General features: G+C 70.4%; 35 protein-coding genes and 1 pseudogene. 16 read left to right on the forward strand and 20 right to left on the reverse strand.

Annotated features, from left to right (window positions below; all coding sequences use genetic code 11):
• Nucleotides 1–248: pseudogene (locus VP06_RS38155) on the forward strand (TAXI family TRAP transporter solute-binding subunit); the annotation flags it as partial.
• 936 nt (nucleotides 249–1,184) lie between these two features.
• On the opposite strand, the gene darG reads toward VP06_RS38155, so the two are convergent.
• From darG to VP06_RS17275, 3 genes are all read right to left on the reverse strand, one after another.
• Nucleotides 1,185–2,237: a type II toxin-antitoxin system antitoxin DNA ADP-ribosyl glycohydrolase DarG gene (gene darG / locus VP06_RS17265; protein WP_048465020.1), complete on the reverse strand. Its 1,053-nt coding sequence runs from the start codon at nucleotides 2,235–2,237 to the stop codon at nucleotides 1,185–1,187.
• On the reverse strand, nucleotides 2,230–2,898 hold the full coding sequence (gene darT, locus VP06_RS17270) for a type II toxin-antitoxin system toxin DNA ADP-ribosyl transferase DarT (protein ID WP_048465021.1): 669 nt from the start codon (nucleotides 2,896–2,898) through the stop codon (nucleotides 2,230–2,232). Before darT ends, darG begins: the two co-directional genes overlap by 8 nt.
• A gap of 65 nt (nucleotides 2,899–2,963) precedes the next feature.
• Nucleotides 2,964–4,622, reverse strand: coding sequence for an outer membrane beta-barrel protein (locus VP06_RS17275; protein WP_053081870.1), 1,659 nt, complete (start codon nucleotides 4,620–4,622; stop codon nucleotides 2,964–2,966).
• 402 nt (nucleotides 4,623–5,024) lie between these two features.
• Here VP06_RS17275 and mutL point away from each other — a divergent pair, with 402 nt between their 5' ends.
• Nucleotides 5,025–6,971, forward strand: a complete 1,947-nt coding sequence (gene mutL, locus VP06_RS17280; RefSeq protein WP_048465022.1) for a DNA mismatch repair endonuclease MutL — start codon at nucleotides 5,025–5,027, stop codon at nucleotides 6,969–6,971.
• A gap of 237 nt (nucleotides 6,972–7,208) precedes the next feature.
• Here the strand turns inward: mutL and glgA are convergent, their stop codons facing one another.
• Nucleotides 7,209–8,753 carry a glycogen synthase GlgA gene (gene glgA, locus VP06_RS17285; RefSeq protein WP_082167459.1) on the reverse strand — a complete coding sequence of 515 codons (1,545 nt, stop codon included), beginning with the start codon at nucleotides 8,751–8,753 and terminating at the stop codon, nucleotides 7,209–7,211.
• 227 nt (nucleotides 8,754–8,980) lie between these two features.
• Nucleotides 8,981–10,615, reverse strand: a complete 1,635-nt coding sequence (locus VP06_RS17290; protein ID WP_048465023.1) for an alpha-amylase family glycosyl hydrolase — start codon at nucleotides 10,613–10,615, stop codon at nucleotides 8,981–8,983.
• Between the two features lie 626 nt (nucleotides 10,616–11,241).
• Between VP06_RS17290 and VP06_RS17295 the strand changes: the two genes are divergently transcribed.
• Nucleotides 11,242–13,758: a glycogen/starch/alpha-glucan phosphorylase gene (locus VP06_RS17295; RefSeq protein WP_048465024.1), complete on the forward strand. Its 2,517-nt coding sequence runs from the start codon at nucleotides 11,242–11,244 to the stop codon at nucleotides 13,756–13,758.
• A 190-nt stretch (nucleotides 13,759–13,948) separates the two neighbouring features.
• Here the strand turns inward: VP06_RS17295 and VP06_RS17300 are convergent, their stop codons facing one another.
• The gene (locus VP06_RS17300) at nucleotides 13,949–15,508 is read right to left on the reverse strand and encodes an OpgD/OpgG family glucan biosynthesis protein (protein ID WP_048465025.1); all 1,560 of its coding nucleotides are present in this window, start codon (nucleotides 15,506–15,508) and stop codon (nucleotides 13,949–13,951) included.
• A gap of 116 nt (nucleotides 15,509–15,624) precedes the next feature.
• Complete coding sequence (locus tag VP06_RS17305) at nucleotides 15,625–15,804, reverse strand: hypothetical protein (RefSeq protein WP_048465046.1); 180 nt, start codon at nucleotides 15,802–15,804, stop codon at nucleotides 15,625–15,627.
• A gap of 259 nt (nucleotides 15,805–16,063) precedes the next feature.
• Here VP06_RS17305 and VP06_RS17310 point away from each other — a divergent pair, with 259 nt between their 5' ends.
• Nucleotides 16,064–17,662 (forward strand): gamma-glutamyltransferase family protein, encoded by a 1,599-nt coding sequence (locus VP06_RS17310; protein ID WP_048465026.1) that lies wholly within the window; start codon nucleotides 16,064–16,066, stop codon nucleotides 17,660–17,662.
• Between the two features lie 19 nt (nucleotides 17,663–17,681).
• Nucleotides 17,682–18,035 carry a hypothetical protein gene (locus tag VP06_RS17315; RefSeq protein ID WP_156295654.1) on the forward strand — a complete coding sequence of 118 codons (354 nt, stop codon included), beginning with the start codon at nucleotides 17,682–17,684 and terminating at the stop codon, nucleotides 18,033–18,035.
• On the opposite strand, the gene VP06_RS39020 is transcribed toward VP06_RS17315, so the two are convergent.
• The 4 genes from VP06_RS39020 to VP06_RS17330 all read right to left on the reverse strand — a co-directional run bounded on the left by VP06_RS39020 (nucleotide 17,943) and on the right by VP06_RS17330 (nucleotide 20,775).
• Nucleotides 17,943–18,284 (reverse strand): DUF6883 domain-containing protein, encoded by a 342-nt coding sequence (locus VP06_RS39020; RefSeq protein ID WP_425350925.1) that lies wholly within the window; start codon nucleotides 18,282–18,284, stop codon nucleotides 17,943–17,945. The genes VP06_RS17315 and VP06_RS39020 overlap by 93 nt on opposite strands.
• Complete coding sequence (locus VP06_RS17320; RefSeq protein WP_048465028.1) at nucleotides 18,259–18,558, reverse strand: hypothetical protein; 300 nt, start codon at nucleotides 18,556–18,558, stop codon at nucleotides 18,259–18,261. The genes VP06_RS39020 and VP06_RS17320 overlap by 26 nt, the downstream gene beginning before the upstream one ends.
• A 210-nt stretch (nucleotides 18,559–18,768) precedes the next feature.
• Complete coding sequence (locus VP06_RS17325; RefSeq protein ID WP_048465029.1) at nucleotides 18,769–19,359, reverse strand: ActR/PrrA/RegA family redox response regulator transcription factor; 591 nt, start codon at nucleotides 19,357–19,359, stop codon at nucleotides 18,769–18,771.
• Nucleotides 19,360–19,401: 42 nt separating this feature from the next.
• On the reverse strand, nucleotides 19,402–20,775 hold the full coding sequence (locus VP06_RS17330; RefSeq protein WP_048465047.1) for an ActS/PrrB/RegB family redox-sensitive histidine kinase: 1,374 nt from the start codon (nucleotides 20,773–20,775) through the stop codon (nucleotides 19,402–19,404).
• Between the two features lie 315 nt (nucleotides 20,776–21,090).
• On the opposite strand from VP06_RS17330, the gene VP06_RS17335 reads away from it, so the two are divergent.
• Both VP06_RS17335 and VP06_RS17340 read left to right on the forward strand, forming a co-directional pair.
• On the forward strand, nucleotides 21,091–22,362 hold the full coding sequence (locus VP06_RS17335) for a polyhydroxyalkanoate depolymerase (protein ID WP_048465030.1): 1,272 nt from the start codon (nucleotides 21,091–21,093) through the stop codon (nucleotides 22,360–22,362).
• Nucleotides 22,363–22,516: 154 nt separating this feature from the next.
• The gene (locus VP06_RS17340) at nucleotides 22,517–23,260 is read left to right on the forward strand and encodes a M48 family metallopeptidase (RefSeq protein ID WP_048465031.1); all 744 of its coding nucleotides are present in this window, start codon (nucleotides 22,517–22,519) and stop codon (nucleotides 23,258–23,260) included.
• Between the two features lie 5 nt (nucleotides 23,261–23,265).
• Here VP06_RS17340 and VP06_RS17345 read toward each other — a convergent pair whose 3' ends face one another.
• On the reverse strand, nucleotides 23,266–23,646 hold the full coding sequence (locus tag VP06_RS17345; protein WP_048465032.1) for a hypothetical protein: 381 nt from the start codon (nucleotides 23,644–23,646) through the stop codon (nucleotides 23,266–23,268).
• A 256-nt stretch (nucleotides 23,647–23,902) separates the two neighbouring features.
• Between VP06_RS17345 and VP06_RS17350 the strand changes: the two genes are divergently transcribed.
• Genes VP06_RS17350 through VP06_RS33780 form a run of 4 tightly spaced genes read left to right on the forward strand, consistent with a single transcriptional unit; the run spans nucleotide 23,903 to nucleotide 28,654 of the window.
• Nucleotides 23,903–24,415, forward strand: a complete 513-nt coding sequence (locus tag VP06_RS17350) for an invasion associated locus B family protein (RefSeq protein WP_425350924.1) — start codon at nucleotides 23,903–23,905, stop codon at nucleotides 24,413–24,415.
• 20 nt (nucleotides 24,416–24,435) lie between these two features.
• Complete coding sequence (locus tag VP06_RS17355; protein WP_156295655.1) at nucleotides 24,436–25,056, forward strand: hypothetical protein; 621 nt, start codon at nucleotides 24,436–24,438, stop codon at nucleotides 25,054–25,056.
• An 8-nt stretch (nucleotides 25,057–25,064) separates the two neighbouring features.
• Nucleotides 25,065–27,035 carry a glycosyltransferase family 2 protein gene (locus VP06_RS17360; RefSeq protein ID WP_048465034.1) on the forward strand — a complete coding sequence of 657 codons (1,971 nt, stop codon included), beginning with the start codon at nucleotides 25,065–25,067 and terminating at the stop codon, nucleotides 27,033–27,035.
• Complete coding sequence (locus tag VP06_RS33780; RefSeq protein ID WP_053081872.1) at nucleotides 27,032–28,654, forward strand: glycosyltransferase family 2 protein; 1,623 nt, start codon at nucleotides 27,032–27,034, stop codon at nucleotides 28,652–28,654. Before VP06_RS17360 ends, VP06_RS33780 begins: the two co-directional genes overlap by 4 nt.
• Nucleotides 28,655–28,881: 227 nt before the next feature.
• Here the strand turns inward: VP06_RS33780 and purC are convergent, their stop codons facing one another.
• Complete coding sequence (purC, locus tag VP06_RS17370) at nucleotides 28,882–29,676, reverse strand: phosphoribosylaminoimidazolesuccinocarboxamide synthase (RefSeq protein WP_063928401.1); 795 nt, start codon at nucleotides 29,674–29,676, stop codon at nucleotides 28,882–28,884.
• A gap of 370 nt (nucleotides 29,677–30,046) precedes the next feature.
• Between purC and VP06_RS17375 the strand changes: the two genes are divergently transcribed.
• Nucleotides 30,047–30,829 (forward strand): HpcH/HpaI aldolase family protein, encoded by a 783-nt coding sequence (locus VP06_RS17375; protein ID WP_048465050.1) that lies wholly within the window; start codon nucleotides 30,047–30,049, stop codon nucleotides 30,827–30,829.
• Nucleotides 30,830–30,912: 83 nt separating this feature from the next.
• Here VP06_RS17375 and VP06_RS17380 read toward each other — a convergent pair whose 3' ends face one another.
• Complete coding sequence (locus tag VP06_RS17380) at nucleotides 30,913–31,593, reverse strand: alpha/beta hydrolase (RefSeq protein ID WP_048465035.1); 681 nt, start codon at nucleotides 31,591–31,593, stop codon at nucleotides 30,913–30,915.
• 119 nt (nucleotides 31,594–31,712) lie between these two features.
• Nucleotides 31,713–32,411, reverse strand: coding sequence for a DNA-3-methyladenine glycosylase family protein (locus VP06_RS17385; protein ID WP_048465036.1), 699 nt, complete (start codon nucleotides 32,409–32,411; stop codon nucleotides 31,713–31,715).
• Nucleotides 32,412–32,417: 6 nt separating this feature from the next.
• Between VP06_RS17385 and gluQRS the strand changes: the two genes are divergently transcribed.
• Entirely contained in the window at nucleotides 32,418–33,242 is an 825-nt protein-coding gene (gene gluQRS / locus VP06_RS17390; RefSeq protein WP_048465037.1) for a tRNA glutamyl-Q(34) synthetase GluQRS, read from the forward strand.
• A gap of 110 nt (nucleotides 33,243–33,352) precedes the next feature.
• Here the strand turns inward: gluQRS and VP06_RS17395 are convergent, their stop codons facing one another.
• The 5 genes from VP06_RS17395 to VP06_RS17415 form a co-directional block, all read right to left on the reverse strand.
• Nucleotides 33,353–34,798 carry a pilus assembly protein TadG-related protein gene (locus VP06_RS17395; protein ID WP_048465038.1) on the reverse strand — a complete coding sequence of 482 codons (1,446 nt, stop codon included), beginning with the start codon at nucleotides 34,796–34,798 and terminating at the stop codon, nucleotides 33,353–33,355.
• Nucleotides 34,783–35,514, reverse strand: coding sequence for a TadE/TadG family type IV pilus assembly protein (locus tag VP06_RS17400; protein WP_048465039.1), 732 nt, complete (start codon nucleotides 35,512–35,514; stop codon nucleotides 34,783–34,785). Before VP06_RS17400 ends, VP06_RS17395 begins: the two co-directional genes overlap by 16 nt.
• A complete protein-coding gene (locus VP06_RS17405; RefSeq protein ID WP_048465040.1) occupies nucleotides 35,514–36,059 on the reverse strand; it encodes a TadE/TadG family type IV pilus assembly protein in 546 nt (181 codons plus the stop codon). Before VP06_RS17405 ends, VP06_RS17400 begins: the two co-directional genes overlap by 1 nt.
• Before the next feature lie 237 nt (nucleotides 36,060–36,296).
• Nucleotides 36,297–37,229 (reverse strand): hypothetical protein, encoded by a 933-nt coding sequence (locus tag VP06_RS17410; protein ID WP_048465041.1) that lies wholly within the window; start codon nucleotides 37,227–37,229, stop codon nucleotides 36,297–36,299.
• Nucleotides 37,201–39,642: a YfhO family protein gene (locus VP06_RS17415; RefSeq protein WP_048465051.1), complete on the reverse strand. Its 2,442-nt coding sequence runs from the start codon at nucleotides 39,640–39,642 to the stop codon at nucleotides 37,201–37,203. The genes VP06_RS17410 and VP06_RS17415 overlap by 29 nt, the downstream gene beginning before the upstream one ends.
• Nucleotides 39,643–39,806: 164 nt before the next feature.
• Between VP06_RS17415 and VP06_RS17420 the strand changes: the two genes are divergently transcribed.
• The 3 genes from VP06_RS17420 to VP06_RS17430 all read left to right on the forward strand — a co-directional run.
• Nucleotides 39,807–40,370 (forward strand): nitroreductase family protein, encoded by a 564-nt coding sequence (locus VP06_RS17420; RefSeq protein WP_048465042.1) that lies wholly within the window; start codon nucleotides 39,807–39,809, stop codon nucleotides 40,368–40,370.
• A gap of 112 nt (nucleotides 40,371–40,482) precedes the next feature.
• A complete protein-coding gene (locus VP06_RS17425; RefSeq protein ID WP_048465052.1) occupies nucleotides 40,483–41,109 on the forward strand; it encodes a flavin reductase family protein in 627 nt (208 codons plus the stop codon).
• Nucleotides 41,110–41,363: 254 nt separating this feature from the next.
• Nucleotides 41,364–41,700, forward strand: a 337-nt coding sequence (locus VP06_RS17430; protein WP_156295657.1) for a transglycosylase SLT domain-containing protein, incomplete at its 3' end; no start/stop codon positions are given.

Genomic DNA, 41,700 nt, shown 5'->3' on the forward strand with positions numbered 1-41,700 from the left:
CGCTGCCGGCCGGGCTGTTCGGCGGCAATCCGAAGGTGCCGGAGGAGGAGGTGAAAACCATCGGCGCCTCCTACCGGCTGATGGCCCGGGCCTCGATGAGCCGCACCGTGGCGGCGGACATCACCCAGCACCTGTTCGAGCTGCGCTCGCGCCTCTCCGACGCGACGCCGGCCGCCGACTACATCGCGGCGCCGGCCTACGAGACCACCGCCGCGGCGACGAGCGCAGCTCGAACAGGTGCTGGGTGATGTCCGCCGCCACGGTGCGGCTCATCGAGGCCCGGGCCATCAGCCGGTAGGAGGCGCCGATGGTTTTCACCTCCTCCTCCGGCACCTTCGGATTGCCGCCGAACAGCCCGGCCGGCACCGTCACCGCCTGGAGCCGGGGCAGGCGCTCGATGATCGCCGGACCGTCGTCGACGCCAACGAAATCGACCTTGCGAGTCCGGCTCGCCGCCTGGACCGTGCCGACGAGGCGGAGCGCCATCGGGGCGGCAGGCGCGATCACCGCCACCACCGCGTCGATGCGCTTTTGCGCGAAGGCGGCGGGAAGATCCTCCTCGGCGAGCGGCACCAGCCGCACCTGCCCGGCGGGAATCGGGCCGGTGCCGCCCTCCTGGAGGGTGAGGCCGTAATAGCCCATCAGGCTCTTGAGCAGCCACAGATCGGCGTCCCGGTGAGCCACGATGCCGAGGCGCTTGCGGGCGAGAGCCGGGAAGGTCGTAATGCCGGAGGGGGCGGGCGAGGCGATCAGCATCGCCTGGTCGCGCAGGATCGCCAGGGTCAGGCCGTTCGCCGGCAGGTCGACGTCGGGCCGCACCACCGCGAGGTCGGCACGCCCCTGCTCCAGGGCCTTGGCGCTCTCGCGCACGTCGTCGAAGGGCAGGAGGCGCAGGCGCACCCCCTTGTGGGTGGTCTTGAGGGCGTCGGCATAGGCGCGGATCAGCGCCGGCTCGGTGCCGTCCCGCGGCGCCACCGCGATGGTGAGCGTGGTCGCCTGCAACAGGTACAGGGCCACCGCCGCCGCGACGGTGAGCACCAGGCTGGTGACCAGGAAGATCCGCTCGGGCCGGAACGCTCTCGTCATCGCGCGGACACGCCCTCCCTCGGGATCCGGGTCTCGATCGGATCAAACCGGGGGAGGACGCTCCGGGTTGCGCGGCGTGCGTGTCGCAGGGGAACCGCTCACGCCTCGACGGGAAGCGACGACAACCAGCCCTCGGCCCGCAGCGCCTCGAACGCGACCGTCACCTGTCCCCTGGTGAACTCGGCCTTGCGGCGGCTCCACCGCGAGACATGCTCGTGCGCGGCGGCGGGATCGCCGGCCTGCTCCCGCAGCATCACCCAATGGACGGTGGCGAGGAGTTCGAGACCGAAGGGGGTCTCGAATCCGTCCACGAGCCGCGCGACACGCTCGAACCTTGCGTGGGTCTCCGCGTGGGCCCGGAGGAAAGCGTCCGCCTTCTCAACGGCTCTGGATTGCAGCACGATCTCCTTGTCCGGCTGCTCGCCGCCATCCCGGAATCCGGAGAGGTAATGCCCGTCGGCCCGTGCCAGCAGGTGCCGAAGGTTCTCGGCATACGGCCCGTAATGTCCCTTCACGAAGTGCAGCCGCAGATCCTCCCCAGCCTCCTGCATGAAGTACATGAGCTTGTGGACCTCCAGCAGCGAGATGGCGGGATCCATCTGTCCATGGAGGTAGGTGCGGACCAGTCCGACCAGCGTGGCGAGGCCAGCCGTCATGCGTGGCACTGCCATCGGTCGCGCGATCTCACCGGCAGCAGGCGCCTGGCTTGGCTCGTAAACGATCGCTTGCACGGCTGGCAGACGCATCAGGGCGGCATCGATGAGGGGCCGCACGTCACGCCAATCGAGACCGCCGAGACCGCATCCAAGAGGTGGGATCGCAATCGAGGCAATCCCCGTGTGCTCAACCCAAGACACAAGGTCGATCAGACCGGCCTCAATGTCGGCAACCCTGCTCTTGTCACGCCAGTGCTGCTTGGTGGGAAAATTCACGACGAAGCGTGGATCGAACCGGCCTGTATCGAAGACGAACATGCGACCGAGCCGGACCTCGCCACGATCGCAGGCTTGCTTGTATGCGCGAAAATTATCGGGGAATGCGTTGCGAAACTGGAGAGCGACACCGCGACCCATGACGCCGACGCAATTCACCGTGTTGACGAGCGCATCGACCTCGGCCTGCAGAATGTCGCCGTGCCGGTACTCAGGCATGACGGTCTCCGCTTTCCGCATAGTACCAATGGGGCTCGATCGAGACAGAGGGTCGATGAGCCGACTCTTCGAGAAACGCCAGGACTCGTTGCCGAACCTTTAAATTCTGGACGCCGATCGCGTGAATGCCCGCCCAGGGAAACGAGCCATGGATCAGGAATTCCGCTGCCTTGGCGTCCTTGACGTCGCGCCGGCCGCCCCATTCCGTGGCCGCGACGCAATCCCAGCGAACCTCTTCCAGCGCGTCCAGGCTCGCACGGAACTCTGCATAGGCCGAGGCCGCATTCGAGAGACTGATCGCCCAGATGCGTTCGTGCTTCTCGGCGCTGCGGACGACGCGGCGAAGGTCCGCGACCAGGTGCACGATCGACGCCTCGCCCCCCTGATAGCCGATCTCGGCGTGGTTGCGCTTTGCGAGCGTGAACAACATGATCGAGCGCGGGCAAAAATAGAACGGCACGTACTCCGCGACCCGCGTTTGCGGATGGCACTTGACGGGAAAGCGCCGCCGGTTTGCCTTCAGCTTCTCCATGCCGATCGTGCTCGGTGCGAGCCCGCGTTCGCCGATCTGCGCATCGGCGTAGATCTGCCCTTCACGGATGATGGAGGGCAGGTTGTCGACATGCGTGATGTGGTCGATCGCTGGCCTGGGAGGGATCATGACGAACGTCGCAGCTCCCTTGTCGCGACCGGCGTCCCCAGCGACCGGCCCGATGGCGCCCGATCCTACGGGTTGACCCGCACCCCGACCAGATACGTATCCGAATGGTAGCTCGACCCGACCGCCGTGCTGCGCAGCATCTCGCGGGCGTAGCTCGCCCGGATGCCGAGCCAGCGGTTGAGGCGGTAATCGACCTTCACGCCGGCGCTGTAGCCCTCCTCGCGGATGCTGGTGCCCTGGTAGTCGTTGTTGATCAGCGTGCCGGTGAGGGTCAGGCGCAGGTTGCGGCGCAGGTCGTGGGTCAGTTCGGCGACGGCGGTACGGTTGAGGATGCCGCTCGCCCCCGGCACGATGGTCTCGCTCACGCCGGTCGAGGCGCCGATCCTGAGCGAGGTGAGGGCGCTCGCCGCCCAGGTCACCGAGCCGTCGATCACCGGGCCGGTGACGTCGCGCAGGCGGCTGTCGGCGTAGTGGCGCGACAGGTAGCCCCCCGAGACCTCGCCGGTGAGGAGTCGGCTGATCTCGAAGCTCGAACCGGCGCGTACCGTGACGCCGTCGGAATCGCGTCTGAGCCCGGACTGGTCGACCGCGAAGTCGTGCACGCGGGTATCGACCAGGGTGTCGACGAAGGGGGTGAAGCCCGGACGGATCTCGTAGCCGGTGCGCAGGCGCAGGCCGTACTGGTTGGCGTTGCGGTCGTCCTGGCGCAAGGTCGTGCCGTCGGGAAGCTGGGCGTTCTCGAAGGTCTGACGGTCGACGAGGGCGGCCACCGTCACTTGCAGGCGGTTGAAGTTTTGCGTCACCCCGACCGTGGTGCCATAGGCCGCAACGAGAGGCCGGTCGCGGACCCGGGCAGCGAGGTCCGGGCTGCCGGCGCGCTGGGTCGAGATGGCGTATCGGCCCTCGACATCGACCTTGGTGTCGCGGGCGAGGTCGAGGCGCAGCCGCGCCGTGCCGTCGCCGTCGGGCCGGTCGGCATTGGGGTTGTCCGGATACAGGAAGTATCCGAAGCGCATCGCGCCGGTCAGCTCGTGGGACGACCAGTCGCTCGCGACGCGCAGCTCGCCCTGGCTGAGCAGGGCCATCGAGCCGCGGCGATAGATCGACCGGTCGGGGTTGGAATCGTAGCCGACGCTCTGTTGCAGGGCCGGGAACAGGGTCAGCCCGCCGAGCCGGATGCCGAGCGGCCCGTAGGGATCGAGCGGGTCGATCGTGCGCCGGCGCAGCAGGGGCGGCCCTGCGGCGAGGTCGGGGAGGCCTGAGACCGGGATCTGCACGACGGGACGCAGGCGCACATCGTCGGCGATGCCCTGCTGGGTCGCCTGGCGGGTGAGCGCGGTGGTGGGGGAGCGCGTCCGGCGCTGCGGCGGCGTGCGCGGCCGGGCGCCGAAGCGGGAGGCTCCGCCCGGGCGGCCGAGGCCGCGGGAGAGGCCGCCCTGGACCGCCGGATTGGCGGCGCGGAGGGCGAAGGTGGCGGGGTCCCGGCCGCCCGGGAGCGGGCCGGCGAGGCTCGGATCGGCCGTCTGGCCGGCCCCGACATCCAGCCCGAGACCCGGTGCCTGGCCCGGTCCCTGGCCACCCTGCCCCAGCCCCTGGGCCCCGACCGGTCCCGCGGCAAGGAGGGAGGCCGCCAGCACCAGGGTGGGGAGGCCGGCGCCGGCCTGTCCGTGTGTTCGCCGCTCGTCCGCCACGGGCCTGCCGCTCCGCTCCACCAAGCCCGTCATCTCCGCCGGGCCATCATGGTTAAGAGCGGTACAACCGACACGGTTAAGTCCCCGTAACTGACCCTGGACAAGGATCGTCTCTCGGTGGCCGAACCTGTCCTCGGCGCCCTGCCAGGGGCGTCGCCGGGACCGGGGGCGCGGCATCAGCACGGTGGCGCGCTAAGCAGACTTGCGTTGGCAGGCCAACACTTCGTCCGCTTAGTTTCTTATTTGATGGCAGATTTTTGCCGCCGATCCGGTGACCACTTCGGCGAAATCTGCTTAGCCGCCATGCGCCCGGCCGGCGGAGGCGAGCACCCCGACCGGGCCAGACGCCGAGGGCGACGTCCAGGTCGCGTCCATCCGGTGGAAACGCCGGCTCCCTCCCTTCTGGCGAGCCTCGCAGATCCTTATATTCTGCGCATGGCTCCTTCATCCCCCGGCCGGCCGCAGGTCCGCCGCCTCGACCCGGTGCTCGTCGACCGCATCGCCGCCGGCGAGGTGGTCGAGCGGCCGGCCTCGGCCGTGAAGGAGCTGGTCGAGAACGCGGTCGATGCGGGGGCCTCCAGCATCGCGGTGACGATCGCGGCGGGCGGGCGCAAGCTGATCCGGGTCGTCGACGATGGCGGCGGCATGAGCGCCGACGACCTCGCCCTCGCGGTCGAACGCCATGCCACCTCGAAGCTGCCGGATGGCGACCTCGAGCGGATCGAGACGCTGGGCTTCCGCGGCGAGGCGCTGCCGTCGATCGGCGCCGTGGCGCGGCTCGCCATCACCTCGCGGGTGCCCGGCGCCGAGACCGGCCACGTCATCGTGGTCGATGCCGGCCATAAAGGACCGGTGCGGCCCGCCGCCGGCCAGCCCGGCACGCGGATCGAGGTGACGGACCTCTTCGCCGCCACCCCGGCACGGCTGAAGTTCCTCAAGTCCGACCGGGCCGAGGCGACGGCGGTCGGCGAGATCCTGCGCCGCCTCGCGGTTGCCCATCCGCAGATCCGCTTCACGCTGACGGGCGAGGGCGCGTCGTCCGGGCTCGTCTTCCCGGCCGAGACCGGACCGGGCTCGTGGCTGCGCCGCCTGGTCGCGGTGCTCGGCCCCGAATTCGGCCAGAACTCGGCCCCGCTGAGCCTGGAGCGCGAGGCTTTCGCCCTCGACGGCCATGTCGGCCTGCCGACCTTCCACCGGGCGGCGGCCACCCATGTCCATTTCGTCGTCAACGGCCGGCCGGTGCGCGACCGGCTGCTGCTCTCGGCGGTGCGGGGGGCCTATGCCGACGTGATGGCCTCGGACCGCCACCCGGTCCTGGCGCTCGCGCTCACCTGTGATCCCGCCCTCGTCGACGTCAATGTCCACCCGGCCAAGACCGAGGTGCGCTTTCGCGATCCGGGCCTGGTGCGCGGGCTCATCGTCAGCGCCATCCACGAGGCCCTGCGCCGGGAGGGCGGGCGCAGCTCCGGCACCGTGGCGTCCCGCACCCTGGAGAGCCTGCGGCCGCAACAGGCGCCGCTCTCCCTGCCGCCGGCCGCGTCGCGCCAGACCGCGAGCCTGTTTGCGCGTCGCGACGAGACGGCGCCGCCCCGTCCGGCCGGCTCCGGCCGGCCCGAGGCGTTCGCGCGCGATGGCGGCTGGGCGCCATGGGACGCCCCCGAGCCGGACCAGGCCCCCTTCGAGGCTCCGCCCGCCGGCACGGGCTTCGGCGAGGGGCGCCAGGCGCAGTTCGCCGGCGACCTCGCCCTGCCGAGCGCCGACCAGCGGATGGCGCCGCCCGAGGCGGAGTCGGGCCCTACCGAGCAGCATCCCTTGGGCGCGGCCCGGGCGCAGCTGCACGAGACCTACATCGTCGCCCAGACCTGGGACGGGATCGTCATCGTCGACCAGCATGCCGCCCACGAGCGGCTGGTCTACGAGCGGCTGAAGCGCGAGCGCGACGGCGGTGGCATCGCCCGTCAGATCCTGCTGATCCCCGAGGTGGTCGACCTCGATCCCGTCGAGGCCGACCGCCTCGCCGATGCGGCGGAGGCGTTGCAGGATCTCGGCCTCGTGCTTGAACCCTTCGGCCACGGCGCGGTTCTGGTGCGGGAGGTGCCCTCGGCGCTCGCCGGCGGATCCTTACGCGCGCTCCTCACCGACGTGGTCGATGCGCTGACCGAGGGCGGCGCCGACCCGCTCGCCCGCCGCCTCGACGCCGTCCTGTCGCGGATGAGCTGCCACGGCTCGATCCGGGCCGGCCGCCGCCTGCGCCCTGAGGAGATGAACGCGCTCCTGCGCGAGATGGAGGCGACGCCGTTCTCCGGCCAGTGCAACCACGGCCGGCCGACCTATGTCGAGCTGAAGCTGTCGGACGTGGAGCGCTTGTTCGGGCGGCGGTGACGGACCGGACGGGCGTACCTGATCTCGACTCGGGTCTGATCCTCGGCCGGAGGCCGGCCCGCAACGAGCGAGCCGATCGCGAGCTGGGCTGATCGTGCGACGTCGTCCCGGTGGCTGGTTTCGCCGTGACGGACGCGCCACGGTTGTCAGGGATCAGTCCCGCTCAGCCGCGTCCTCGACGGCGAAAACCCAGCGGCGCCGTCGGTTCGAAGACAGTTCGTGCCGGGATGGGCCGCGTCAGGCGACGGCGCGCCCACGCATCATGTCCGCGCCGTTGCCGACGACACGGGTATACAGCGAGGAATAGCCGTCAGCGGCCTTGTCCCAGCCGAACTGGCGGTTCATGGCGCTGCGGCGCATCGCGCTGAGGCGACGCTTCGAGGCGAAGACCTCGAAGGCGCGGCGGATGGCGCCGCTCAAGCCCCGGAGCGACGATTCGCCGAACAGGAAGCCGGTGACGCCGTCCTCGACCGTGTCGGCGAGGCCGCCGGTGCGGTGGGCGATCGGCAGCGAGCCGAACCGTTGGGCATACATCTGGGCGAGGCCGCACGGCTCGAAGCGGGACGGCATCAGCAGGAAGTCGCTGCCGGCGAACATCCGGTGCGCGTCGGTTTCCTCGAAGCCGACCCGCACCCCGACCGAGCCGGGATGGCGCCGGGCGAGATCGACGAAGGCGGCCTCGAACCTGGGCTCGCCCTGGCCGGTCACCACGAGCTGGCCGCCCTCGGCGACGATCGATTCCGCCGCCGCCAGGGTGAGGTCGACGCCCTTCTGGTGCACGAGGCGCGACACGATGGCGAAGAGCGGTCCCCGCGACACGCCGAGGCCGAAGCGGCCGCGCACCGCATCGGCATTGGCGCGCTTGCCCTTCCAGTCGTCGGGCTCGAACCGGGTGGCGAGGTGGGGATCGGTGCGCGGATCCCAGGATTCGTCGATGCCGTTCAGGATGCCGGCGAGCCGCCCCTGATGCGCGCGGGTGCGCAGCAAACCGTCGAGGCCGCAGCCGAATTCCGGCGTGGTGATCTCGTGGGCGTAGGTCTCGCTCACCGTGGTGACGTGGGAGGCGTAGAACAGGCCGGCCTTCAGGAAGGACAGCTTGCCGTAGAACTCGACCCCGTCGATGTGGAAGGCGCTCTCCGGCACGCCGAGGCGGCCGAGATTCTCCCAGGGGAACAGGCCCTGATAGGCGAGGTTGTGGATCGTGAGCACGCTCGGCACGCGATGGCCGCGCCAGGCCAGGTAGGCCGGCGCGAGCGCCGTCTGCCAATCGTTCAGGTGCAGGAGGTCGGCGCTCCAGTCCGGGTCGATCCCCTGGGCCAGCTCGGCGGCCGCGAGGCTCAGCCGGCCGAAGCGCAGGTCGTTATCCGTGAAGTCGGCGCCCAGGTCGCCATAGGGCGAGCCGTCGCGCTCGTAGAGCGTGGAATTCAGGATCACGTAGACGGGCAGGCCGTCGCCGGTCTCGATCAGGCCGAGGTCGCAGGGCGGCATCTCGGCGCTGCCCGCGAGATGGGCGACCACCGTCATGTCGGGGTAGCGCTGGACGACCTGGCGATAGCCCGGGATCAGGATCCGCACGTCGTAGTGCTGGCGCAGAGCCCGGGGCAGGGAGGCCGCCACCTCGCCGAGACCTCCGGTCTTCACGAAGTCGGCCATCTCCGGCGTGGCATAGAGGATCCGTGGCTTGAGCGAGCCGCGCAGGCCCTCCACGGCTCCCTTGAGGGAGCCGCCCGACGGCAGAGCCGGCGCCTGCGAAGCCGACTGTGCCGACGCCGGAAATGTCATGAAAGAGCCCCCACGCCGCGAGCCGGACGAAATGCGAGCGGACGATGCCGCGGCGTACCGCCACGACAACGCATCACATCCGACCGGGTTCCATTGCACTGCACAATATCATGGCGGGCGAAGACGGCAAGACAAATTTGATTAACAGAAAGCAAACGCGCCGTTCTCCGGCGCTCCCCGAAGCTGTGCCGCTCACCGGCTGGAGCTTTGGTGGGTAAAGGCCGGGCTCAGCCATGCACCGCCGGGCCGCGGCGAATCAGCACCAGGGCCTCGTCTCCCGCAAGTGCGAAGCGGCCGTCCTGCGGGCCCTCGCCGCGCCGGCCGCCGGCGCTCGACAGCAGCACCTCCCAGGCCGACTCGGACGGTATCGATGTAGTGCAAGACTCGTGCCCGAAATTGAGCGCGACCCGGATCACCGTGTCGCCGTGAAGGCGTTCGTAGACCAGGACCTCGCCCGACACCGACACGGCCCGATAGGCGCCGACGCTGAGCGCCGGATGCTCCCGGCGCAGGGCGATCAGGCGCCGGTGCAGCGTCAGGATCGAGGCGGGGTCGTCGCGCAACAGCTCGACGTTCCGGCTCTGGGCCTGCGGGTCGAGGGGCAGCCAGGGCTCGACGGTGGAGAACCCCGCATGGAGGCCGGGCGCCCATTGCATCGGCGTGCGCTCCGGGTCGCGGCCGCGGCCGGGCTCGTTGTGCTCCCAGGGGTCGCGCACGCGCTCCGGCGGGATCGGGACCCGGCTCAAGCCGATCTCGTCGCCGTAATACAGCGTCGGGGTGCCCCGCAGAGTGAGCAGCAGCACGGCCGCCACCCGGGCCTGAGCCTCGCCGACCCGGGCGGCGATGCGGGGCCGGTCGTGGTTGCCCAGCACCCAGTTCGGCCATCCGCCTGCCGGCAGGGCCGCCTCGTATTCGGCGATCAGCCGCGCCACCGCCTCGGCATGCCAGGGCGTCTGGATCAGCTGGAAGTTGAACGGCAGGTGAGCGCCCGACAGATCGACCCCGTAATAGGCGACCAGACGCTCCAGTGGCAGGTAGATCTCGCCGATCAGAACCCGCGCGTCGTAGTCCGCCAGCACCGCCCGCATCTCGGCGATGACCTCCATCACCTCGGGCTGGTCGGCGGAGTGGATCTGGAGGAGCCGGTCGATCTCCGGCTCGCCCGGCTGGTAATCCGGGTTGACCGGATTGTCGCGCAACTGCTCATCCTTCATCAGGTGCCAGATCACGTCGACCCGGAACCCGTCCACGCCGCGGTCGAGCCAGAAGCGCAGCACGTCCATCATGGCGGCGCGGACCTGCGGGTTGCGCCAGTTCAGGTCCGGCTGCTCGCGCAGGAAGGCATGGTAGTAATACTGCCCGGTCGCCGGATCGAGGGTCCAGGCCGGGCCGCCGAAATTGCTGATCCAGTTGTTGGGCGGACCGCCGTCGGGGGCGGGATCGCGCCAGATGTACCAGTCGCGTTTCGGGTTGTCGCGCGAGGCGCGGGCCTCGCGGAACCACGGATGCTCCTGCGAGGTGTGGTTCGGCACGAAGTCCATGATCACCCGCAGGCGCCGCCGATGCGCCTCGGCCACCAGGGCGTCGAAATCGGCGAGCGTGCCGAAGAGCGGATCGATGTCACGGTAATCCGAGACGTCGTAGCCGTAATCGGCCATCGGCGAGCGGCAGACCGGCGACAGCCACACCGCATCGACCCCGAGCCAGGCCAGGTAGTCGAGCCGGGCGATCACGCCGCGGAGGTCGCCGACGCCGTCGCCGTTCGTGTCCTGGAACGAGCGCGGATAGACTTGGTAGACGACTCCCGCCTTCCACCACACCTCGCCGGCCAGCAGATCGGCGGGCTTCGCGTCCTCGGTCATGCAGGGCTCCTGACGGGCTGAACCGGGCCGGGAGGCCGGGCAGGCGGCGCAAGGGTTGAGCGGCCGGGCAACCGCCCTTATATGGGCGCCCGCAGCGGGGTTGACCCAGGGGGAATCCGCCCCGCTGCATCCGGTTCCCGCATCGGCACGCGGGCGCCGCGCGTGGCCTGCCTGCATCGCTGCCGGCCGCGACAGCATCATGACGCCGCCGCCACCGGGGATGCGCCGCCGCATCCGTGAGGGCGGCCCGCAGCCGATCCGCCGGAAGAGCGGCGGGCCGCGAGGGTGGAGGAAACGTCCGGACAGTCACGCCTCTGGCGCACCCCTCGCCCAGGAGTTAACCATTCCCTTGGGGCACGACTTAACCTTAAGGTTCGGCCTGCGGGCGGCGCTGGAAACGTTCACATGCGCTTCAGGCCGCCTCGCCAAAATCAAGTCTCGTTTCCGTGAGACGTGTCGGGGCAGCAACACGCGGCGAATCGCGTGGTCAAGCTAGTCTTCGGCGTCTCGACATCGCCGTCCCACAGCCACACGATGCTGCCGTGGCCTGGGCTTTGCTGCACAGCACGTGACACGAGACCGCGCTGCAGCGACCAGAGACCTGCGGCAGGGAAGGGGGTTCCAAGGTGCTGAACGAAGTTCTTCTGCCCGGTCGCCAGCGCGACGAGGCTCCGCGCGATGCGGACACGGCGCTGTCCTGGATGCCGCAGGCGGCGCCCGTGGCGCCCGCCGGCGACGAGGTCACGGTGATGCGGACCGCGATCCTGGCCAAGCTCGCCTATGCGCTCGGCAAGACGCCGACGACGGCGCGCGACCGCGACTGGTTCGTCGCCACGGCGCTGGCCCTGCGCGACCGCGCGGTCGCCGCCAGCGCGATCACCGCCGGCATCGTGCCGGTGAAGCGCGTCCACTATCTCTCCCTCGAATTCCTGATCGGGCGCCTTCTGTCCGATGCGATGGGCAATCTCGGCGTCGCCGAGACCGTGCGGGCGGCCCTCGCCGGTCTCGACATCGACCTCGATGCGGTGGCGGGCGCCGAGCCCGACGCGGCGCTCGGCAATGGCGGCCTCGGACGGCTGGCCGCCTGCTTCATGGAGAGCATGGCGAGCCTCGCCATTCCGGCCTACGGCTACGGCATCCGCTACGACCACGGCCTGTTTCGGCAGGTGATCGAGGATGGGGTCCAGCGCGAGGTTCCGGAGACCTGGCTCACCGAGGGCAACCCCTGGGAGTTCGAGCGGGCGGAGGCGGCTTGCGAGGTCGGCTTCGGCGGTGATGTCGCCATGAGCGTCCAGCCGGACGGCACCCTGCGCCGGGTCTGGCGCCCGGCCGAGATCGTGCGCGCCGTGCCCTACGACACCCCGGTGATCGGCCGTGGCGCCCGGCACGTCAACGCGCTTCGCCTCTGGGCAGCCCGCTCGCCCGAGCCCATCGATCTGGCCCGCTTCAATGCCGGTGACCATGTCGGGGCGGTCGCCGAGCGCGCCCGGATCGAGGCGATCTCGCGGGTGCTCTATCCCAGCGACGGGACGCCGGCCGGCCAGGAGCTGCGCCTGCGCCAGGAATTCTTCTTCACCTCGGCCTCGCTCCAGGACCTGGTGCGCCGCCACGTCGCCGAGCGCGGCGACCTGCGCTCGCTGCCCGACCACGCGGCGATCCAGCTCAACGACACCCACCCGGCCATCGCCGTGCCGGAGCTGATGCGGCTCCTCGTCGACCTCAACGGCCTGTCCTGGGAGGATGCCTGGCACGTCACCACCCAGACGCTCGGCTACACCAACCACACCCTGCTGCCGGAGGCCCTGGAGACCTGGCCGGTGGAGCTGATGGAGCGGCTCTTGCCGCGCCACATGCAGATCATCTACCTCATCAACTGGATGCACCTGGAGGAGGTGTCGAAGCACGGCGCCTCGCTGGAGCAGCTCGCCGAGGTCTCGCTGATCGACGAGAGTCACGGCAAGCGGGTGCGGATGGGGCATCTCGCGTTTCTCGGTGCGCGCCGCGTCAACGGCGTCTCGGCGCTCCATACCGAACTGATGCGCCAGACGGTGTTCGCGCCGCTCCACGCCCTCGACACCGACAAGATCGTCAACAAGACCAACGGCATCACCTTCCGGCGCTGGCTCCACAACGCCAATCCGGGCTTGACGGCGCTGGCCGTCGAGGCGGTCGGCCCGAAGGTGCTTGACGATCCGCGCCACCTCGAGGGCTTGGCGGCCCTCGCCGAGGATGCCGGCTTCCAGGAGCGCTATGCGGCGGTCCGCCGCGAGCGCAAGGAGGCGCTCGCCCGTGTCGTCGAGGCGCGCACCGGCATCACCCTCGATCCGGAGGCGCTGTTCGACGTCCAGATCAAGCGCATCCACGAGTACAAGCGCCAGCTCCTCAACATCCTGGAGACGGTCGCGCTCTATCAGGCGATCAAGGCCGAGCCGCACCGCGACTGGGTGCCCCGGGTCAAGCTCTTCGCCGGCAAGGCGGCGCCGAGCTACACCCAGGCCAAGCTGATCATCCGCCTCGCCAGCGACGTCGCCAAGCGGGTCAATGCCGATCCGGATGTGGCCGGGCGCCTGACCGTGGCCTTCGTGCCGAACTACTCGGTGACGCTTGCCGAATCGATCATCCCGGCCGCCGACCTGTCGGAACAGATCTCGACCGCCGGCCTCGAAGCCTCGGGCACCGGCAACATGAAGCTGGCGCTCAACGGCGCGCTCACCATCGGCACGCTCGATGGCGCCAATATCGAGATCAAGGACCATGTCGGTCCCGACAACATCTTCATCTTCGGCCTCGACGCGGCCGGGGTGCAGCGCACGCAGAGCCAGCCGGGCTATGCGGGGCGGGCCATCGCGGCCTCAGCCCGCCTGCGCGGCGCCCTCGACCTGATCGCCGCGGGCGGCTTCTCGCCGGCCGAGCCCGGCCGCTTCCGCCCGCTCATCGACGAGCTGACCCACGGCGACCGCTTCCTGCTCACCGCCGATTTCGACGATTACTGGCGGGCGCAGCGCGAGGTCGATGCGGCGTGGCGCCGGCCGCGGACCTGGTGGCGCGCGGCGATCCTCAACACCGCCCGCACGGCGTGGTTCTCGTCGGATCGCACCATGCGGGAATATGCCGAGGAGATCTGGCGGGTGCAGGTGGGCTGAGGCAGGCTGACCGGCGATGAATGACGAAAACCCCGCGGCAGGAGCCGCGGGGTTTTCTCTTTGAGAATTCGCGGACTTGCCTGATCGGCTGGCGAAGGGGCGTGACGAAGCCCGTTCGTCCCGCTCACGACCTCAGGATGAGGTCGCGCTGAGGATCGCAGAAAGGACCTGCTGAAGCCGGTTCTTCTGCTCACACCGCCGGAATGTACTGATACGTCCAGGTCTCGCTCAGCGTCTCGTCGCCGCGGCGCAGGAACAGCCGCAGTTCGACCGGCTCTGCCCCCGTCACCGCGAGATCGAACTCCGCCCGCCAGTGGCCCGGCACGTCGTCCGGCACCGCCTCGGTGCGGGCGAGCGGGAAGGTGCCGCGGGAGGCGGTCAGCACCGGCTCGGGCTTCACCCCGGCCGGCAGGCGGCCCAGGGGTTCCCCGAGGAACTCGACCACGAATTTGCGCACGCCCTTCGGCCGGTCGGTGCCGGCCTGGCCGCCATTGCCCTCGCGGGTGGCGACGCAAGCCGCGAGGTTGCTCGGGTAGGGCTCATGCGCGACCCAGTGCAGCCGGTAGGCGAGGTCGTGCGAGGAGCCGGCGCGGGCGGGCTCGGCGGGCACCCACATCGCCACGACGTTGTCGTGGATCTCGTCGTCGGTGGCGTTCTCGACCAGCTGGACGCTGCCCTTGCCCCAATCGCCCAGGGGCTCGACCCAGAGCGAGGGCCGGCGGTCGTAATAGACGCCGTCCTGGTAATGGTCGAACAGGCGGTCGCGCTGCATCAGCCCGAAGCCGCGCGGGCGCTCGTCGGAGAAGGCCGAGACCATGGTGCGGGGCGGGTTGCGCAACGGGCGCCAGATCCGCTCGCCGGTGCCGGTCCAGAGTGCGAGGCCGTCCGAATCGTGCACCTCCGGACGCCAATCCACCGCGGTGGGCTTGGCGGTCTCGGAGAACCAGTACATCGAGGTGAGCGGCGCCAGGCCGAACCGGCCGACATCCTTGCGCAGGTGCAGGCTCGCCTCGACGTCCATCACCACCGACTTGGTGCGGCGCATCGTGAAGCGGTAGGCGCCGGTAGCCGAGGGACCGTCGAGGAGCGTCATGACCGTGACGGTGTCGGACCCAGCCGCCGGGGTCTCGAACCAGACATGGGTGAAGTCCGGGAATTCCTCCGGCCGGTCCGGCATCACCGTGTCGAGAGCGAGCCCCCGCGCCGAGAGGCCATACTGGTAGAGTTCGCCGATCGCCCGGAAATACGACGCGCCCAGGAAGGCGACCCAGTCGTTGCGGCGCCAGTCGAGGGGGCCGCCGCGGCGCTCCTGGAAGCGGAATCCCGCGAAGCCCGGATTCGGCGGCAGCCGCCGCGCCGGCGAATCCGCCAGCATCTCGAAGGCGGCCGGGTCGTAGACGATCTCCCGCGACTGGCCGTTCTCGACGACGTGCATCCGCACCGGCTTCTGGAAATAGCGGCCGAGATGGAAGAACGTGACCGGGAAAGCGCTCGGGCCCTCGGCCCACAGCGCGTGGTCGGGCTTGAACGTCAGCTTGCCGTGGGCATCGTAGTCGATCGCCTGCAACACGTCGCGGTCCGGAATCGCCGGCGGCGCGTAGGGCCGCCCGGCCATCTCCCGGGCCCGCGCCTTCAGGGCCTCGAAGCTGAACGGCTCGGGCTGGCCGAGGGGCAGCTCGGCGCTCATGACGTCGGGACCGGAGGCGAGCAGCAGCGCGGCGCCGGTGAGCAGGGTACGGCGGTCGATCATCGGGGTTGGCGCCTTAGAGCATTTTCCGACGAAGCGGATACCGGTTCGTCGTAGAAAATACGGCAAAATCAAAGAGCGAGAGAAGCTTCGCGATGGCAACGCAATCGTGAAGCGCTCTAGCGGATCGGCTCGATGCTGGTGGCCCGGCGCCAGAGCTGGACCATGATGTACAGCGCGAACAGGCTGAACAGCCCCATCAGCCCATGGCCGACGGTGTCGCCCAGCTCGAAGATGCCGGCGAGGGCCCAGCCCGCCGCGATCGCCACCGCGAACACCTCGACGCCGACCAGCACCATGATGCTGACGATGGTGACGAGGCTGCGGGTCTTGAGGGAAGCTGATGCGGGCACGCGGCCTGACCCTTGTCCTGTGTGGCGGGGCGACGGACGCGCGCGGCGCCTATCGTTTCATGGCTGCGGGGACTAGCCTGAACCGCGGGGCCGGCGCAACTGCGCGGGCCCCGGCCTGTCGATGTCGTCACGTCCTCGCAAGCCCCCGGTCATTCACGCCATCCGAGCCCCCGCTCGCCCGATCCCCGGAGCCATCCAGCGCCCGATGCCCGAGACCCCCGTCTTCTCCCGCGCCGCCTGTGCGGCCCCCCACCACCTCGCGGCCGAGGCCGGCCGGGCGATCCTCGACGAGGGCGGCAACGCCGTCGAGGCGATGCTCGCCATGGCGGCGACGATCGCCGTGGCCTACCCGCATATGAACGGCCTCGGCGGCGACGGGTTCTGGCTGATCCGGGGACCGAACGGCGTCGTGCGGGCGATCGAGGCCTGCGGCCCGGCCGGTAGCCTCGCGACGATCCGGCGCTACCGCGAGAAGGGCTACGACACGATCCCCGAGCGTGGACCGGACGCCGCCCTGACGGTCGCCGGCGCCGTCGGTGGCTGGGCGCTGGCGCATGGCATCGCCCGCGACCTCGGCGGACGCCTGCCCCTCGACCTGCTCCTCTCGCTGGCGGTCCGGCATGCCCGCGAGGGCGTGGCCGTCTCCCCGTCCGAGGCCCGATACGTGCCGAAGGAACTCGACACGCTGCACGACCAGCCCGGCTTCCGCGAGACGTTCCTGATCGACGGCAAGATCCCGCAGGCCGGCACGAAACGGGCGCTGCCGGCGCTTGCCGCCACCCTGGAGCAGCTCGGCCATGCCGGGCTCGACGATTTCTACCGCGGCGATCTCGGCCGCGAGATCGCCGCCGATCTCGACCGGGCCGGCAGCCCGGTCACCCGCGGCGACATCGAGCGCTACCGGGCGGTGTCCCGGGCGCCGCTCTCGCTCACGCTCCCGGGCGGGACGGTCTACAATTGCCCGCCACCGAGCCAGGGCCTCGCGGCGCTCCTGATCCTCGGCCTCTACGCGCGCCTGGGCGATCTCCGGCCCGAGACGGCGGCGCATTACCACGGGCTGATCGAGGCGACGAAGCGCGCCTTCCGGATCCGCGATGCGGTGGTGACCGATTACGATCGCCTGCGTCACGATCCGGCGAGCTTCCTCGCGGCGAAGCGCCTGGACGCCGAGGCCGCGGCGATCCGGATGGACCGGGCCTCGCCCTACCCGGTCCGCCCGGTCGGCGACGGCGACACGGTGTGGATGGGGGCGATCGACGGGAACGGCGTCGCGGTCTCCTACATCCAGTCGGTCTATTGGGAGTTCGGATCGGGCGTCGTCCTGCCCCGCACCGGCCTGACCTGGCAGAATCGCGGCGTGGCCTTCTCGCTCGACCCGAAGGCCGTCAACCCGCTGGAGCCGGGACGGCGGCCGTTCCACACCCTCAACCCGGCCATGGCCGTCCTGGCGGACGGGCGGGTGCTCTCCTACGGCAGCATGGGCGGCGACGGGCAGCCGCAATTCCAGGCCCAGGTCTTCACCCGCTACGCCCTCTACGGCATGGGCGTCGCCGAGGCGGTAGACGCCCCGCGCTTGCTGTTCGGCCGCACCTGGGGCGCCGAGTCGATGACCGTGAAGGTGGAAGACCGGTTCGACTCCGCCTGCGTCGCGGCGCTGTCGCGGATGGGCCACGAGATCGAGGAGCTGGGCGGGTCGTACATCGATTCCCTGGGCCATGCCGGCCTGCTGGTGCGCCATCCCGGCAACGGGCGGGTCGAGGCGACGCATGATCCGCGGTCGGATGGCGGGGCGGCGGGGGTATAGAGCGCCGGATCGGGCCGGGTTGACGTTCAGGCGGCCCCATCCGCTGGTGGATGCGCGGCCGATCCTCGGCGAAGGCGTTCTGGAGCCCCCATTCCAGGGCAGCTGGGAAACGGGCGGCGTCTATTTCCGATTGTACGATTTCGGCGATCACGAGATCAGCGTCGCCGAAACCGCCACCGACCGGGTGGTGGGTGGCAGGTCGTCCGGGCGGGTCGACCGGTCCGTCGTGATTGAGACCGGCTACGCTTCGGTGACCCATCGGCCTGCCGGTGAGGTCGGATCAGAACGGAGAGGCTGTGACGAGCCGGCCGACGGACTCCAACGGCAGGACTTGCCATACGGATCGCACGCTACCGGTAAGACCTTGTGGTGACTCGATCGGCCCTTCGAAGATAAAGCGCACATCGTAGGGCGTGATCTTCGGCGGTTTGGAGATCCTGCTCGGAAGCCTTGGATGCGCCAGAAGCGCCGCTGCCAACAGGTTCGGTTCAGATGGATCGAAGCCGCAGTTGATGAAATATCGTGCTTTCGGCCAACCGCTCGGATGGGTTGGACTCAGCAGGTAACCCGAAATCTTGAGAGTATCGATCGCGAAACTAGAGGGTGGCGCTGGATGCGAGATCTGCGCGGGTCGCCCCCGATATCGGCTTCAGCTTCGCCAACTCGATCGTCGCCAAGATCGGAATCGGGTGGCCGTTGTCCGACAGTCTCTGACTCTCGAACTCGACCAGATACGCAGCACCCTTCCCGAGAACGGACAGCACGGTTCCGCATGAGCCTTCGGGTATGGTCTCTCCCTCATCGCCTGTCACATCGGTGCGAACCACAACCTGATCGAGTTCGTGGATGGATGTGGATGCGACGGGAAGTGAGGTGTCGGCGAGGTTCATCGTCATGGCGCCGCTCCTGGGGTTCGAGGAGACGCGGGAGGCAGGGTCATCCGCACGTCGCACGAGGGACAAGGGGCAAGGGACTAGGGGCATGCGCGTCGGCCGTGGCCTGGCTGCACCGTGATCGTGGGCCCCGGGCGGTACCAACGGCCCAAGAATGAGACAAGCCCGGCACCTCCCCGGCGCCGGGCCCTTCGCGATCCCGGCATCGCGCGCTCAGCGCGGCGCCCGCTTCGCCAGGATCCGCTGCAACGTCCGCCGGTGCATGTTGAGCCGGCGCGCCGTCTCCGAGACGTTGCGGCCGCACAATTCGTAGACCCGCTGGATGTGCTCCCAGCGCACCCGGTCGGCCGACATCGGGTTCTCGGGAGGGTCGGCCCGCTCGCCGGGCTCGGCCATCAGGGTGCCGTGGATCTCGTCGGCATCGGCGGGCTTCGCCAGGTAGTCGAAGGCACCGAGCTTCACCGCGGTCACCGCGGTGGCGATGTTGCCGTAGCCGGTCAGGATCACGCCTCGGGCCTCGGGCCGGCGCTCCTTCAGGCGCGCGATCACGTCGAGGCCGTTGCCGTCGCCGAGCCGCATGTCGATGACGGCGAAGGCCGGCGGCTGCGCCTCGACGGCGGAGACGCCCTCCGCTACGCTCTCGGCCACGTGGACCCGGTAGCCCCGCGCCTCCATGGCCCGGGCGAGGCGGGTCGAGAACGGTTTGTCATCGTCCACGATCAGCAGGCTGCGGTCGGCATGGTTGAGGAGGGCGTCACCCTCCGGGATGCTCCCCTCCGGGCTCACTGTTCCGTACTGCGTCATTGGGCGACGCTCCTTCGAATTTCACTCAGTCTAATCAGAGCCTTATATAGGACCGTCGCGCGCCTGCGTCAGGGGTGCGTCCTCGCCCGTGCCCGGGTTTCGCGGGCCTTTGGCCTCCCTCTCGAAAACGTGACGGGGCCATGAGATCCGCACCACCGCGCCGGTCGAGGGATCAACCGCATTGGCGAGGCTCAACTGAGCGCCCGAGCGCTCGATCAGCGTCTTGGCGATGAACAGGCCGAGGCCGAGGCCGGTTCCGCCGTCCGGTCCCGCCTTGGCGCTGCGGGTGCTGACATAGGGCTCTCCCACCCGCAGCAGGACGTCGGGGGCGAAGCCCGGCCCGTCGTCGCGGATCTCCAGCAAGACCCGGTCCGGGCTCCAGCGCGCCTCGATCGCCACGCAGCTTTCCGCGAAGTCGATCGCGTTGTCGACGATGTTGGCGAGCCCGAACATCACGCCCGGATTGCGCCGGCAGGCCGGTTCCGGCCCGTCGCCCTTCGTGGTCACGTCGAGCACGATGCCGAGCGCCCGCTGCGGCGCCGCCAGTTCCTCGACGAGGTGGCTCAAGCTGATGGTCTCGATGAAGCCGCCCTGGTCGGCATCGAGCGAGGTGAGCTTGGCGAGGATGCCGCGGCAGCGCTCGACCTGGTCGCGCAGCAGCGCCAGGTCCTCCGCCACGCTCGGGGAGGCGGTCGGCCCGAGCTGGCGGTCGAGCTCCTTGGCCACCACCGTGATGGTGGCGAGCGGGGTGCCGAGTTCGTGGGCCGCGGCTGCCGCCAGCCCGTCGAGCTGCGACAGGTGCTGCTCGCGGGCCAGCACCAGCTCGGTGGCGGCGAGCGCCTGGGCGAGCTGGCGCGCCTCCTCGGCGACGCGCCAGGCGTAGACCCCCGTGAAGGCGGTTCCGAGCAGGATCGCGGTCCAGACGCCCGACACGTACAGGAACGGCAATTCGAGCGTCTGCCCGGCGAACCAGGGCAGCGGCCGGTAGACCAGGGCGAGCAGCGTCGCGAGGCCGACGGCGAGGAGGCCGAGCGCCAAAGTCCGGGCCGGGGGGAGGGCGGTGGCGGAGATCAGCACGGGGGCGAGGAACAGGAGGGCGAAGGGATTCTGCAAGCCGCCCGTGAGAAAGAGGAGCGCGGCGAGCTGGATGATGTCGAAGGCCAGCAGCAGCACCGCAGCGTCGTCGCTGAGCCGGTGGCTCGCCGGATAGCGGATCCGCAGGGTGAGGTTGAGCCAGGACGAGGCCGCGATGACCAGGAAGCACCAGCCGAAGGGCAGGGGCAGGCCGAGTCCCAGATGGGCGCCCGCCACCGCTGCCCCCTGGCCGGCCACCGCGAGCCAGCGCAGCCGTACCAGGGTGTCGAGGCGCAGGTGGCGGGCGTCGCGCACCAGGTCGGTCTGCGAGGTATCGAACATCCGCGAAACCATAGTGCGCGGCCGGCCGCCGGCCAGGGCGCGGTATCGGAAACCCTTCGCCCGTCAGTGCGTTGCCAATCGTCGCGAAGACCCCGGATCTGGATCGTCCCGCGGCGAATCCGAGCCGGCCACCGCACTGCACAAGGCAAGGCCGGGAGTTGAGGCAAAAAAGGCACGGTTCCGCCTTTTGACAGCTTCGATTTCCACAGATGTTGCCCTTCTATAAGGGTGCTTTATTGTCCTGGATCCCAATCGGGACAGGCGTCTCCCGGCGGCGGTGCGCGCGCCTCTGGGTCAATCGTGGACGGTGGCGTCATGGATCTCTCGTATTTCTGGTATGAAGCCGCGCACTGGATGTTGACGCCTGCCCGTGCGGCCGCCGACGCCACGCAGCTCGTGTTCAAGAATCCCGTCAATCCCATCACCTACACGCCCTACGGCCGGACCGTGTCGGCGGCCTGCGAGATGTTCGAGCGCACGACGCGGCGCTACGGCAAGCCAGCCTTCAACCTGCCGCGCACCGTGGTCGAGGGCACGATCACCGACGTGACCGAGCGGGTGGTGTGGTCGAAGCCGTTCTGCCAGGTCATCAAGTTCGACCGCGCGCTGAAGCGCCCGACCGCCCAAGCCCAGCCGAAGGTGCTGGTGGTGGCGCCGATGTCGGGCCATTACGCCACGCTCCTGCGCGGCACCGTCGAGGCGCTGCTGCCGGCCCACGAGGTGATGATCACCGACTGGATCGACGCCCGCATGGTGCCGCTCGATGCCGGCCGCTTCGATCTCGACACCTACATCGACTACCTGATCGAGATGTTCCAGGCGTTCGGGCCGGACCTGCACGTGATCGCCGTGTGCCAGCCCTCGGTGCCGGTCTTCGCCGCCGTGGCCCGGATGGAGGCCGACGGCATGTCCGGCGTGCCGACCTCGATGACCCTCATGGGCGGCCCGATCGACACCCGCCGCTCGCCCACCGCGGTGAACTGCCTGGCCGCCGAGCGCGGATCGGAATGGTTCAAGCGCAACTGCATCACCGTGGTGCCGCCGGGCTATCCCGGCACCTGGCGTGAGGTCTATCCCGGCTTCTTCCAGCTCTCCGGCTTCATGGGCATGAACCTCGACCGTCACCTGACGGCCCACTGGGACATGTTCAAGCATCTGGTGCGCAACGATGGCGACTCGGCCGAGAAGCACCGCGACTTCTACGACGAGTACCTGTCGGTGATGGACCTGACGGCGGAGTTCTATCTCCAGACCGTCAACACGGTCTTCGTCGAGCATGCCCTGCCCCGGGGCGAGATGCGCCACCGCGGCGAGCGGGTCGACCCGACGGCGATCCGCCACTGCGCCATCATGGCGGTGGAGGGCGAGAACGACGACATCTCGGGCGTCGGCCAGACCCTGGCCTCCCACGACCTGACGCCGAACCTGGCGGCGGAGCGCAAGCTCTACCACCTCCAGAAGGGGGTCGGCCATTACGGCGTGTTCAACGGCTCGCGCTTCCGCGCCAACATCGCGCCGCGCATCTCCACGTTCATGCACGAGATGCAGGGCACGCAGGCGGTGGCCGACCTGCGCGAGGCGTCCTGAGCCTGTCCGTCCGGCGCCGCCCCGGCGGCGCCGGCCCGTATGCGTGACGATGGTGTCGGTCCGCTCCCTGCATGCGTGGTTCGCGGCCTTGCTCGCTCGCGCGCGAGCAACGGGGACGCTGACAGGCTCCCGGTCTCCCGGGTACAAGAGTGGCATGCGAGTCGCGCTCCTGCGCCGTTCGGCGCCCGAACCCACCCACGTCACCGTCATCCACGCCGGCACCTGCTATCCGGTCACCGTGCGACGCCGCGCGGCTGCCCGGCGCATCACCCTCCGGGTCTCGAGCGCGACCGGCGAGACCGTCCTCACCCTGCCGGAGCGGACCGACCTCGCCGCCGCGCAGCGCTTCGCCGATTCGCACGGCGCCTGGATCGCCGCCCGGATGGCGAAGCTCCCGGAGCGCGTCGCCTTCGAGCCGGGTGCAGTCGTGCCGTTGCGCGGCGTTCCTCACCGCATCCTGCATTGGTCGACCACGTCAGGCGCGACGACCGTCACGACGGCACCGGACGGCATGCCGGTGATCGCGGTCTCGTGCGGCCTGCCGCACGTGGCGCGGCGCGTCCGCGAGTTCCTGGAGGCCGAGGCGCGCCGCGACCTGACGGAGGCGGTGGCGCGTCATGCCGGGGCGCTGGGCCGCACGCCGAAGCGCCTGACCGTGCGTGACACCCGCAGCCGCTGGGGCTCATGCTCGGCCACGGGCCACCTGAACTTCTCCTGGCGCCTGATCATGGCGCCGCCCGCGGTGCTCGATTACCTGGCGGCGCACGAGGTCGCTCATCTCGCCGAGATGAACCATTCCGAGCGGTTCTGGCGCGTCGTCCGGATGCTCTCCCCGGGCTATGATGCGCCCGAGGCGTGGCTGAAGCGGCACGGCACGGAGCTGCACCGCTACGGCTGATGGGCTCAGCCCTTGGTGCGGACTACCACGACGCGCCCCGCCGGCCAAGCCGGCCGCGGATCGGCGTCGCCCGGCGCGAGGGTGCGGGGTGCGATGCTGTCGCAGGCTTCGCGCTGGCGCAGGATGACCTCGCCGGCCTCGCCCCGGCGCCGGATCGTCCCGGCGTCGCGGCAGAACCCGGCAATCTCGGCCGAGCGCCCGGCGCGGCGCCCACGCGGCGTGCGGGGCACCGGCGGGTGCTCGATCGTCAGCGTTGCGTCATGGTTGAGCGAGCGCTCGACATAGGTCGTCTCGTCGACCGGCAACGACTGGGCTTGCGCCGCACCGGTGGCCAGGAATCCGGCTACCAGGAGCGGGAGGGAGAGGGAGGTGGCGACGAGTCTCATCGGGGGACCTTCGCGAGGAGTGAACGGGTCAGGGTCCATCCGATCCGATCGGAATCGGACACCATGCACAACCTCTAACGACACACGGCATCGGATGCAGCCCAGCTTGATGCGAAAGCTAAGCCCGCTCGCCGGCACGGGTTCCCGGCGGTCAGACGGGCGCCTCGGCTTGACAGCATCCCGGCCCCGTGGTCGGAACGCCCCCGGACCGGCGGATGGCCGAGGCAGCGGAGCGGTGAGCGGCGTGCGAGACAGCTTGCGACGGATCGGACGCCGGGTGCGGGCCGCCACTCTCGGACTCACGCTCGCGCTCGGCTTGCCGGCCGGGGCCGCCCTGGCGCAGGGCGCGGTCAAGCAGACCTTCGACGACTGGCAGCTGCGCTGCGAGACCCCCGCCGGCGCCAAGGCCGAGCAATGCGCCCTGGTGCAATACGTCGCCGCCGAGGACCGGCCGAACCTCTCGCTGGTGGTGATCGTGCTGAAGACCGCCGACAACCGCGGTACCCTGCTGCGGGTGGTGGCGCCCCTCGGCGTGCTCCTGCCCTCCGGCCTCGGCCTGAAGGTCGATCAGGCGGAGATCGGCCGCACCTCGTTCGTGCGCTGCCTCTCCACCGGCTGCGTCGCCGAGGTGGTGATGGACGACAAGCTCATCGCCCAGCTCAAGGGCGGCCAGCAGGCCACCTTCATCGTCTTCCAGACGCCCGAGGAGGGGGTGGGCATCCCCCTGTCCCTCAAGGGATTCAAGGAAGGCTTCGACAGCCTGAAGTGATCGACGATCGGGAGAGGATTGTGACGGCTCGTTGTCTCCGCAGCCTCGGCCTCGGCACCCTCGGCCTTGCCTGGATGCTGGGCGCCCTCGCCGCCCCGGTGCAGGCCCAGAATGCGGCGCCGCAGGACGAGGGCAACCCCCTCGTGAACATCTTCAAGTATGGCGGCACCACCAAGCCGCCCGAGGCGCCCCCGAATCCCGACGACGTCTACTGCCCGATCATCGACGTGACCGAGGGCGGCTCCTCGTTGCAGACCATGGCGGGCGGCATCGTGCGGACGCAGATCCGCCTCGGTCAGCTCAGCCGCGCCTGCCAGCCGGGTCCGAATGGCGCCACGAGCGTCACGATCGGCGTACAGGGCGTGGTCCTGCTCGGGCCCGGCGGCGCGCCCGGCCGCTTCAACGCCCCGGTCACCATCACGGTGAAGAACGGTACGCAGGTCATTGCCCGGCGCAGCCGGCAGGCTGCCGCGATCATCCCGGCCGGGCAGGCCAATGGCAGCTTCACGGTGGTGGAGGACGGAATCTCGGTTCCGGCCAACCTCGCCCGCGATTTCGAGATCGAGGTCGGTCTCGGCGGCGCGCCGAAGCCCGCGCGGGCGCCGCGGCGCAAGCCTGCCGCCGCGCCGGCCGACGGTTGACCGCCCGGGTGGCGGCCTGGCGCCTGGCCCCCCGCCCGGACGATCCGGACTTTTCGCGCGCGCTGGTCTTCGCACGGCCGATGGCCGGGCATTGGCTCGCCCTCGACGTCGCCCTCGACCGCTTCGCCGCGCCGGTGCGGCCGTTGCTGCGCTTTTCCCGCAAGGATGGCACGCACGAGGACGCGCTGCTGCCCGGCCCGGTGCTCGGCCGAGCCGCCTGGCTCGGGCCGGTGCCGCCCGGCACCGACGCGATCCTGCTCGCCGCGCCTGCGGAGGGATTCCGGATCGAGGCGGCGCGGCTGCTCTCCTTCGCGGCCGTCCTCGCCCTCTGCGCCCGCCGCCGGCCGGACAGGCTGCCGGTCGCGCTCTACCAATGGCTGCGCCGCGACGCGCGCCGCCTGCACAACACCGTGCGCATCGCCGCCTGCGTGCGGCCGCTGGCGCATTACCCGGCCTGGAAGGCGGAGCGCGCCCGGCCCTTCGAGCCCGCCTTCGACCGGGCGCCGACCGGGCTGCCGCGCCTCGGCCTGATCCTGGAGGCGGGGCCGGGGGACGAGGACGCGGTGCGGCGCACCCTCGCGACGCTGCTGGCACAAGGCCACCGCGACTGGCGCCTCGCCTTGCGCTGGCCGGGCCCGGCGCCTGCCGGCCTCCCCGGGGATCCGCGGATCTCCGCCGACGCCCTGCCGGACGGGGTGGCGATCGGATCGTTGTGCCCGGGCGATGTGCTGGCGCCCGACGCGCTGACCCATCTGGGCGCTGCCTTCTCGGGCCCGGACCCCGCCGACCTCGCCTACGCCGACAGCGAGGCCGAGACGCCCGAGGGCTTGCGGCCCCACATGAAGCCGGGCTGGAGCCCTGACCTCGCCCTGACCACGCTCTATCTCGGGCGCCCGCTCCTGGTGGCGGTGGATCTGGTCGCGCGCAGCGGCTGGGAGCCGGGGCAGGGAGCCCGCGCACTTCTCCTCGCGGCGACCCTGGCGGGGCCTCGGCGGGTTCGGCGCATTCCGCGCATCCTCTGCCGTGTCGCGCCCGAGGCGCCGGATCCCGACGGCCACGCCGCCGATCTGACCCGGGCCCTGCACCGCGCCGGCTCTCCGGCCGTGATGGTGCGAAACGGCGACACCCTCGATCTCGACTGGCCGCTTCCCGACCCGGCCCCCCTGGTCTCGGTCATCGTCCCGACCCGCGACCGGCCGGAACTACTGCGCGTCGCCGTGCGGGGCGTGCTGCACGACACCGCCTATCCGGCGATCGAACTCGTCATCGTCGATAACGGCTCGACCGATCCGGCGGTGGCCGCCCTTTATGCCGAATGGGCGGCGGATCCGCGGGTGCGCCGGCTCGACCGGCCGGGCCCGTTCAACTTCTCGCGTCTCGTCAATGACGGGGCTGCCGCGAGCCGGGGCGAGATCCTGGTGCTCCTCAACAACGACGTCGAGGTGCTGCATCCGGACTGGCTTTTCGCGATGGTGCGCCAGGCGCTGCGGCCGGATGTCGGCGCCGTCGGGGCCAAGCTCCTGTTCGGCAACGGCCGGATCCAGCATGCCGGCGTCGTGGTCGGCCTCGGCGGCCGGGCCGGGCACATCCTGCGCAACCGCCCCGCCGACACGCCGGGCCATCTCGGCCGGCTCACCGTCGCGCACGAGGTGGCGGGCGTCACCGCCGCCTGCCTGGCGGTGGCGCGACACAAGTTCGAGGCGGTGGGTGGGCTCGACGCCGAGGCGTTTCCGATCGATTTCAACGACATCGACCTGTGCCTGCGCCTCGGGGCTCGGGGCTGGCGTTCGATCTGGACGCCGCGGGCCACGCTCGCCCATCACGAATCGGTCAGCCGCGGCCCCAGCGTCGGCGCCGCCCGGGCCCGGTTCGAGGCGGAAGGGACCCGCTTCGCCGCGCGCTGGCGTTCGGTGATCCGGGACGACCCCTATTATCACCCGGCCTTTTCGGTCACGGCGTTCGGGGAGGAGCTGGAATGAGGCTGCCGCCTCACCCGGCCTTCGACATCCTGCGTTTCGCGGAGGATCAGCCCGGGCCCACCCGGCGCTGGCTCGTCCGGCTCGTCCTGGCGCTGACGCGCCCGGGCGAGACCTGGGAGGTCGTCCGGGCGCTCCTCGCCGGCAAGCGCGTGCGGGCGCGCGACCGCGCCGCGATCCTCTGGGGCCACCGCCACGCCCTGGTGCCAGCGCCGCTCCCGGCCGGCGGCGACGAGGCGGGCCTGAGCCTGCGCGTTGCGACCCCGGCCGAGATCGTCTCCGGCGGCGCCGGCTCGGCCGCCATCGTCGTGCTGACGGCCCCGGGCCACCGGCTCGTCCCGGGGGCGGCCAACGCCATCGCCGCAGCCTTCGCGGCCGATCCCGGCCTCGGCGCCCTCTACGGCGATGCCGTGGTGCTGGGGCGCCGGGGCGAGCCGCGGCTTCCGGTTTTGCGCCCGGCCTTCGATGCCGATTATCTGCTCGCGGCCGACACGGTCGGCCCCGTGGTCGCATTCCGCCGGACGGTGCTCGACCGGCTCGGGCTCGATCCCGCCCTGCCGGGCGCCGAGGCCGCCGACCTGCTGCTGCGGCTCGCCGCCGAGACCCCGGACGCCATCCGCCACCTGCCGCGCCTCCTCTCGACCTGGTCGCCCTTCGCGGCTGCACCGCCCGAAGGCTGGGCGGCGTCACGCCGGGCGCTCGCCGAACGCCACCTCGCCGGGACCGGCCGGGTCGAGGCGTCGGGGGGCCTCCTCACCTTGCGTCGCGACCTGCCCGCGCCGCCGCTCGCCAGCCTCATCATCCCGACCCGCGACCGGGTCGAACTGCTGCAAGCCTGCATCGAGAGCATCCGCGCCCAAACCGATTGGCCGTCCCTGGAGATCATCGTCTGCGACAACGACAGCCGCCATCCGCGCACGCTCGCCTATCTCCACCGGCTGGCAGGGGAGGGGGTGCGGGTGCTGCCCTGCCCCGGCCCGTTCAACTTTGCGGCGATGAACAATCGGGCCGCCGCGCAGGCGCGCGGGGGGCTCCTGGTCTTCGTCAACAACGACGTGGTGGCGGACCGGCCCGACTGGCTGCGACGGATGGCCGAGGAGGCCCTGCGGCCGGAGATCGGCGCGGTCGGCGCGAAGCTCCTCGATGTGCGGGAGCGGATCCAGCATGGCGGCATCGTGCTTGGCACCGGCGGCCTCGTCACTCATGGCCACCGCCACTTCCCCGGCACAGCGCCCGGCTATCTTGCGTCGTTGCGGGCGACGCACCGGGTCTCGGCGGTGACCGCGGCATGCCTGGCCGTGGAGGCGGAGAAGTTCCGAGCGGTCGGCGGCTTCGACGCCGCGGCCTTCGCGGTCGATTTCAACGACGTCGATCTCTGCCTGCGCCTGGAGGCGGCGGGATACCGGACCCTGCTCGTGCCGGGCGCGGTGCTGTATCACCACGAGGCGGCGAGCCGGCGCTGGAACCCGGAGGCTCGCCGTCGCCACGAGGCCGAGGTCGCGGCGTTGCGGGCGCGCTGGGGCGAGCGCCTGGAGGCCGATCCCTGGTACCACCCGGGCTTCGATCCGCGGGTGGGGACGTATGTGCGGCAAAGGGCATGGGAGGGGGCGAAGGCGCGGTGACGCGGTCGCCGCTGGTCATACCAACGGCCGAAGACGCTGACGCATCCGGCCGTTGACGCCATCTCGAATTTTCGATGCCAAGCCAGAGACTTGGCGAAAATTCGCGAACGGCACCAAAAGTCGTTTCCAACGACCGTCGGTACCACTCAGCACCCATAACGACGACGGGGCCGCCCCCTCCCGGAAGCGGCCCCGCGTCAATCTCCATCCGGCGTCAGCCGGCGGCGTCACTGCACCAGGCGCGGCCCGCCGGTCTGCACCTTCTCGTTCTCGCCCAGGATGCCGAGGCGGCGCGCCACCTCGGTATAGGCTTCGATCAGGCCGCCGAGATCCTTGCGGAAGCGGTCCTTGTCGAGCTTGTCCTGGCTCTTGATGTCCCAGAGGCGGCAGGAATCCGGCGAGATCTCGTCGGCGACGACGATCCGCATCATGTCGCCTTCCCAGAGCCGGCCGGTCTCCATCTTGAAGTCGACGAGGCGGATGCCGACGCCGAGGAAGAGCCCCGACATGAAATCGTTGACCCGGATGGCCAGCGCCATGATGTCGTCGATCTCCTGCGGCGTCGCCCAGCCGAAGGCGGTGATGTGCTCCTCCGACACCATCGGGTCGTTGAGCTGGTCGTTCTTGTAATAGAACTCGATGATCGAGCGCGGGAGCTGGGTGCCCTCCTCCAGGCCCAGCCGCGTCGCCAGCGAGCCGGCCGCCACGTTGCGCACCACCACCTCGAGGGGGATGATCTCGACCTCGCGGATCAGCTGCTCGCGCATGTTGAGCCGGCGGATGAAGTGCGTCGGCACGCCGATGTCGTTGAGGTGCTGAAACACGAATTCCGAGATCCGGTTGTTCAGCACGCCCTTGCCGTCGATCACCTCGTGCTTCTTGGCGTTGAAGGCGGTCGCGTCGTCCTTGAAATGCTGGATGAGCGTGCCGGGCTCGGGACCCTCGTAGAGGACCTTCGCCTTGCCCTCGTAGATGCGACGGCGGCGATTCATAGGCGTGTACCGTGGTTTGAGGAAGTCCATGGGGCCGAGGCTCCTGACGACGTGTGGGACCCGCGGCGCGGCGACCTCTGACGCAAGGAGGTCGGGCCGGGGGATGCGTCGCTCCGGGCGTCCCGACGGCCGGGAATAAATTACCCGAACGGCGAAGGCAGCACAATGCGTTAGCCGGTGCGCCGGGGTGAGCCCGGACGCCGCTGCGGTGAATTGCGGTCGTTGGTCGCGCCCATATGCGCGTCCCGGGACGACGATGCAAGCGTGGCGGGAGGGGGCGGCATGTCGCGGGCGAGGGGATCCGCGCCTCGACGGCGGCCTCTGGCCTGACCTAAGCTGCCCGCACGAGCCGCGGCGAACGCGCGGCCTTCCGGGAGGGGTGACGATGGCGGAACGGGCGATGGCGGAACGCGGCGGGGCTGTCGCCGCGCTGGCGGCGCGACTCCGCGAGGGCAGACCCCTGATCACGGCCTGGTGCGGCATTCCCGAGCCTTCGGTCGCCGGGCTCCTCGCCGCCGAGGCGTTCGACACCGTGACGCTCGACATGCAGCACGGCGCCCACGACTTCGACAGCATCAGCCGCACCGTGGCCCTCGTCGCGGCCCGCGGCAAGCCGACGCTGGCGCGGGTGCCGGTCGGCGGCTTTTCGACCGTGTCGCGCCTGCTCGATGCCGGCATCTCGGGCATCATCGCCCCGATGGTCAACACCGTGGAGGATGCCAAGCGCTTTGCGGCCCTCGCCAAGTACCCGCCCCTCGGCGAGCGGAGCTGGGGCCCGGCTCCGGCCCTGATGCTGTCGGGTCTGTCCCCCGAGACCTACCTCAAGGAGGCCAACGGCTTCTGCCAGACCCTGGCGATGATCGAAACCAAGGAGGCGCTCGCCGCCCTCGACGACATCCTGGCGGTGGACGGGATCGACGGCATCTTCATCGGGCCGTCCGATCTCTCGATCGCCCTGTCGAACGGAGCCGGTCTCGATCCCGAGGGCGCGGCAGTGCGCGATGCGCTCAAGCACGCCATGGCGCGCACCCGCGCCGCGGGCAAGCGGATCGGGATCTATTCCCTGTCCGGTCCGCGCACCCGCGAGCTGATCGCCGAAGGCTTCGACCTGATCGCGCTGTCGGGCGATTCCGCCCTGCTGCGGGCCGGTGCCGCCGCCGCGCTGAAGGAGGCGCGCGCTTAAAGCAGGGTTGCCGCGCGCTTCGCAGCCCGGTTCCTCGTTGGTGCACCCTTCGCCGAACCGGTGACTGCGGCGGCGCAGGCTTCTTAAGCCGGCCTGGCCGCCCGGGCGAAGCCGGCGGCGAGGAACCGGCCGGCATGGTGCAGAGCGCCGTCGTCGATGCCGTGACCGATCCCGGCCGAGAGGTGCCACTCCGCCGGCACGTCGGCGGTGGCGAGGGCCTCGGCCGAGAGGAACATCGCGTCGACCGGTATCACCTCGTCCTGATCGCCATGGGCGAGCAGGATCGGCGGGACCGAGCGGACCTGAGGCGCCAGGCTCTCCGGTCCCCGGCCCTCCTCCATCACCAGCATGCCGGACAGCCCGACCACCGCCGCGACCGGCCTTTCTCGCCGCAAGGCGACATGCAGGGCCATCATGCAGCCCTGGCTGAAGCCGACGAGCCCGAGCTGATGCGGCCTGAGTCCGAGCGCTGCCAGCTCCGCATCCAGGAAGGCGTCGAGCGTCGGGCCCGCCCGGTTCACGCCGCGCCAGCGCTCGTGCGGATCGCGGAAAGTGAGGGAGAACCATTGCCGGCCGAAGCCCTGGATGCAGGGCTCGGGCGCGTGCGGCGCCACGAAGGCGGCCTCGGGCAGGAGCGGCTGCCATTCCTGCGCGAGGTCGATCAGGTCGTTGCCGTCGGCGCCGAAGCCGTGCAGCAGGACGACGAGCTGACGTGGTCGGGTGCCTGAGCGGGGCATCAGGCGCGGGCCGGTGAGGATCGGCATCGGGTCTCGGGCTCCGTCGGTCGGGGAGAAAGAGGCGCGCCGTCGCGCGAACTCATCGTGAAGGAGCCGCGCCGTCGCGCGAACGCCTCATGAAGGAGGCGCGCCGTCGCGCGAACTCTTCACGAAAGAGGCGCGCCGTCGCGCGCCTTGGCCACCCGGTAATAGGCCCACAGCACCATGGCGGCGACCCCGCGCCAGGGGCGCCACGCTTCGGCCCGGGCGGTCAGGGCCGCGGCTTTCGGCCGGGTCTCCAGCCCCTCGGCGAGGCGCGCCGCCTCCTGGAGGGCGAGATCGCCGGCCGGGAAGGCGTCCGGGTGGCCGAGGCAGAACAGCAAATAGACGTCGGCCGTCCAGGGACCGATGCCGTGGACCGCCACCAGAAGGCGGTGCGCCGCGTCGGCCGGGAGCGCGTGCAGGGTCTCGAGGGGCAGGGCGCCGCTGATGACGGCGTCCGCCGCCGCCCGCAGGGCGCGGATCTTCGGCGCCGACAATCCGGCCGCGCGCAGAATCTCGTCCGGCGCGGCCGTCAGGGCCTCCGCGGTGAGGTCCGGCACGCTCGCGGTCAGCCGGCCCCAGATCGCCGCCGCGCTGGCGGTGGAGATCTGCTGTCCCACCACGATGCCAGCCAGACCCTCGAATCCGGCCGCGCGCTTGCGCAAGACCGGGTGCGCGCCCTCCGCCACCAGCCGCGCCATCACCGGATCGAGGGCCGCCAGCGCCGCCATGCCCTCGCGCAAGGCAGCCTCGGAGTCGAGGAGCGGGCCGGTGACGCCAGCCTCCGGCGGGCGTATGGCAGGAGGAGTCGTTGTCGTCCGCATCCCGCCGTGCCGTCTCCTCGCCTGCGCTTCGCCCCGAGCCCGAACGGGCGCCTGCATCTCGGCCACGCCTATTCGGCCTTCCTCAACGCGGAGATCGCCAAGGCGCTTCACGGCGACCTGTGGCTGCGCATCGAGGACATCGACCCGCTTCGCTGCCGGCCGGAATGGGCCGACGCCCTGACCGCCGACCTCGCCTGGCTCGGGCTGGCCTTCCCGGAGCCGGTCTGGCGCCAGTCGGCCCGGATGTCCACCTACCGCGCCGCCCTCGACGACCTCCGGGCACGGAACCTGGTCTATCCCTGCCCGTGCACCCGCCGGGAGATTCAGGCGGCGGGTGGCGAGGGCCGCGACCCCGACGGGGCGCCGCTCTATCCCGGCACCTGCCGCGGCCGGCCGGTGCCCGACGCTCCCCATGCCTGGCGCCTCGACATGGCGCGGGCGCTGGACCTCTGCCCGGGACCGTTCGCCTACACCGCCTTCGCGCCGGGCGAGCCCGACATCGTCCGCACCGCCGATCCGGCCCGCTGGGGCGACGCCGTGCTCGGCCGCAAGGACGTTCCGACCAGCTACCACCTCGCCGTAGTGCTCGACGACGCCGCGCAAGGGATCACCCATGTGGTCCGCGGCCAGGATCTGGAAGCCGCGACCGACCTGCACGTCCTGCTCCAGCGCCTGCTCGGCCTGCCGACCCCCCGCTACCATCACCACGGGCTGATCCGGGATGCGGCGGGAGAGAAGCTGTCGAAGAGCCTGCGGTCGGAGGCGCTGGCGGCATTGCGCGAGCGCGGGGCGACTCCGCAGGAGGTGCGGGCGCGGCTCGGATTCGCCTGAGGATCGGGCCGCCGCACGGGGGCCGTGACCAGGATCCGGCTTGATCGGCGGCGATCCGGGACAGCGCGCCTCCCGTCCCCGCGTGGGAGACGGGGCCCGCGCGGTTGGCCTCACTGAATCAGCCGAGCGACCCTGAGCGCCTGATCGAACATCGCGTTCAGCGCGGCCGTGATGTCCGCCGGCGCATTGGCGGTGCGGAAGTAACCCGGCGAGGCGCAGGCCTGGAGCGGCGTCGCCAGCGTCGGGCTGAAGCCGTTCACCCGGTTGTTCTCCCACGCGATGCCGCCGCCCTTATCGACGAAGCTGATCTGGTTATAGGGAATGTAGAGGATCGAGATCGTCGCGCCGGCGGATTTCAGCGCGTCGCAGTTCTTGGGGTCGATCTGCGACGGCTGCGAGCCGTCCCACCAGGCGTTGCCATAGCCCGCGAACTTCGACGGGTTTCCCGGATAGGCGTACTTGCCGTTGCTCGACGTGTAATAGTGCTGCCCGTTCTGCATCCCGTCGGTGACCAGGAACACGAAGGGCCTGCGGTTCGTGCTGGTGGACCCGTCCCCGAAGCCGTTCAGGCCGACGATCCCCTTCATCTGCGGGAAGGCGACCTCGAAATGGGTGCCGCCCGCACCGGTGCCGGTTGTCGGATCGCCAGGGGAGTAGAGCTGCGTCGTGCCGGTATCGAGCAGGTTGGTGAAGGCGAGCGGCCAGTTGCTCGAGCATTGGGCCATCGTCTTCAAGGTGGTGAGGTCGCCGGAGAGTGCGGCGAGGGTCGCCAATTGGTTGATGAACGGATAGATGCCGATCCGGTACTGGTTCGACACCGCCTGGTTCGACGCCCGCTGGAGCAGGGCGCAGACGGCGTTGTTCACGGCGTCCGACCGCAGCTGGATCTTGCCGGCCGCCAGGCCCCAGCCGGCATAGCCCGGAAAGTGGCATGCGAACTGGCAGCCCTGCTGGTAGTCGGAATACATGTCGTTGTTGACGCTGGCGAGCTGGCTCATGCCCGCCGGGGTCGAGGGCAGGCCCATCGAGCCCGACACGTCGACCATCAGGTAGAAGTCGAGATAGCTCGGCAGATCGACCGACGCCGTGGCGGTGTTGGACACCGTGGTGGTCGGCACCAGGAAGAGCTTCGAGAAGCTGTTCTGGATCGTCGCCGTGTAGGTGATGGTGGCGGTGATCGTCTGACCGTTGATTTTCACGTCCGGCGTCTGGAGCGTCGGGGTGGCCAGGGGCACGTTGCCGGCATTGACGTTGAAGGTGTTGACCGCCTGCGTCTTGCCCGCCGCGATGGCGGCATCCCGGACCCCGCTCTGACCGGAGTTGTTGGCGACATACATCTTGGCGGTCACGACCGCGGCGAGCGCCGCCGCGTCCGCCGCCCGGTCGAGCCGTGACCGGTCGGTGACGGCGACGCCGTAATCGATCCCGAGCCCGATGAGGCCGACGATCGGGAGCAGGCAGAGCCCGAACAGCATGTTGATGCTGCCGTCACGGGACCGGAGCAGGCACGCCGCCGCCGCGGCGAACCGGGAGGTACAGTTCAGAAGCCGGGACATTTCGTGGCGATTCCGTCGTTGCCGTTCGTGTCGAAGTTGATGAGCGAGGCGTAGCGCGGCTGGACGTAAGCCGAGCGGGCGATCTGGATCGAAGGAAGGTAGCTGGCTCCGAAGGTCGGCTTGAACGTGAACATGACGTCGATCACGACCATCGAAGCCGGCCCGAACAGGGACCGCGGCAGCGTTGCCCGGTTCGGCGGCGCCGTGTTCGATGCCGCGATCTGCGGCACGACGCAGGGTCGGTAGGCCGGCCCGCCAGCCGGCTGGCTCGTGCCGCTGCTGGTCCAGACGACGTTGGCGACATAGCACGCCGAGAGGTCGCTGCTGTCGGTGCAGGTGTTCGAGATCTTCGTGAACTGGATGCTGGCATAGTTGATCGTGATGACTTGCCACCACTGCTTGCTCTGCCGCTTGCCCTCGGGCATCAGGTACGGGAACAGCACGAGGGCCGAGTCGAAGCTGAAGTGCAGGTCGCCGGCATTGACGGTGGCGACGGTCGTGCTGCCGTCACTGGGCGGCTTGGTCTGCGAGATCATCTGGCTGATCGACCGCACCACCAGTTCGACCTTGCGCACCGCGTTGATGTAGGCGACGACCTGGATCCCTCCGAGCATGATCGTCAGGAGGACCGGCAGCATCATGGCGAATTCGATCGCCGCGATGCCGTCCTCGGCCGAGCGGAAGCGCCGGATCCTGGCTGTGACGCCGGCTCGCATCAGTATTGCTCCACGCGGAAGGCGGCGGTGGAGATCATCAGGTAGGCCGGCTTGTCCTTGTAGGTCGCCGTCGCATCGAGCCAGGCGGTCATGAATTTCGGCAGGAAGGTGATCGGATAGATCACCTGCAAGTACTGGTAGTCGCCCTGGCTGCCGAGGGTGAACTGGCCGCTGCCGGGGGTCAGCGGCGGCAGCGCCAAGCCGCTCATGTCGGCTTTGACGTAGGTATAGTATCCCGAACCGCCCTGGTTCACCACGTACAGGTTGACGATCAGGTCGCCGCACGACATCGCCGCAGGCAGGTTGTCGCAGACCGCCTGGGTGAACGTCGCCAGCGTCGGCGGGGTTTGCTGCTGCTGGGCCTTGCCGGTCAGAACCTGTCGCGACGCCTTGTCGGTCGCGTAATCGAGTTTCTGGTTGAAGTATAGAATCTGGGCCACGATCATCGTGAACAGAAGGGCCGAGATGAACGCCAGGCCGACGAGAGCGAACTCGACGGTCGTCGATCCCTTTTCGTCGCGGAGGAGGCCAAGCATGTGTCGCATGCGGCCAACCTAGGGTCAGCGGGTTAAGATCGTGGTAATTCGAACGCCGAGATCCGGGCTCTTGATCCGGTCGCGCCCGGAGATGTTGCGCGAAGACTTAACCGCCGGTTAGTCCGCTCGCCCACGGCGAGGCCGGCCCCGCGGGGCCGTCGCCGACGGATGCCAACATGGATCCCCTCAAGGATCCTCCTCTCGGGGATCCTTACCTTAGGGATCCTTTCCTCAGGGGTCCTTTCCTCAAGGGTCCTTGGCGATCGCCTCGATGTCGCGGTCGACGCCGCTCTCGACTTTGAAATCCTGAGTGTAGACCTTGCCGTCGTGGCGGGCGATGAGCTGGTACTCGCCTTCGGCCAGGGTCACCTGCGGGAAGGCGCCGATCGCCTCGCGGATCGTGTCGCCGCCGGGGGTCAGCACGCTGAAGGCGGTGCCCGCGAAGGCTTCGGTGCCCGGGGCGGCGACGAGCTTCAGGGTGACGGTGGCGGCACGGTGGTTGAGGGTCGCGTCGGTGAGGCGGCCGTTCTCGACCTTCAGGTCGGCGCGCTGGATCGCGTTGGAATCGCCCCAGGTCGAGACGACGTGATAGGTGCCCTCGGGCAGCCGCACCACCTCGCCGGCCTTGACGCCGTCGCGGACGAGCCGCCCCTCCGGGTTGTTGCCGATCGGCACGAAGACCGCAAAGGCGAGCTGTCCCCCGGGGATCTTGGCCTCACCGACCGCACCGGAGAGGCGCAGGGCCCCGGCATTGACGGTGAGCTGGTCGCTCGCCGCGCCCGAGTTCAGGGTCACGCGCTTCGAGGTGCTGACGAAGCCGTAGGTGACGTTGGCGAGGTAGCTGCCGGGCGGCAGGCGGAAGGTCGGCTGCGCCTCCTCGGAGCGGGCCAGCACCACCGGCTTGCCGCCCTCCGGCCGGTCCTCGTAGATCCGCCAGGTGACGCCGCCGCGCAGGGGACGGGCTTCGCTGGTCAGCACCGCCCGCAGGGACAGGCTCGCCTCGGCGGGGGCCGATGCCGGAGGCGGCCCCTGCGTCACGCCTTGGGCGCCCACGCCCTGAGGAAGGCCGGCCGGTGCCATCCCGGGCGCTTGGGCCAGGGCAGGAGGTTGCGCCAGGGCGGGGCTTGCCGCGAGCGCCAGCGCCAGGGCCTTACCGAACCGCCGTCTCGCCCGCGTCATCGTCCCTCGCCAGCAATTCGCTCGCCGCCGCCACCAGGTTGTCGACCGAGAGCGGACGGAACTTGAACTCGACGACGTGCTTGCCCGCCGGCACCTCGACCCCGCGGAAGAGCAGGTTGGTGCGCAGGATCGGGCGGCGGGCACCGTCGACCCGGGCCTGCCAGCCCGGATAGAAGATGTCGTGCAGCACCAGCACGCTGTCGCGGTCGGTCTCGACCTCCACGGTGACGATATTGCGGCGATAGGCGAGGATCGTCGCCGTGCCCTTGGCAGCGGTCACCGGCGCCGCCGGGTCCTTGAGGCCGAACTCGCCGGTGATCTTCGGCACGCTGTCCTTGTCGACGAGGGCGGTGTCGTTGCCCTCGAAGTCCGGCAGTTCGTCCTGGTCGAGCACGCTCTCGGAATCGACCGGGACGAGGCGAGTCGCCAGATAGGCCCGGGGCTTGGCCGGATCGAGGCGGTAGATCCACATCTCGCCCGAGCCGTAGAGGAGCTTGGCGCCGGTGAGCTGCGGGAAGTGCTTCGGGAGCCGCTCGGCCGGGCGGTCGAGGACGAGGTATTCCAGGCCGAGCAGGCTCGCGAGCCGCGAGCGATAGCCGCGGAACAGCCCGGGGAACTGGCGCAGGTTCGGGTCGGCGGCGTTCTCGCCGGGGCCGATGGCCCGCTCGTAATCGGCCAGCCGCAACGGGTTGTAGCCGATCGTGTCCTCGAGCCCGAGCACCATCGAGGCGTTCTGCCAGGCGCCGCCGAGGCCCAGGATCTCGACCCGCGGATGCTCGCCCTTGGCGTGGCGGGCGTCCAGCTCGGCCTTGAGCAGCGTCAGGCCCTGGAGCTGCTCCGGCGGCAGTTTCTGGAACACCGCGTAGCGGCCGGCCGGCTCGGCGTTGAGGGAGTTGCCGGCATTGCGCCAGATCAGCTCGGCGCCCAGCACGGCCACCAGGCCGGCGGCGGCCAGCGCCCGGCGGCGGGGTGCCACCCGCAGCATCACCATCATGGCGGCGAGTGCGATGCCGGTGCCGATCAGCCCGTCGCGCAGCGCATCCGGCAGATGCTGGACCCGAGCGGCGTAGCGGTAGGAGACCCACAGAATCCCCGCCAGGATGGCGAGCGCCGCGCCCGGCAGGGCGAGGCGTGCGGCGCGCGCGACGCCCGCCGTGCCGGGGAACAGCCGGGGGGCACCCTCGGTGACGTAACGGTGGACGAGGTAGCCGGCGGTGAGCGCGAGCCCGATATTGATCAGGAAGGTGGCGTCGGCCGGCCGGCGGTAGAGATCGACCCCCGGGACATGGTCGAAGACCGGCGCGAAGAGCGGGGTGTAGCGCCCGAGCGCGTACAGGATGGCGGCGCCGAGCACGATGACGGGATAGCGGATCTCCCGGGCGGCGAGGCGCCCGCCCGCGATGCCGTGCCAGAGGATCAGCACGGCCGGCAGGGTCCCGGCGAAGAGGTAGTTCACCGCCCGGTCGGTCCAGGTATTGCCGTCCATCGATTTCCAGTCCGGACCCCAGTAATCGTAGGTCCAGCGCAGGGAGCCGAACACGTCGGCGAACAGCGCGGTGGCGAAGCTCGACGGTGGCAGCGAGCCCATGGCGGCCGTGCCGTAGCCGAAGGACGGCCGGGTCGAGGTCATCAGGAACTGCATGGTGAGGAGCGAGGGCACGGCCAGCAGCGCACCGCCCACCACCCCCATCACGGCGAGCATGCCGATCCGCGCGCGCAGATACGCCAGCGGCGCCGGGGCCGTCAGGATGGCATGGGCCGCGACGCCGATCAGGCTCAGGCCGCACAGGAAGGCGACCTGGTCGCGCCCCACCGTCATCACGGCAGCCACCACCGCGAAGGCGAGCCCGAAAGCGTAGGAGCGGCGCGCCAGCGCCTCCTCGAGCAGCCACCAGGCGAGCGGCACGAAGCCGTAGGAGATGATCATGCCGGTATGCTGGAGCCGGGCGGAGGCCGAGCCGCCGAGCACGAACACCATCGCGGCCGCCACTGCCCCGGCCGGATGCCAGCCCCGGCGGCGGAACAGCAGCAGCGTCGCCACCGCGCCGGGAAGCAGGTGGGCGAACACCACCGCGTCGAACAGCTCCATCGACGGGGACGGGTCCAGCCACGCGAAGAACAGCATGGTCGGGGTGAAGAGGAGCGATTGCGGATCCGCCACCGAGGGATGGCCGGCGAAGTGGTAGGGATTCCAGAGCGGCAATTCGCCGTTGGCAAGGGCGGCGCCGAGATAGCGCAGCATCGGATAGAAGTGGTTCTTCGAATCCCACGGCACCACCGCGCCGGCGAGCGGCCAGACCGCGGCGGCGGCGGCCCAGAACAGCATCACGGCGGCGAGCGCCAGCCAGAAGTCCCGGGAACTCCAGGCGTGGGCGGGTGATGCCGGGAAGAGGGGGGCGGGGGAGCGCGTCATGATGCGGTCGGCGTCCTCGGCACCGGCTCTCCCGGCGCAGGGCTTCTCGTCGCGCCCGGCCGTGGCCGTCCGGGGCGGAATGGTGCTTAAAGGGAGCATCGGGGCGCCAGCATGGCAGCCTGTCGTTCCGTCCGCCCGCTATAGCTCAAGCCACTGAAGCCGAGATGAACGCAACCCTCGACCTTCTCCGCACCCGCCGCTCGGTGCCGCCCGTGCAGCTTGCCGGTCCCGGCCCGTCCCCGGACGACCTGGACACGATCCTCGCCGCCGCCTCGCGGGTGCCGGATCACGGCAAGCTCGCGCCCTGGCGCTTCATCCTCATCGAGGGCGAGGGGCAGGCCCGCATCGGCCGCGTCGTGGCCGAGACCTACCGGGCCGACCATCCGGAGGCCGACGACAAGCGCCTCGCCCTCGAGGCCGGGCGCCTCGCCCTCGCGCCGCTGGTGATCGCCGTGGTGTCGCGGGCCGGCCCGCACGTGAAGATCCCCGACTGGGAGCAGGTGCTCTCGGCGGGCGCCGTGTGCATGACCCTGATCGTGGCCGCCAACGCGCTCGGCTTCCGCACGGCCTGGCTCACCGAGTGGATGGCCTATGACCGCCGGGTGCTGGACGCCCTCGGCCTCGATCCGGCCGAGCGCCTGGCGGGCTTCGTCCATATCGGCCGCGCCGGCGAGACGCCGCCCGACCGGCCGCGGCCGGCGCTCTCCGAGATCGTCACGCGCTACTGAGCGCGGGCAGGCTGGCGCCGGGCCCCGGGGATGCTCTAACTGGCAGCGGACGCTCCGCCTGGCGGATCGCCGCTTGCAGAGCATTCGCTTCCAGAGCATTCCGGGGCCGCCGATGCATTACGACGCCGAGACCCGCACCCTGCCGCACAACCCGTTCAAGGCCCTGGTGGCGCCGCGCCCGATCGGCTGGGTCAGCGCGCTGAGCGCCGCGGGCCAACTGAACCTCTCGCCCTACTCGTTCTTCAACGGGATCGGGGACAATCCCGAGATGGTGATGTTCTCCTCCTTCGGCCGCAAGGACGCGCTGACCTTCGCGGAGGAGGGGGGCGAGTTCGTGTGCAGCCTCGCCACCTTCGACACCCGGGAGGGCATGAACCTGTCCTCGGCGCCGCTGCCGCGGGGCGAGAGCGAGTTCGACTTCGCCCATCTCGCCACCGCCCCGTCGCGCAAGGTGCGCCCGCCGCGCGTGGCCGACGCGCCGGCGGCCCTCGAATGCCGATGGCTCCAGACCATCCCGCTCGTGCCGGCCGGCGGAGGCGAGGCGGCGTACTTCATGGTGATCGGCCAGGTGGTGTCGATGTATATCGACGACCGCTTCGTGACGCCGGAGGGCCGGGTCGATACCGGGGCGATGCGGCCGATCATGCGCGGCGGCTATTTCGACTACTTCACGGTCGAATCCGAGAACCGCTTCGAGATGCGCCGCCCGGCGGGCGGGGGCGACGCGCCGAAGCGGTGACGGGGAGCGTCGCGCCACCGGGGTGGCGCGGGGCCGCACACGACGTCTCGCGCGTGAGCGGGGCGGGTCACCAGCGTGTTCGACGGCGGACGGGATTGCGAGACCCTGTCTCGCGAGCCCGAGGACAGGGCCTCGGCGGCGCGCGGGACGCCCTCGCCTTGGCCGCCTTCAACCTTCCTTTACCATAACGCCAGCATCCTGTGGACCGAGAGAGAGCCGGTCCGCGCGTCGCGGTGCCGCTCCACCGGGCCGCCATGTTCCTGTTCAGCAGCACGCCGTCGCAAGGGACTGCCAGCCAAGGGGTCAATGCCCAGGCGACCGGCCGCGCCGCCTCGGGCAACCCGGTGATCGACGCGATCCGCCAGGGCGCCGAGAAGACCGGTGCCGCCTTCGACTACCTGCTCTCGACCGCGCAACGCGAATCGAGCCTCAACCCGAGCGCCAAGGCCGGGTCCTCCTCCGCCACCGGCCTGTTCCAGTTCATCGAGCAGACCTGGCTCGGGGTGATGAAGCAGGACGGCCCAGAGCTCGGCCTCGGCTCCTATGCCGACGCGATCACCGCCCGCTCGTCGGGCGGCTACACGGTGAGCG

This window comes from Methylobacterium aquaticum (genome assembly GCF_001043915.1).
GTDB lineage: Bacteria > Pseudomonadota > Alphaproteobacteria > Rhizobiales > Beijerinckiaceae > Methylobacterium > Methylobacterium aquaticum.

Excerpts from the sequence above, each read along its gene's own strand:
- darG (WP_048465020.1), bottom strand. The coding sequence starts at position 2,237 with ATGCCTGAGTACCGGCACGGCGACATTCTGCAGGCCGAGGTCGATGCG.
- darT (WP_048465021.1), bottom strand. The coding sequence starts at position 2,898 with ATGATCCCTCCCAGGCCAGCGATCGACCACATCACGCATGTCGACAAC.
- VP06_RS17275 (WP_053081870.1), bottom strand. The coding sequence starts at position 4,622 with ATGACGGGCTTGGTGGAGCGGAGCGGCAGGCCCGTGGCGGACGAGCGG.
- mutL (WP_048465022.1), top strand. The coding sequence starts at position 5,025 with ATGGCTCCTTCATCCCCCGGCCGGCCGCAGGTCCGCCGCCTCGACCCG.
- glgA (WP_082167459.1), bottom strand. The coding sequence starts at position 8,753 with ATGACATTTCCGGCGTCGGCACAGTCGGCTTCGCAGGCGCCGGCTCTG.
- VP06_RS17290 (WP_048465023.1), bottom strand. The coding sequence starts at position 10,615 with ATGACCGAGGACGCGAAGCCCGCCGATCTGCTGGCCGGCGAGGTGTGG.
- VP06_RS17300 (WP_048465025.1), bottom strand. The coding sequence starts at position 15,508 with ATGATCGACCGCCGTACCCTGCTCACCGGCGCCGCGCTGCTGCTCGCC.
- VP06_RS17305 (WP_048465046.1), bottom strand. The coding sequence starts at position 15,804 with ATGGTGCTGGTCGGCGTCGAGGTGTTCGCGGTGGCGATCGCGGCGGGC.
- VP06_RS17310 (WP_048465026.1), top strand. The coding sequence starts at position 16,064 with ATGCCCGAGACCCCCGTCTTCTCCCGCGCCGCCTGTGCGGCCCCCCAC.
- VP06_RS17320 (WP_048465028.1), bottom strand. The coding sequence starts at position 18,558 with ATGACGATGAACCTCGCCGACACCTCACTTCCCGTCGCATCCACATCC.
- VP06_RS17325 (WP_048465029.1), bottom strand. The coding sequence starts at position 19,359 with ATGACGCAGTACGGAACAGTGAGCCCGGAGGGGAGCATCCCGGAGGGT.
- VP06_RS17330 (WP_048465047.1), bottom strand. The coding sequence starts at position 20,775 with ATGTTCGATACCTCGCAGACCGACCTGGTGCGCGACGCCCGCCACCTG.
- VP06_RS17335 (WP_048465030.1), top strand. The coding sequence starts at position 21,091 with ATGGATCTCTCGTATTTCTGGTATGAAGCCGCGCACTGGATGTTGACG.
- VP06_RS17340 (WP_048465031.1), top strand. The coding sequence starts at position 22,517 with ATGCGAGTCGCGCTCCTGCGCCGTTCGGCGCCCGAACCCACCCACGTC.
- VP06_RS17345 (WP_048465032.1), bottom strand. The coding sequence starts at position 23,646 with ATGAGACTCGTCGCCACCTCCCTCTCCCTCCCGCTCCTGGTAGCCGGA.
- VP06_RS33780 (WP_053081872.1), top strand. The coding sequence starts at position 27,032 with ATGAGGCTGCCGCCTCACCCGGCCTTCGACATCCTGCGTTTCGCGGAG.
- purC (WP_063928401.1), bottom strand. The coding sequence starts at position 29,676 with ATGGACTTCCTCAAACCACGGTACACGCCTATGAATCGCCGCCGTCGC.
- VP06_RS17375 (WP_048465050.1), top strand. The coding sequence starts at position 30,047 with ATGGCGGAACGCGGCGGGGCTGTCGCCGCGCTGGCGGCGCGACTCCGC.
- VP06_RS17380 (WP_048465035.1), bottom strand. The coding sequence starts at position 31,593 with ATGCCGATCCTCACCGGCCCGCGCCTGATGCCCCGCTCAGGCACCCGA.
- VP06_RS17385 (WP_048465036.1), bottom strand. The coding sequence starts at position 32,411 with ATGCGGACGACAACGACTCCTCCTGCCATACGCCCGCCGGAGGCTGGC.
- VP06_RS17395 (WP_048465038.1), bottom strand. The coding sequence starts at position 34,798 with ATGTCCCGGCTTCTGAACTGTACCTCCCGGTTCGCCGCGGCGGCGGCG.
- VP06_RS17400 (WP_048465039.1), bottom strand. The coding sequence starts at position 35,514 with ATGCGAGCCGGCGTCACAGCCAGGATCCGGCGCTTCCGCTCGGCCGAG.
- VP06_RS17405 (WP_048465040.1), bottom strand. The coding sequence starts at position 36,059 with ATGCGACACATGCTTGGCCTCCTCCGCGACGAAAAGGGATCGACGACC.
- VP06_RS17410 (WP_048465041.1), bottom strand. The coding sequence starts at position 37,229 with ATGACGCGGGCGAGACGGCGGTTCGGTAAGGCCCTGGCGCTGGCGCTC.
- VP06_RS17415 (WP_048465051.1), bottom strand. The coding sequence starts at position 39,642 with ATGACGCGCTCCCCCGCCCCCCTCTTCCCGGCATCACCCGCCCACGCC.
- VP06_RS17420 (WP_048465042.1), top strand. The coding sequence starts at position 39,807 with ATGAACGCAACCCTCGACCTTCTCCGCACCCGCCGCTCGGTGCCGCCC.
- VP06_RS17425 (WP_048465052.1), top strand. The coding sequence starts at position 40,483 with ATGCATTACGACGCCGAGACCCGCACCCTGCCGCACAACCCGTTCAAG.